The organism is Duganella sp. sic0402, from assembly GCF_019219065.1.
Lineage (GTDB): Bacteria > Pseudomonadota > Gammaproteobacteria > Burkholderiales > Burkholderiaceae_D > Rugamonas.
In genome coordinates this window covers 114744-170502 of record NZ_JAHUWK010000005.1, presented here as the reverse complement: position 1 = coordinate 170502, position 55759 = coordinate 114744, and the positions used below count along the sequence as shown (strand labels likewise).

Below are 55759 nucleotides of genomic sequence, written 5' to 3'. Positions count from 1 at the left end.
CGCAATGGGTTCGCTGGTGCTGCTGGTGGAGGCCGATGGCGCCGCCGCAGCGCCAGCCGCTGCTGCTGCTGCTGCTGCTGCCCCGGCGCCTGCGCCGGTAGCTGCCGCCGCACCGGCCCCTGCACCTGCGCCAGCCGCCGCTCCTGCGGCCGCCGCTGGCCCGGTCGATATCAAAGTGCCGGACATCGGCGACTTCAAGGAAGTGGAAGTCATCGAAGTCATGGTCAAGGTGGGCGACACCATCAAGGTCGACCAGTCGCTGCTGACCGTTGAGTCGGACAAGGCGTCGATGGAGATCCCGTCGTCGCACGCCGGCGTGGTGAAGGAAGTTAAAGTCAAAGTCGGCGACAAGGTTGCCATGGGCTCGCTGGTGTTCGTGGTCGAGGCCACCGGCGGTCCGGTGAGCGCCGCTGCCGCGCCTACCAGCGCTGCGCCATCGCCTGCAACTGCTGCCGCACCTGCACCGGCCCCTGCTGCAGCACCGTCGCCAGCCCCAGCCGCATCGCAAGGCTCGGTCCAAACTGGCAAGCTGGCGCACGCTTCGCCATCGATCCGCAAGTTCGCCCGCGAACTGGGCGTGGATCTGGGCAAAGTGCCAGGCTCCGGTCCGAAAGGCCGCATCACCCAGATCGACGTGCAGAACTACGTCAAGGGCGTGATCGCTGGTACCGTCGCTTCGCCGGCAGCTGCTGGTGGCGCCGTCGGAGGCGGCGGCAACTTCAGCGTGCTGCCATGGCCGTCGCTGGACTTCAGCAAATTCGGCGAAACCGAACTGCTGCCGCTGTCGCGCATCAAAAAGATCTCCGGTCCTAACCTGCACCGCAACTGGGTGCAGATCCCGCACGTCACGCAGTTCGACGACGCTGACATTACCGATCTGGAAGCCTTCCGCGTTGAATCCAACGCCGCTACCGCCAAGAACAAGGACGCGACCAAGCTGACCATGCTGGCCTTCGTCATCAAGGCATCGGTCGCCGCGCTGAAGAAATTCCCGACCTTCAATTCGTCGCTGGACGAAAAGGGCGAGAACCTGATTCTGAAGAAGTATTACAACATCGGCTTCGCGGCCGATACGCCGAACGGCCTGGTAGTGCCAGTGATCAAAAACGCCGACCAGAAATCGGTGACGCAGATCGCCAAGGAAATGACCGAGCTGTCGCTGCAAGCGCGCGAAGGCAAGCTGAAACCGACCGATATGCAAGGCGCGACCTTCACCATTTCGTCGCTGGGCGGCATTGGTGGCACGCACTTCACGCCGATCGTCAACGCGCCGGAAGTGGCGATCCTGGGCCTGTCCAAGGCATCGCTGAAGCCGGTCTGGGATGGCAAGGCCTTCCAGCCTCGCCTGCTGATGGGTACCTCGCTGTCCTACGACCACCGCGTGGTCGATGGCGCAATGGGCGCTCGCTTCTCCGTGTACCTGAGCGAAGTGCTCGGCGACATGCGCAAAATTCTGCTGTAAGGAGCCAATATGAGCACAGAAGTGAAAGTGCCGAATATCGGCGACTTTGCAGAGGTCGAAGTGATCGAGGTGATGGTCAAGGTGGGCGATACGATCAAGACCGATCAGTCGCTGATTACCGTTGAATCGGACAAGGCCAGCATGGAAATCCCGTCGTCGCATAGCGGCGTGGTGAAGGAAGTGCGTGTCAAGGTCGGCGACAAGGTCAAGGAAGGCGTGGCGCTGCTGGTGGTTGATGCCACCGAAGGTGCTGCGGCTGCTCCGGCTGCCGCGACTGCTCCGGCCGCCGTGGCGCCCGCCGCAGCGCCAGCATCGGCTCCGGCGCCAGCCGCGCCGATCGCCGCGCCAGCCGGCAGCAGCTACACCGGCCAGGTCGACATCGACTGCGACATGATGGTGCTGGGCTCCGGTCCTGGCGGCTACTCGGCGGCATTCCGTGCCTCCGATCTGGGCCTGAACACGGTGCTGGTCGAGCGTTACGATGTGCTGGGCGGCGTCTGCCTGAACGTCGGCTGCATCCCGTCGAAAGCGCTGCTGCACGTGGCTGCCGTGATCGACGAGACGTCGCACATGGCCAAGACCGGTGTGACCTTCGCCAAGCCGACCATCGACATCGACCAGGTGCGCAAGCACAAGGAAAGCGTGATCAAGAACATGACCAACGGTCTGGCCGGCATGGCCAAGGCCCGCAAGACGCAGGTAGTCACCGGCGTCGGCCAGTTCCTGAGTGCTAACCACATCGAAGTCACCGCCAACGATGGCTCGAAAAAAGTTGTGCAGTTCAAGCAGGCGATCATCGCCGCCGGTTCGTCGGTGGTGAAACTGCCGTTCGTGCCGGAAGATCCGCGCATCGTCGATTCGACCGGCGCGCTGGAACTGCGCCAGATCCCGAAACGCATGCTGGTCATCGGCGGCGGCATCATCGGCCTGGAAATGGCCACCGTGTACTCGACCTTCGGCGCGCGCATCGACGTGGTCGAAATGATGGACGGCCTGATGCAAGGCGCCGACCGCGATGCGGTCAAGGTCTGGCAGAAGTACAACGAAGCCCGCTTCGATAACATCATGACCAAGACCAAAACGGTCGCGGTTGAAGCGCTGCCGGAAGGGATTAAGGTCACTTTCGAGGCTGCGGAAGCCGGCGCCACCGCGCCTGCGCCGCAGGTCTACGATCTGGTGCTGGTGGCTGTGGGCCGTAGCCCGAACGGCAAGAAGATCGCTGCCGACAAGGCCGGCGTGATCGTTACCGATCGCGGCTTCATCCCGGTCGACAGCCAGATGCGCACCAACGTGCCAAACATCTTCGCCATCGGCGACCTGGTGGGCCAGCCGATGCTGGCGCACAAGGCGGTGCACGAAGGCCACGTCGCTGCGGAAGCGGCAGCGGGCCAGAAGTCGCATTTCGATGTGAAGGTGATTCCATCGGTGGCCTACACCGATCCGGAAGTGGCGTGGGTCGGCATTACCGAAGACGAAGCCAAAGCCAAGGGCATCAAGATCGAGAAGGGTCACTTCCCTTGGGCAGCGAGCGGCCGCGCCGTGGCCAATGGCCGCGCCGAAGGCTTCACCAAGCTGCTGTTCGATGCTGAGACGCACCGCATCATCGGCGGCACCATGGTCGGCACGCACGCTGGCGACATGATAGGTGAAATCGCGCTGGCGATCGAAATGGGCGCCGACGGCACCGACATCGGCAAGACCATCCACCCGCACCCAACGCTGGGCGAGTCGATCGGCATGGCGGCGGAAGTCTACGAAGGCGTCTGCACCGACCTGCCACCGCCACGCAAGCGCTAAGCACAGCAGCATCATCAAAGCCGGGACTTGTTCCCGGCTTTTTTACGCCCTCAGCGCAGCACCATCACCGGCGGCTGCAATCCCAAAGCCGCCACCCGCCTTGCGAACTTGCGATCATCAAAAGACGCCATGCATTTTTATATGCGTCAAACTTAGCATATGCTGAAAAGCTAAGACGACCGCCGCGCGCTCTACCTTGTATCGCTTCCGCATGAGCCACTCTAGTTCGATAATGACTGTCTTGCAGACGACGAGTGGTTGGCCTGAATCCGGCTTAGCGCGTCAGGCGGTAGAGCAGGATGGCGGTGCGGATGGTGGCGCGTTCGATGGAGGCGATTTCCAGGTCTTCGTCGGGCGAGTGGGCGCCGTTGCCGGTGGCGCCGAGGCCGTCCAGGCTGTCCAGCAGCGGCGCGACGAATTGCACGTCGCCGGCGCCGCGCTGGCCCGGCGGCAGGGCGGGAATGTCGCCCAGGCCGGCGTCCTTGCTGGCTTGCGAGTAGACCTTCAGCAGCGCCAGGTTGCCATCGGTCGGCGACATCGGCGGATAGGCGTCGCGGAAAGTGATGCTGGCGCTGGTGCCCGGCAGATTCTGCGCGACGATGGCCTTCATCTTGGCATGCGCGCGGTCGCGTTGCGCGTAGCTGAGGTAGCGCAAATCGCCTTCCACGGTCGCTGTGCGCGCGATCACATTGCTCTTGCCGGACGCCTGGCCGGCCGTGCCCAGCGCGTCGGCGCCGGCATCGGTGCCGCCGACGATCAGGCCCGGACTGAAGGTCAGGTCCGGCTCGATCACCTGCTGGCGGAAGCCGTCCAGTATCCGCGCCGCTTCGTAGATCGCGCCGTAGCCGGCGCTGTCGCTGAACACGCCGCTGGAGTGGCCCTGCTTGCCGCTGACTTTCAGCTCCCAAGAAGACGCCGCGCGGCGGCCGATGGTGCCGGTGTCGCGGCCGTCCTGGTCGCGTACGGTCGCCTCGAAGGCCAGCGCGATATCGCTGCGCTTGGCGGCGTTGACCATGTCGGCGCGCGAGATTGCGATCGGCTCGCCGGCATTCTCTTCGTCGCCGGTGAAGATCACGGTGATGCTGGTGTTGTCCAGCGCGCCCACGCGATGCAGCGCCCGCAGCGCTTCGATGATGATGACGTCGCCGCCTTTCATGTCGTTGACGCCCTGGCCGCGCACCCGGTCGCCATGGCGCTGCCACAGCTGCACCGGGCTGTCCTTCTCGAACACCGTATCCAGATGGCCGATCAGCAGCAAGCGTTTGCCCTGCTTGCCCTCGCGCGCGGCGATCAGGTGGCCGGCGCGCTGCATGGCCGGCGGCATCTCGGCCCAGCGCGTGGCAAAGCCCAGCTGCGCGAACTGCTCGCCAAACAGCTTGCCGACCGCGCGCACGCCCTCGTGATTCATGGTGCCGCTGTTGATGTTGACCGAGCGCTCCAGCAGCGTCAGGCCTTGCGCCGAATGTGCCTTCACTTCGGCGACAATTTTCTGCTCGGTGGCCGACAGGCCATCAGCACGCGCAGAGTCCAGCGTCAGCGCCAAAGCCAGGACTGCGAAAGCAAGCGGTTGCAACTTCATGTGGGCTCCTGTAGATGGTCTGGTGTCGATTGTAGCTCAGCCTTGCGCCGAGGCGGGCAGGCCGAATACGCGGTCGAACGCCAGCGCGAACAGGTAGGTATAGACCATGAAGAACAGCAGCAGGCCAATATCCAGCAGCAGCGCTTCCCACAGCGAGATGTTCAGCCACCACGCGAACAGCGGCACCAGCATCACCACCAGTCCGCCTTCAAAGCCGATGGCGTGCAGCGCGCGCCGCTTCCAGTCGCGGCCGCGCGTCGGCTGGCGCGCCTCCCATGCTTCAAACGCGTGGTTGAACATCAGGTTCCAGATGAAGGCGATGGTCGAGGAGGCCACGGCCGCCACGCCGGCATGGCCCGCCTCGTGGCCGGCGCCCAGCATCAGCAGGCTGGTGGTCAAGCCGATGGCAATCAGTTCAAACAGCGACGCGTAGACGATTTTTCTTTTCAGGCCTTGCATGATGTTTCCTTTCTAATGACAACAGCCTGCATGGTATGGGGGTTTTTCTGATTGAAAAAGTCGGCAGCTTTCAGTTTTTCTGATAGATTGGCGGAATGGCTTTTTCCTCGGATAACGTCGCGGTGTTTCTGGCCGTGCTGGACCACGGCTCGTTCTCGGCCGCCGCGCGCGCGCTGGGACGGGTGCCGTCGGCCGTCAGTATGAGCATCGCCCATCTGGAGGCGGAGCTGGGCATCGCGCTGTTTGAGCGCAGTTCGCGCGAGGTGCGGCCCACCGAGTCGGCGCGCGCGCTGGAGGCGGAGGCGCGCCAGATGGCCGGCCAGCTGCGCCGCTTGCAGGCGCACGCGCTGTCGCTGCATCAGGGCCTGGAACGGCGGCTGACGCTGGCGGTGGCGCCGGAACTGCTGTCGGCGCCGTGGAGCGATCCGCTGGCGCGGCTGGCGCAGGAGTTCCCAGCGCTGGAGGTGGAGGTGCTGTCGGCGCCGCAGGATGACGCGCTGCGCATGCTGCATGACGGCGCGGCCCAGCTGGCGCTGCTGTACGAGCGGCCCAGCGTTGATGAGCACGAAAGCTTCCAGGAGCTGGGCAGCGAACTGCTGGTGCCGGTGATTTCGCCGCGCCATCCGCTGGCGCTGGAACGCCACGGCGGCTGGCGGCTGGAGGACCTGGTCGACCTGCGCCAGATCGCCATCTTCAGCCGCGCGGTGCGCGAGGCCGATCAGCGCGTGCTGATCTCGCGCAAGCTGTGGCGCACCGACAGCCATCTGGCCACGCTGGGCCTGGTGCGCGCAGGCCTGGGCTGGGCCTATCTGCCGCGCCGGCTGGCGCAGCCGCTGCTCGATAGCGGCGAGCTGCTCGGCATCCGATTTGCCCATATGAGCAGCGAGCTGCGGCTGTGGGTGGACCTGGTGTGGGTCAACGACCGCCCGCTGGGTCTGGGCGCCAAGCGGCTGATCGCGCTGATGCAGGATATCGCCGGTTTGGAGGCGCGTCCGCCGCAGAAGTGATACTCTGCTGTTTTTGCACCTTTGGAGTTTCCGATATGCGTTTGATGAAGATTGCCCTGGTGGTTGCCGGCCTGTGCGCCGCGACCGCTTTTGCCTCGCCGACCGCGCCGCGCAACGGCGCCGAATACACCACCCTGAAAACCCCGCAGCCGGTGCAGGCGCAGGGCAAGAAGGTGGAAGTGATCGAATTCTTTATGTACCACTGCCCGGCGTGTTACGCGCTGGAGCCGGACATGGTGGCCTGGGTCAAGAAGCAGGGCGACAGCATCGTGTTCCGCCGCGTCCATCTGCCGCTGACCGGCGAGAACGACCCGGAAGCGCATCTGTTCCTGACGCTGGAGGCGATGAAGCTGGAAGAGCAGCTGCACGCCAAGGTGCTGAGCACCTGGCACGTCGAGCGCAAGCGCCTGAAGTCGGACGCCGACAATATCGACTGGGCGGTCAAGAACGGCATCGACAAGGAGAAGTTCACCGCCACCTACAATTCGTTCGCGGTGATGACCCGTCTGAAGAACGCCGGCCGCGTGGCGGGTACCTATGAAGTCAACAGCACCCCGACGCTGATCGTCGATGGCCGTTTCCTGACTACGCCGGCACAGATCGACACCGCCAATCCGGGCACGCCGCGCAACCAGCTGAACGCCGCCACGCTGCAGGTGCTGGACGCGCTGGTCGCCCAGGCGCGCGCTGGCAAGAAGTAACGCCTACAGGTGACACTGGTACAGGTGGGAGGCGTGCTGCACGCCGTTCACCTGCACCACATGCGGCGCCGCCAGCGCGTCGCGGCTGAAACCGGCTTTCTCCAGGATGCGCCGCGAGCCCAGGTTCTGCGGCGAGATCCACGCATTCAGGATGCGCAGCTGATACTGCTGGCGCGCCAATCCCATCAGATGGTCCAGTGCACGGCTGCCCAGGCCCTGCCGCGCCTGCGCGTGACCGATGCGGTAGCCCACTTCGCCGACGCCATTGCTGCGGTCAATCTTGCGCAGATTGGCGCGGCCGATGATGGCGCTGCCGTCGTCGCTGGTCAGCACGCACGGATGCAGCGTGCCGGCCGCATGCTCAGCTAGGTAGTCGGCGATGTGGCTGGCCACGCCGGCCGGCGTGTAGAACGCCGTTGCGCGCGCTTCCACGTGCTGCTCGAACCAGCTGCGGTTGTCCAGCTCGAACGCCAGCAGGCGGGTCACGTCGGCGGCTTGCAGGGTGCGCAGATTCATGGTCGTTGGCAGTGATGTCGGTGTCATGAAGTATAGAGCAAACGGGATGGTGTCGCGTTTGTCTGTAGCGCGAATGTGCTACAGACAATGTCGCTACCTGTTATTAGAATCCGGCTCCTTCATACCATCCTCGCAAAGAGAGAGCCATTATGCAAAATTCCGCCACCGTGTTGGCCAAGACCCTGCTGGCCGGTGCCGTTGCCGCAGCCTTGCAGGCCTGCGGCAGCAGCGATCCTGCTGCGGCATCGCCGGATGCCAGCGAGCCGAAATCGGTGCTGCATCTGCGTAGCGAAATCAGTCTGGCCAGGCCAGTGAGCGGCGGCAGCGCCAAGGTGCTCAGCGGCAGCGCCATTGTCGCCAGCGGCACCATTTACGACAATGGCAATCTGGCGCTGGATACCACGGCGCTGACCGCCCAGGCGGCGCGCCAGTTGCGTATCGAGGCACAGGGCTGCGCCGATCAGGCCAACGCCCTGAGTTGCGCGCTGTTGTCGGCCATCGTCAATCCCGACGATGCCTCGACCATCACCGGGGTGAATGTGCGTTCGACGCTGGTGGACCGCCTGGTGCGTCTCAAGGGCATGCAGCAGGCCGCCGCCGAGCAGCGCGTCAGTAATTACCTGATGCTGGACGCCTCCACCACCTCGCAGCAGATGGTGGATCAGAACCTGTTCAGCCCTGCGCGGTTTGTCTCGGACAACTGGCTGGCGGCACAAAGCAAGGGTCTCAGTCTGGACCAGCAGATCGGCCAGCTGGTCGACAGCATCGCTGCTGATGCGACGCTACAGCGTCAGTACAAGCCATTGCTGATGATCGCGCCTATCGTGGCGACCATCGGCATCGAGCTGGTCAAGGGCGCGCTCGGCAAGATTGGTGGCGAGGCCATGGGCAGTGTGTTGAGCAAGATCGGTCTGAACACCGAGGCTGCCAACCATGCCGCCGTAATGAATGAACTGAAGGGCATTGCCAGCCAGCTCAGCGCCATGAGCCAGCAACTGAGCACCATCGAAAGCGCCGTCAAGCAGACTATGGCCAAGGTGGAGGAGGTCAGCAAGAAGGTGGATGACGTCGCCCAGCAGCAGCGTGCACTGCGCCTGCTGACGCAGACCAGCCAGCTGCTGGCGCTGGTCGAGAAGGTCAAGCGCGCCTATTGGGACTTGCAGAACCTGCCGCAGGTGAGCGCGACGCAGCAGGCGGCCGAAGTCAAGCGACTGCTGGCGGTGATCGAATCCATCCAGGGCGACCGCGCGCAGATCTCCGCCGCGCTGAACGGCACGCCAGGTAATTCATCGATGGTTGCCACCATGGTCGATTTCCAGTTCCCCAAAGTCGCCGTGCCGGATTACAGCAAGGAAGTGTTCCTGAACCAGAAAACGCTGAAGTCGATGAGCGACTTTGTGCAGTATTATGACAACGTCAACCTGATGGCCTACTACCTGATCATGGAGTTCTATAACTACGCCGATCCGGCCAGCGCCGCGCAGAGCTGCCCGGAAACGCTGAGCTCCGGCGTTAGCTATACACTACAGTGCATGCGCTATCAGGAGCTCAAGCAGGCGCGTGCCGAGTACATTACCCAAGGACCGCAGGAAACCTTGCCGGTGCCGAGCATGTTCGTCAATGTCTATCAAGGCTACACGGCGATGCCATGGGTGCTGTACCCTGCGGGCGATTTCACCTACCAGTCCATCAACGGCGCCACGCCCGACGCCGGCAGCTTCCTGGCGCGCCAGATCTATCCGAATCTGACTGCCCAGCAGCAGAGTGAGGTGACGGCCATCGCTAACTGGGATTATATGAAGCCGGTGTTCTGGAGCGGGATGTTCGCGCGGCCAGCTGGCAGCGGCGGCAGCCAGGCCAAGGTGCTCAAGGATGTGGCGATCGCCAGCGGCGCGCCGACGGAAACATTCTACACCGCGTCACTGAACCTGGCGGCGTGGGTGCGCACCACCGATAGCGGTCCGCAGGCCTTCAACCGTGTTTCGACCACGACCGGTTCGCTGGATGTGGACCAGAACAAGAATCCGCGCACCACTGAGGATGCCAAGCTGATTGTGCTGGGACAGTTCAAGAGCCGCGCCGTGATGGAACGCTATCTGGGCAAAGTGATTGCCGCGCGCTTTACCTCGCTGAACTAAGCCGTCAAGCGACGCTGCCGGCGCGTTTCAGTTGACGGTGAAGCGCGCCGGGATTTCGATGCCGCCGCTGCGCGCCGCTTCGGCGTACGCCTGCAGTTCGGCGACCACGGCATCCAGCTGTTCCTGGCCAGGATTGGCCTGGAAGTGCTTGATGCGCTCGTTCATGAGCGTGATTTGCTTGCTCCAGTCCAGACGATTCATTTTGCTCATGTGTGCTCCGATTTGCAAAAAATCAGTATAGATCAATTGGCAAATTTTTGGGCGCGTTTTAGTGTGCGCTAGCGTACCTAGCGGCGCACCGCGTGCAGGAACAGGTCCAGTCCCTCGGCGGCACGGGCGCGCAGCTCTTCGCCGTGCAGACCTTGTTCGCGCGGGAACAGCAGGCGGGTCATGTAGTCGCCCATCAGGCAGTTGATCAGGAACACCGGCACCATCTCCGGCCGCAGGTCGTCGCGCAACTGCGCCTGGATGTCGGGGCGGGCGAAGAAGCGGCCCAGCTCGTCGCGGGTCAGCTGCGGGCCGGCCTTGAAGAAGGTTGCCGCCAGTTCCGGCGTGGACTTGGCTTCGGCCACCACCATGCGGTGCAGATTGTTGAAGGTCGGCAGCGACACCAGTTCCAGGAAGCGCAGCGCAAAGTCGCCAAGAATGACTTCCATCGGACGCTGGTCGGTTTCCATGGCTTCCATGCCGGACATATAGTGCTCGCGGCCGTTGGCGATGATGGCGTTCAGCAATCCGGCCTTGCCGCCGAATTTGACGTAGATGGTGCGCACCGCCACGTGGGCTTCGCGGGCGATCATTTCCAGACTGACCTTGCTATAGCCTTTTTCCAGGAAGAGCCGGCCGGCGGTGGCCAGCAGCGCTTCGCGGCGGGCGGCCTTGTCGGCGGCGCGCGGGCGGCCAGCCGCCTTGCCAAAGCACGGCGAGTCGGGCGAGTAATTGCCTTCAGGGCAATCTTGCTCGTCCAGCGGGGCGGTGTCGTTGAGGTCGGTGGAGGTCATGGCCGGGAATGATAGCGAATGACGCTATGCTAGTCCATCAAAAAATGAAATGCAACCGTTTCATTTCTTGACTTTGCGCAGAAACCCTCCATAATGCTCCTATCTCATTTCATTTCTTCGGAGCTATTCATGTCCACCCAAGAACAAAAACTCAGCGCCGTGCAAGCTCCCGCAGCGGCGGCCCCTGCCGCGCCACAGCCACCGAACCGCCGCGTGCTGGTGGTGGCGGCCGTGGTCGCGCTCGCCGCCTTGGCCGTTGGCGGCCGCATGTGGTATCGCAGCCATTACTATGTGGAGACCGACAACGCCTACGTGGCCGGTCACGTGCATCCGGTGTCGTCGCGCATCGCCGGCGTGGTCACCAAGGTGCTGATCGACGATAACCAGCTGGTCAAGCAGGGTGACGTGATCGCCGAGTTGGACCCGTTCGACCAGGGTGTGCGCGTCGAGCAGATCCAGGCGCAGATCGCTTCGGCCCAGCAGCAGGTGATCCAGGCCGACGCGCAGATCGCGCAAGTGCAGGCCCAGGCCAGCGCCGCCGCCGCGCAGGTGGCGCAGTCGGAAGCGCAGCTGGTGCGCGCCAAACAGGACGCCGAGCGTTTCGGCCAGCTGTATAACAGCCAGATGAAGGCCGTGTCGAAAGCGGAGCTGGACGCTGCGGTCGCCGCCCGTGCCGGCGCCATCGCCGACGTGGCTGCGCGCAAGGACAGCGCCGTCGCCGCCAAGGCGCAAATTGCTTCGGCCAAATCGGCGCGCGAAGTGACCAACGCGCAGATCGCCGTGTTGCAGGTGCAATTGAAGGACGCCAAACAGCAACTGGCTTACAACCAGATTCTGGCGCCGGTGTCGGGCCGCATCGGCAAGCGCACCATCGAAGTCGGCCAGCGCGTGCAGCCTGGCCAGTCGCTGACCGCCATCGTGCAGGAAAACGTCTGGCTGACCGCCAACTTCAAGGAAACCCAGCTGGCCGAGCTGAAAAAAGGCCAGCCAGTGCATGTGACCATTGATGCGCTGCCGGGCAGGGAATTGATCGGCACCGTGGACAGCTTCGCGCCAGCGTCGGGCGCGCAGTTCGCGCTGCTGCCGGCCGATAACGCCACCGGCAATTTCACCAAGATCGTGCAGCGTGTGCCGGTCAAGATTACCTTCAAGCCGGAAGATGTGAAGGCGCTGAGCGGCCGGCTGGTGCCGGGCATGTCGGCCATCGCCGAAGTGTCGCTGAAGTCTGACGCTGCCCACTAAGGAGCTGCGTCATGGCTAGCACCACAATTGATACGCCAGGCGGCGGGAAGCCGCTCGCTCCGGTGATGCCGAGCGAGAAGGTCTCCGGCCGTACCTGGCTGGCGGTGGCCGCCGGCATGCTGGGCGCCTTTATGGCGGTGCTCGACATCCAGATCACCAACTCCTCGCTGAAGGACATTCTCGGCACGTTGTCAGCCACCCAGGAAGAGGGCTCGTGGATCGCCACCGCCTACCTGGTGGCGGAGATTATCGTGATCCCGATGACTGGCCTGTTCGTGCGCGTGTTTGGCGCGCGCCGCTACATGATCGGCACTACCGCCTTGTTCCTGGGCTTCTCCACGCTATGCGGTTTCGCCTGGAACCTGGAGAGCATGATCGCCTTCCGCATGCTGCAGGGCTTTACTGGCGGCGCGCTGATTCCGATGGCGATGACGCTGGTGATGACCAAGCTGCCCGCCTCCAAGCGCGCCACCGGCATGGCCATCTTCGGCCTGACCGCCACGCTGGCGCCGTCGATGGGGCCAACGCTGGGCGGCTATCTGAGCGAGCTGTATGGCTGGCCGTCGATCTTCTACATCAACTGGGTGCCGGGTCTGCTGCTGATCGGTGGTATCGCGGTTGGTCTGGACAAGGAGAAGTCGAATCTGTCGCAGCTGTTCAATGCTGACTGGCTGGGCATCGCCTTCATGGCGGTGGGACTGGGCAGCCTGACCATCTTCCTGGAAGAGGGTAATTCGAAGGACTGGTTCGATTCGGCCTTCATCAACACTTTTGCCGCGCTGGCGCTGGTTGGCCTGCTGGGCTGGGTGGTGACTGGCGCGACGCGCAAGCAGCCGTTCGTTAATCTGGCTTTGTACGGGCAGCGCAACTTTGCCGCGGCCACCGCACTGTCGATGGCGATGGGCATGGGCTTGTATGGCTCGGCCTTCATCCTGCCGCTGTTCCTGGCGCAGATTCCCGGCTATTCGCCGATGCAGATCGGTGAGGTGATCATGTGGGCCGGTCTGCCGCAGCTGTTCATCATGCCGTTTGTGGCCAAGCTGTCGGCCAAGGTCGACAACCGCATCCTGTGCACCTTCGGCCTGCTGCTGTTTGGCGGTTCGTGCATGATGAATGCCTATATGGACGCAACCACCGGCTACGATCAGCTGCTGCTGTCGCAGGTGGTGCGCGCGCTCGGTCAGCCCTTCGTCATGCTGACGCTGTCGAACTTCGCGATGAACGGCATCGCGCCGAAAGATGTGCCGTCGGCGTCTAGCCTGATCAATATGACGCGCAACCTGGGTGGTTCGATCGGCATCGCGCTGCTGGCCACCTCGCTGACCAACCGCGAGCATTTCCACTCGGTGCGCATCGGCGAATCGGTCAGCAGCTTCGCGCTGGCCACGCAAGAGCGTCTGGATGCGCTGAGCGCGTCCTTCATCAGCAAGGGCTTCGACAGCGCGACCGCGTCGGACATGGCTTTGAAGGCGGTGGACGGCATCGTGCGGCGCGAGTCGTATGTGATGGCCTATAACGACGGCTTCTTCCTGGTGGCGATGGTGCTGTTTGCCTGCATCGGCGTGCTGTGGTTCTCGGACAAAGTCAAAGCGCCTTCCGCCGGTGGTGGTGGCGGTGCTCACTAACAAAAACACTTAAGAGGTAATCATGTTGAATTCAGCTCTGAAGCGCCTGACGCTCGCTGTTTCTGTCACCCTGGCCATGACTGGCTGCGCCACTGTGGGCAGCGATTTCAAGGCCCCGGCGAATGTCGCCGACGCGTCGTTCCGCCATCTGCCGCAAGCCGGCGCCAGCGAGGCGCATTTGCCGGCGCAGTGGTGGACCGTGTTTAATGACGCCACCCTGAATCGTCTGGAAGAAACCGCGCTGCGCGACAATCCAAGCGTGAAGGCGGCCGCGCAGCGCTTGGTGCAGGCGCTGGAGCAGGCTGGCGTCACCCGCGCCAATCAGCAGCCGCAGCTGAGCGTCAATGCCGGCATCTCCAACTCGCGCACTTCCGCCGAGACGTCGCAAGGACTGGCGCTTGGCGGCCGTTCGATCAAGGGTAACAACTATTCGGTTGGCTCCAACTTCTCGTATGAGGTGGATCTGCTGGGCCGCGTACGCCGTCTGGTCGAAGCGTCCGATGCGCAGGCGCTGGTAGCCGAGGCGGACCGTGATGGCGTGCTGCTGATGCTGTCGTCGCAACTGGCCACTACTTACTGGCAGCTGCGTGGCCTGGATGCGGAAATCGCTATCCTCAACGGCGCGCTGGATACCCGCCGCGAAAGCGAGGAACTGGTGACCGCGCGTTTCGACGCTGGGCTGTCGAATGAGCTGGACGTGTCGCGCGCGCGCATCGAACGCGCCAACGCGCAGGCGGACCTGCATGAGGTGCAGCGCCAGCGCAATCTGCTGGAACACAGTCTGGCGACGCTGGTCGGCGCTTCGCCGTCGGCCATGCTGACCGCGTCCAACGCCAACGCGGCCTCGCTGCCGCTGCCGCCGGCGATTCCGGTCGGCCTGCCGGCCAGCCTGCTGTCGCATCGTCCCGATCTGGCCGGCAGCGTGGCCACGCTGCGTGCCAATAATGCGCAGATCGGCGTGGCGGAAGGCGCTTTCTATCCTTCGCTGTCGCTGACCGGTAACTTCGGCTTTGCATCGGAGAGCCTGAGCAATCTGGCCAAGGGCGATTCGCGCCAGTTCAGCGCTGGCCCGCTGGCGCTGTCACTGCCGATCTTTGACGGTGGCCGCAACAAGGCCAATCTGGCGATCGCCAAGGCGCGCTATGAAGAGGCGCTGGCGAATCACCAGAGCAAGCTGCTGACCGCGCTGCGTGAGGTGGAGGATGCGCTGTCGGACGTGCAGCAGCGCCAGTTGCAGGGCGATGCGCAGCAGGCTTCGCAAGTGGCGGCGGCGCGTGGTTATCTGGTGGCGCGGGCGCGCTATGAGCGTGGCGTGTCGACTTACCTCGATGTGACGGATGCGCAGCGTAGTGCGCTGGCGGCGGACCGCGCGGCGGTGCAGATCAATACCCAGCGTCTGTTGGCGGCGGTGTCGGTGGCGCGCGCGCTGGGCGCCGGCTGGCAGCCTTCGCAGCAATTGGCGCAGGTCGCTCAGTAACGCAAGTAGTGCCAGTAACGATTACGCGGAAGAGGCCAGCGGCAACGATGCCGCTGGTCCTAAGCGTTCCACGATGAAGTCGATGAAAGTGGTCAGCTTGGGCGTGGCCCGACGGTCGCGCGGGTAGATCACATTCATCGGTCGCGGCGCCGGCAGATGGCTGCTCAGTATTGGCACCAGCCGGCCGGCAGCGATGTCCTGCGCCAGCAGCACTTCGGCCTGCATCACAATCCCGAAATCATGCAGCGCGGCCTGGCGCAATGCTTGTCCGCTGTTGGCGCGGAAGCGGCTCGGCTGCAGCGGCCGCTTGCCGTGCACTGATTGCAGCCGCCAGCTGACGCCCACATCCCCCACCACAAAATCAAGGCATTCATGCTGCGCCAGATCGCCCGGCGTGCGCGGCATGCCGCGCGCTTTCAGGTAGCCAGGCGAGGCGCAGATCGCCATCGTGTACGGCCGCAATGGCCGCGCGATCATGCCGGAGTCTGCCGGCGCACCAATACGGATGGCGGCGTCGTAGCCTTCATCCACCATATCCACCATGCGGTCGTTCAGGTTCAGGTCCACGCTGACTTCGGGATGCAGCCGCAGATAGTCGGTCAGCGCGGGCGCCAGCCATTCGTTGCCGAATGAGGTGGAGGCAGTGATGCGCAGTCGTCCGCGCGGCACGCTGCGCATCGCTTCCGCGCCACGTTCGGCCGCTGCTATCTGTGCCAGGATGGCGCGGCATTGCTCGACGTACTGCACGCCGATTTCGGTCAGGCTTTGGCGGCGCGTGGTGCGCGTCAGCAGCCGTGCACCCAGCGTGGCCTCGAGTTGTGCGATGTGTTTGCCGACCATGACCGGCGACAGGTTGAATCGCGCGGCGGCGGCAGTGAAATTGCCCGCATCGACCACCGCGACGAAGATTTCCATGCTGCGTAGCTTGTCCATTGATTGCTAACTTTGGATTTGTAATGTTCTTCATCTTAGCGTATTTATTCCTTGGGTGAAGGGGAACATACTGGTGTTTTCTAAAAGGAGTTCAGCATGAAAGTGATCGTGATTGGCGCCACCGGCGCTGTGGGCAAGGCAGTCGTTGAGGAGCTGGGGCAGCGGCATGAGGTGGTGACGGTCGGCGCGCAAGGGGGCCAGCATCAGGTGGATTTTGCCAATATCGATTCGGTGCGGGGCTTGTTCGCCAAGGTTGGCAAGGTGGATGCGGTGGTGGTCGCGGCCGGCAAGCTGCATTTCGCACCGCTGGCGTCGTTCACGCCGGAGCAGTTTTACCTTGGCTTGAACAGCAAGTTGATGGGGCAGGTGAATGTGGCGCTGGTGGCGCAGGAGTATCTGAACGATGGCGGTTCGATTACGCTGACCAGCGGCATTGTGGCGGAGCAGCCGATACGCAACGGCGCCAGCGCCAGCATGGTCAACGCTGCTGTCGAGGGCTTTGTGCGTGGTGCGGCGATTGAGCTGCCGCGTGGTCTGCGCATCAACGTGGTCAGCCCGACGGTGTTGCAGGAATCGATGGGCAGCTACGGCCCGTTCTTCGTCGGCTTTGAACCTATCGCCGCCAGCCGCGCCGCGCTGGCCTATGCGCGCAGCGTCGATGGCGCACAGACCGGCCAAGTCTACCGCGCCTGGTAGGAGAGCATACCCTCTCTATATTTTCGAGTGGTCTAAAAAGGCTAAAAGGGCTATTTCGAACTATTTCGGTCTTAAAACAAAGAGAACGTTTAGACGAAAGGCGAGAGCGAGGCTGACGACAGTGAACCGGGCGCCGCGCCGCCAGTGCTCACACCGAACGCCAGCGGCACCTCCGCCAGTCGCGGCTACCAATCACGCGCTGGCAGCGAGCCGCTGAGTGCCGGCGCTGACTGGCTGGATTACAATGTGGCCCTTACTCCACAAGAGGACCACATGAAAAAAATCCTGCTCCCGCTGGCGCTGGCAATCGCCTGCGCCACCGCCTATGCCGCACCGGCCGACGTCAACCAGCTCAACAAAATGAGCAAGCGCTATGCGCCGGTCGCGCTGACCGCCGACACCAGCCACCTGTCGGCCGGCGACAAGAAAGCCATCGCCAAGCTGATCGAAGCGGCCAAGATCATCGACGTGCTGCAACTGCGCCAGCGCTGGTCCGGCAACGAAGCGCTGTGGGCCGCGCTGCAACAAGACACGACCCCGCTGGGCAAGGCGCGCCTGAACTACTTCTGGCTCAACAAAGGCCCATGGTCCATCCTGGACGACCACCAATCCTTCCTGCCAGCGGAAGTGGCCGGCATCAAGGTGCCAAACAAGAAACCAGAAGGCGGCAACTTCTATCCGCAAGGCGCGAGCAAGGCCGAACTGGATTCCTGGATCAACGCGCTGCCAGCCGCCGACAAGGAGCAGGCGCAATGGTTCTTCACCACCATCCGCAAGAACAAGGATGGCCAGTTCAGCATCGTCAAGTATTCTGATGAGTACAAGGCCGATCTGGAAAAAGCCGCCGCGCTGCTGAAGCAAGCTGCCGCCGACACCGACAACGCCTCGCTGAAGAAATTCCTGCAACTGCGCGCCGACGCTTTCCTGAGCAACGACTACCTGGCGTCCGACTTCGCCTGGATGGACCTGGACTCGCCGGTCGACATCACCATCGGCCCATACGAGACCTACAACGACGAACTGTTTGGCTATAAGGCCGCGTTTGAAGCTTACGTCAACATCCGCGACCAGAAGGAAACCCAGAAGCTGGACTTCTTCGCCAAGCACATGCAGGAGCTGGAAGACAATCTGCCGCTGGACGCGCAATACCGCAATCCGAAAGTCGGCGCGCTGGCGCCGATGGTGGTGGTGAATCAGGTGTACGGCGCCGGCGATGGCAATATGGGCGTACAGACCGCCGCCTACAATCTGCCCAACGATGAGCGCATCATCAGCCAGCGCGGCTCCAAGCGCGTGATGCTGAAGAATGTGCAGCAGGCCAAATTCAAATCGACGCTGACGCCGATCTCCAAGCTGGTGCTGCGCCCGGCCGATCAGAAGGATGTTGACTTCGACTCCTTCTTCACCCACATCCTGGCGCACGAAATCACCCACGGCCTGGGCCCGCACATCACCCGCAAGGATGGCAAGGAGTCCACCCCGCGCCAGGATCTGAAGGAAGCCTATTCGACCATCGAGGAAGCCAAGGCCGACATCACCGGCCTGTACGTGCTGGCGTATATGATGGACAAAGGCCAGCTGCAAGGCACGCTGGGGCAGGGCGAGGCAGCCGAACGCAAGCTGTACACCACCTTCCTGGCCTCGGCCTTCCGTACGCTGCACTTCGGCCTGACCGATTCGCACGCGCGCGGCATGGCGATCCAGGTCAACTACATCCTCGACAAGGGCGGCTTCGTGTCGCATGGCGACGGCACTTTCGCGGTCGACTTCAAGAAGATCAAGCAGGCAGTGATCGATCTGGACCGCGAGTTCCTGACCATCGAAGCCACTGGCGACTACGCGCGCGCCAAGGAAATGATGAGCAAGTACGTGGTCATCCGCCCGGATGTACAGAAGGCCTTGGATAAAATGAAAGCTGTACCAAACGACATTCGTCCCGAGTTCAAAACGGCAACGAGCTTGTTGGCACACTAAGCATTCCTGTTTTTCTACGTAGTAATATACCTGCCACCGGGCAATAATTATTGTCCGGTGCATGCTAGAGTTTGATCACCATGATCAAGCGCACCTTCTTCCCCCTGCTGTTACTGGCCTCCGGTCTGAGCTCGGCTGCCGAGCTGACCGAGATGGAAATTCGCTGGCTGACCGCCGGGGCGGCGGTGCTGAATTACGCCAAGCAGGACCTCAAACTGCCGATCGACATCACGGTGCAGCCGCAGGCACGCGCCAACGATGTGCCGCTGGCGTTGGGCTATGAGAACGGCCGCTGCAAGCTGGTGCTGTCGATGCGCGGCAATCCCAACGCCGAAGACATCCTCGATCAAGTCCCCGCCGCGCAGCGCCCGCTGATGATCGAAGCCATGGTGGCGCACGAAATCGGCCATTGCTGGCGCTATGCGCAAGGCAGCTGGCACGCCGTGCCGGCCGGCTTTGAAGCCAGCCCTGCCCACGCCAGCGCAGCGGAAGCATTGCGCGACACCCGCCGCGAAGAAGGCTATGCCGACCTGGTCGCATTAGCCTGGATACACCAGCGGCATCCGCAGCAATACGCCAGCGTGGCGGCGTGGATGCGTGCGGTGCGCCAGCCCTCGCCAGAGATCAACGTGCCAGGCACCCACAGCACCCTGACCTGGCTGCAACTGGCGCCCACTGGCGCAGCCTTCACGCCCGGCCTGCCTATCTTCGAGCAAGCCAGTCTGGTGTGGCGTAAAGGCCTGTCGCACGAAGAGTAAATGCCGTCTGTGTACGTTTGCGCACGGAGCTTGCGGCCGAGCAGGCGTTTAATGTGTCCACCAACCACCACAAAGAGGGACACACATCATGAACAAATTACTCTGCTTCGTGCTGGCCACCGCCGCTAGCGCCGCCTTCGCCGCCACCCCGAACAACGACACCGTTGCCTACAAGGCCGCCGTCAACAAATCGGATGCGGACTATAAAACCGCCAAGGCTGCCTGCGATGCACAATCGGGGAATGCCAAGGATGTTTGCCAGGAGCAGGCCAAAGTCACGCGTGCCAATGCCGAATCGACCGCCGCGCTGCAATTCAAGAACGACAAAAAGTCGGTGGAAAAGGCCCAGATCAATGTGGCCGACGCCAACTATGACCTGGCCAAGGCACAGTGCGCCAACCGCACCGGCGGCGACAAGGACAGCTGCCTGAGCGGCGCCAAACAGCAGCACACCGCCTGGGTCAACGACGCCAAGGCCGGCAAGAAAGCCGCCGACACCGCGCAAACCGGCATCGACTGCAGCACCATGAGCGGCACCGACAAGGCCTCGTGCGAAGCCCGTTCGAAAACCGAACTGGCCAAGGACGCGATCGCTGACACCGCCATCACCACCAAAGTCAAAACCGAGTTGATGGCCGAGCCAGCACTGAAATCGCTGGACGTGCACGTGGAAACCACCAACGGCACCGTCATGCTGAGCGGCTTCGTGCCATCGCAGTCGGAAGTCGACAAGGCCGTGGACGTGGCGCGTAACGTCAAAGGCGTCAACAAAGTGCAAAGCTCGCTGCGCATCAAGTAAAGGGTAGGGCGGCGTTTCCCCACCCGCCCGGTCCCCGGCGCCCGGCCGCGTTCATGCAACGCCGCCGGGCGCTGCCTTTTGGCCGCCGCCCGCGCCCTACGCGCCGGCGTTTTTTTTTGATTGTATTCATGATGATCGTCATTTAAAATAGCCGCAAGCGTGCTTTCCGCGCGCATTGCCATCGTGAGGACTTGATGTTTGCACAACCCCTATCCAACTGGCTGCACCGGCGCGGCCTGCATTTTTCGTGGGTGATCGTCACTCTGACCTTTTTGACTGCGCTGAGCTCGTCGGCTGCGCTGGGACTGCCGGGCGCCTTGTTGCAGCCTTTGTCGCAGGAGTTCGGCTGGGATGTCGAGCAGATCTCGTCGGCGCTGGCCTTGCGCTTTGCCCTGTTCGGCCTGATGGGCCCGTTTGCCGCGATCCTGATGGAGCGCTTCGGCCTGCGCAATGTGGTGGTCACTGCGCTGACGCTGGTGGCGGCCGGCATGGCGCTGGCGACCCGCATGACCCAGTTCTGGCACCTGGTGCTGTTCTGGGGCATCATGCTGGGCATCGGTTCCGGCCTGACCGCGCTGGTGCTGAGCGCGGTGGTGTCGAATCGCTGGTTCGACAGCCATCGCGGTCTGGTGATTGGCCTCCTGACCGCCAGCTCGGCCACGGGCCAGCTGATTTTCCTGCCGGTTGGCGCCTGGCTGGTCGAGCACTTCGGCTGGCGGCTGGCGGTGGCGCCGGTATTTGCTGCCTGCGCGTTGGTGGCGGTGGCGGTCTACCTGCTGATGCGCAACCGTCCGTCCGACGTGGGGCTGGCGCCGTTTGGCGCGGCCCCAGCGGTGGCGGGCACGCCAACGGCGGCCGCACCAGCCATGCGCATCAGCTTCGCCACCCCGTTCAAAATCCTTGCCGAAGCCGCGCAGTACCGGGTGTTCTGGGTGCTGGCCGGCACCTTCTTCATCTGCGGCCTCAGCACCAACGGCCTGATCCAGACCCACTTCATCTCGCTGTGCGGCGACGCCGGCCTGGGCGCGGTGCCGGCCGCCTCGGTGCTGGCGATGATGGGCGCGTTCGACCTGGTCGGGACCATCGCTTCCGGCTGGCTGTCGGACCGCTACGATAACCGCAAGCTGCTGTTCATGTACTACGGCTTGCGCGGCCTGTCGCTGCTGTGGCTGCCGTACTCCGAGTTCACGCTGTACGGCCTGTCGCTGTTCGCGATGTTTTATGGCCTGGACTGGATCGCCACCGTGCCGCCGACGGTGCGCCTGACCGCCGCTACTTTTGGCAAGGAAAAAGCCGGCATGGTGTTCGGCTGGATCTTTGCCGCCCACCAGCTGGGCGCGGCGGTGGCCGCGTATGGCGCCGGCCGGGTCCGTACACTGTTGCTGACCTACGACCCAGCGCTGTTCGCTGCCGGTGCCGCGTGCCTGGTGGCGGCTGCGATCATCTGGCTGATCCGCCGGCCGGCGCCGGCCAGCAGCGCCGCAGCGGTGGCGGCCAAGGCTGCGTAAAAAAGTGGGAGCGCTTCCAAAATGTAATCAGGCTGTCACTTGGCGGTGTGACAATGCGCCGGTTTCCCACCAGCCTGATGGAGTTTTGTATGCGTTACGCCTTACCTGCGGTGGCCTTGACGGCCGCCGCTGTTGCCGCGCTGCTGGCCGCTTGCGGTAGCGACAGCGCGCCAGCCACCGAGACCAAGCCGGCCGACACGGTCAACAGCACCGCCGTCGCCTTCATGAGCGACGTCCACTTCGAGAACATCTACGGCGACCTGAAGAGCTCGCAATTCTCCGGCATCCCGACCAAGGATGGCAAGAACGCCACCATCCGCACCATGTACGCGCAGCTGACCTCGACGCGGCTGTTCAACGAAAACTACTTCGCCTTCCGCGCCGCGCTGGACGACGCCTACGCCAAGGGCATCCGGCTGGTGGCCATGCCGGGCGATATCTCCGACGATGCGCAGCCGATCAACATCGATGGCCTGGCCGACATCCTGCACGAGTACCAGGCCAAGGGCATGCGCTTCTTCATCGCGCCGGGCAACCACGATCCGAACGAACCGTATGACGATGACGAAGCCGGCAAGAACGACTTCCTGACCAAGGATGGCAAGGAACAGAAAATCTACGCGGTCAACAACGCCGCCTGCAAAGCCAAGGACCCGGCCGTGGTCTGCACCAATCAGCTGATGGAGCAGGGCTACGAAAAGCTGCTGGGCAAGCTGGGCGAATTCGGCTACGCGCCGAACAAGAACGACGTGTACTGGGAAACCCCGTTCAGCAGCTATGCCGATGGCAAATACAGCTACGACGCGGCAGTCGCTGCGGCCGACCTGAGCAAGCGCCAGTTCGAAATCTGCACCGAAGGCGAGGGCGGCAAATACAAAGTGGCCGGCAAGACCTACAGCCGCTGCACCAGCATGACCGACGCCAGCTACCTGGTGGAGCCGGTCAAAGGCATCTGGCTGCTGGCGCTGGACGGCAATGTGCACGCGCCGAACGCCAACTTCGACCCGGCCAACCCGAAATACTTCAAGGGCTATGACAACGCCGGCGACGGCGGCTGGAACAAAATGCTGACCCACAAAATCCACCAGATCGAATGGATCAAATCGGTGGCGGCGCGCGCCAAGGCGCAGGGCAAGCAGCTGATGTCGTTCTCGCACTACCCGACCATGGACTTCTACGCCAACCAGACCGACGCGATGAAGGCGGTGTTCAAATCCGGCGCATTCCAGATCTCGCGCATGCCGGCCGCCGCCACCACCGCCGCGCTGGCCGCGACCGGCCTGCCGCTGCATGTCGGCGGGCATATGCACTTCAACGGCACCAACGACTACAAGGACAGCGCCGGCAACTACTTGGTCAACGTGCAGTCGCCATCGCTGGCCGTGTTTGGCGCGGCCTACAAAATCGTCAGCTACCAGAGCAAGGACCTGATCGATGTGCAGACTGTGCCGCTGAACACGGTGGCGCGCCACAACGAACTGTTCCCGTACTACCAGGTCGAATACGACTACCTGCAAGGCAGCACGGCCGCGAGCGACATCGCCAAGCGCTGGAACCGCAGCATTTTGGACAGCAAATCCTACGGCGAATTCACCCGCACCTACTTCGGCGAACTGTCGCGGCTGCGCTTCATGAGCGACTACTGGCCGTGCGAAATGAAGGAAGCGGCGATGGCGCTGGACCTGCGCCAGATGCTGATCATGTCGCAGCTGCAAACCAAGGTCACGCTGGCGCAGCTGAAAGACAATCCGTCGGTGCTGCCGCTGACGGCGAGCTGCGCCGCCAAGGGCACGGCGTCGGGCGACAGCGTGGCCGCCAGCCAGCTGACGGCCGACTGGGCCGCCGCTACCGCCAAGGCCGAGCAAGTGGCGGCTGCCGCCAACCTCAAGCTGGCCGACTTCGCCAAAGTCAGCGCCTACGAATTCTACGGCGACTTCCACCGCACCACCTACGCTGGTGAACTGGCCTTGCGCGACATGGGCGCCGAGCGTGTGGCGCAATACAAAGTGCTGATGAACGCCTTCCCGGCCGCACCGGCGGCGATCGTCAAAATCGGCGATCAGCTATCCGACCAGAACCCGGTGCAGGTAGCGTTCCAGGCGCAGTTCAAGCAAGTATTCGCGATCCTCAAAGGCCTGGGCTCGGGCAAGCCAAGCGACCACTTCACCATCGACCTGAAAGCGCAAAAGCTCAACAACGTCAGCAACAGCGGCCTGAGCTTCAACTAAAACCGGGGAGTTTATTTCAGGTATTTGGCCAGCCAGCCGTGGACTTCGCTGTAGAAGTAGCGGCTGTTTTCGCCTTTGAGCACCCAGTGGTTTTCGTCGGGGAAGACGATCAGTTTGCTTGGGACGTTCAGGCGCTGCTGGGTGGCGAAGTTCATCAGCGCGTTGTTGGCGGGGACGCGGTAGTCCAGCTCGCCGACCGAGATCAGGATCGGGCTCTGGAAGCCGGTGCCTTTGGCGTGGTTGCCGCCTTGTAGCACCGGGCTTTGTTCGCGCCATACCGCCTTGTCGCCCCAGACCGGGCCGCCGCTGTTGACTTCGCGGCCCCAGACGCTGTCGCTGCTGCCCCATTGCATGATCAGGTCCATTTCGCCGGCATGCGAGACGATGGCCTTGTAGCGGGTGGTGGTGGCTTGCAGCCAGTTGGCCAGGTGGCCGCCGTAGCTGGCACCGCCGGCAGCGAGCTTGCTGCTGTCGATGTAGCTGTATTTTTTGATCGCTTCGTCAACCGCTTCGTTGATTTCGTCGGCCGGGCCTTTCAGCGGATCGCCCTGGATGGCGCGGGCGAATTCTTCACCGTAGCCGGTCGAGCCTTTGTAGTCGGTCAGCAGCACCACGTAGCCTGGCTGGGCCAGCAGGTGGTAGTTCCAGCGGATCACGAACTGGTCGCGCCACATATTCGCCGCGCCGCCGTGGATCACCGCAAACAGCGGGTATTTCCTGGCCGGGTCGAAGCCGGCCGGCTTGACGATCATATTGTGGATCATGCGGCCGTCGCTGGCCTTGAACCAGAAGTGTTCCGGCGCCTGCCAGTCGATCCTGGCGGCACGCTCGGTGTTGAAGGCGGTCAGGCGCTTGGGCGCGCCGTTGCCGAAGGCGTACACTTCCGGCGGATTGATCGACGATTCCCATACGCCGACCACGGCCTTGCCGCCGGCGTTCAGCGAGCCGATGGCGCCGCTCGGCAGCGAGGCTTCGTCGCGCAGGTCAGCGCCGGCGTAATTGATCGAGTGCAGCTGCTCCAGGCCGGCGTGTTCGAAGCTGAATACCACGCGGTTGCTGCCAGCCGGCAGCGCGTAGCGCGAAATCGAACGGTCCAGCGTGGCGGTCAGGATTTTCGGCGTGGCGCTGGTCAGCGGCCAGGCAAAGCTGGCGATGCGGCTGACGTCATAGACCTTGCCTTCTTCTTCCGCCTCGGTCAGCGTGAACAGGGTCTTGCCGTCGCTGCTGAATTTCAGGCTACCGTAGCTGTGTTTATCGGCGGTCAGCTGGGTGCTGTCGCCGCCCGCCACCGGCACGCTGAAGATTTGCGTGTAGGCCGAGTTGCGCGCCAGTTCGTCGCGGTTGGTCGAGGCGGCAAACACGATGGCCTTGCCGTCCGGCGCCCAGATCGCGTCCAGCGACTGGCCCTCGTCGCCCTGGCCGCCGCCGAAGCCCGGCAGCGCCGCCAGCCTGGTGCCGCTCAGCAGGTCGCGCGGCTTGGCGCCGATGGCGGCGTCCATGACGAACAGGCGCACCTGTTTGTCGTCCAGCCATTTGTCAAAGTAGCGCGGCGGGAAGGATTCATAGGCGCGCGCCGAATACTTGCGGTCCTTGCGTTCCTTGGCGGTTTTCTTGACCTCTTCCTCGCTGGCGTTGCCGGGGAAGATGTCGCTGACGAACAGAATCTGTTTGCCGTCCGGGCTGAACTTCGGCGTGCGCGCGCCCAGGGTCAACGTGGTCAGGCGCTGCGCCTCGCCGCCGCCGGCGATGTCGATGCGGTAGATCTGGCCGGCCTCGTCGCCATCGCGCCTGGCGATGAAGATCAGCTGCTTGCTGTCCGGCGACCAGTTGAGCGCGCCTTCGCCGCCCTTGCTGAAGGTCAGGCGGCGCGCCGGCGTATCGTCGCTCAGCGACTTGATCCACAGGTCCGACCATTGTTCCTTGCTGTCGTAAGCTGGATCGGTGACCGAGAACACCGCCCAGCGGCCATCCGGGCTGGGCTGCGGCGCGCCAATGCGCTTCATCAGCCACACATCTTCGTGGGTGATGGCGTGTTTGGCCGGCGCGGCATCGGCGGCAAAAGCCAGGCCCGTCAACTGGGCCGGAATGATGAAGGCAAGAATCGAAAGTCGCGGTATAGTCATGACGAATTTGCTTAAAAGTCAGTGAAACAAAGATAGTGGCCACAACCGTCATTGCTGTCAATAAAGTTTTCCCCAAGGAGACAAGATGCAGACCATTACCAAGGTTCACAAAGTTGCAGCATTTACAGCAGGTGAGCAGGGCGGCAATCCGGCCGGCGTGATGATACGCGCGGCCTTGCCGGACGAGCCGGCGATGCAGCGCATTGCCGCTGAAATGGGCTATTCGGAAACCGTCTTCGCCGCGCCGCACGAAGACGGCTGGCGCGTGCGCTATTTTTCGCCGGACGGCGAGGTGCCGTTCTGCGGCCATGCGACTATCGCGCTGGGCGCGGTGCTGGCGCAGCAGAATGGCGACGGGATTTTTCCGCTGACCACCAACCATGCGCGCGTGACGGTCGAGGGCCGCGCGCTGGGTGATGGCGCGCACGCGGCGCTGCAGTCGCCGGAGACATCCAGCGCGCCGGCGGCGCCAGCGCTGGTGCAGGAGGCGCTGGCGCTGTTCGGCTACCGGCTGGCCGACCTGGACGACCGCATCCCGCCGGCGGTGGCGAATGGCGGCGCGCTGCACCTGATCCTGGCGCTGAAGACGCGCGACAAGCTGCGCGCGATGCGCTACGAGCTGGCGATCGGTCGCGAGCTGATGCGGCGGCACGGCTTTGCCACAATTTCACTGGTGTATGCGGAAACGCCGCAGCGCTTCCATGCGCGCAACGCGTTTGCTTCGGGCGGCGTGTATGAAGATCCGGCGACCGGCGCGGCAGCAGCGGCGCTGGCCGGCTATCTGCGCGACCTGGACTGGCCGCATGGCGGCGCGATCGATATCATTCAGGGCGAGGACATGGGCGCGCCTTGCCATCTGCAAGTGCAGATCGGCGAGCAGCCGGGGAGTTCGATCCGCGTGTCGGGCCGGGCGAGAATGATAAACGACTGAAAAACCGCCGCCGCTCAGTCCCACTTCTTCAGCATGCGGTCCAGCTCGCCGGACTTGTCGAGCTGCTCGACCGCGCGCTGCACCCGCAGCCGCACCACGGGATCGACGTGGGTGCCCATGGCCATATAGACATTGGTGGTGGCCATCACCGCCGGCAGTATCCTGACCTTGTGGGCCACGCCGGCACGGTCGATAAAGCCTTGCACGCCGGGCGCGCGGTGCAGGAAGAAGCGGCCGCGCCCGGCCACCAGCTTTTGCAGATTGGCGGCCGGCGTGGCCGCGCTGGAGTCGACCTGCAAGCCGCCGATATGCTCCAGCATGGCTGGCGCGGTGTAGCCGCGGTTGGTCAGGATCATGCCCTGTTCGCCGAGCTTGCGCACATCGTCCCAGCTGGCGATGGCGGCCGTGTCGCTGGCGCGGGCGATCAACTGATAGCGCAGCTGGAACAGCGGCGGTTCAAGAAACACATACTGGCGCGCGCGTTCATCGGTGTGCTGCACCGCGCACAGCGCGTCGTACTGGTGCGCGGCCAGGCCGGAGTGGGCGCGCAGCGAGGGCAGCCAGGTTTGGTCGCCGACAAATTGCAGGCCGGGATCGGCGCGCTCGATGGCGCGGTAGAGATCAATGCACAAGCCGACCACGCGGCCGATGCCGGCGGGAATAAACTTCGGCTCCGAGCCTTCCTGCGCCACCACCCTGATCTCGACCGGCGCCGCCCAGGCCGGTGCAGCGGCCAGTGCAAGCAACAATGTCAGCCCGTAGCGCAATCCCGTCGGCAACATTGCCTCTCCTGTTCCATATGCTTAAACGGAAAGTATAGTGCAGTTCAGTCCCATTTACGCATTAGCCGCTCCAGTTCGCCTTTCTTCTCCAGCTGGTACAGCGCGGCGGCGAGGCGCTCGGCGGTGCTGCGGGGAAGTTGTTTGCTGGTGGCGAAATACAATTTCGCGCTGAACATCACTTGCGGCAGGATCTTGACCTTGCCGACGGTGCGGGTGCGTTCCAGCAGTTTTTGCAGGCCGGGGCCGCGATGGAAGTACAGCCGGCCACGGCCGGCGATCAGCTTTTGCAGATTCAGGTCCTGGCTGGTGGCGCTGGCGTCGATTTCGATGCCGCCGATGGCGGCCAGGATGTCGCCGGCGGCAAAGCCGCGGTTGATCAGCACCGCGCCGTCCGGCGCCAGCTTGCGCACGTCGTCCCAGTCCTGGATCACCAGCTTGTCGTTGCTGCGCGCCAGGAAGTGGTATTCGATGGCGTACAACGCCGGGCCAATGAAGTTGAAGCGCTTTTCGCGGTCGGCCGAGCGCTGCACGGCGCACTGCACATCCTCGACGCCGCTTTCCAGTTCCGAGTAGGCGCGTATCAGCGGCTTCCAGCGCTGGTCGCCGACGAAGCGCAGGCCGGCGTCGAGCTGTTCGACGGCGCGCATGATGTCGATGCACAGGCCCTCGATGCGGTCCTTGCCGGCGGCAATAAATTTCGGTTCGGTGCCTTCCTGGGCGGCGGTGCGCAGCAGGATCGGCGGCTCGGCAGCCCGCAGCGGCGCGCAGACTGCGGCGAGCAGCAGCGCTATGCAGATGCGGTATATGCCTCCCATAAGATCCCCAAAAATCCGGCGCCGCGCGCTCTTTGAGCCTAGCTTACACCAGCGGCCGCCTGCACGGATGAGAGGCGAAAAAAAAGCTTCCGGTTGGAAGCTTTTTTAGGAATTCGGTGGTAGGCCGTGCGGGATTCGAACCTGCGACCAACGGATTAAAAGTCCGCTGCTCTACCAGCTGAGCTAACGACCCCCGAAAGAGGCCGTATTATATACAGTCGTGCGGCAATTGCAAAGGGCTTTTTATCGGGCTTTTTATCGACTTGTTATGGCGTGCCCAGGGCGGCAGTCGCCTTCAGCACTTCGTCGCTGCTGGTAACGCCTTCCTGGATCTTCAGCGCGCCGGCGATGCGCAGCGGTTTCATGCCGTCGGCCACGCTCTGGCGGCGCAGCGCCTGGATGTCGCTGTTCTCGCGCACCTGGGCGCTGAAGGCCGGGCTGACCGTCAGCAGCTCGTACAGCCCGGTGCGGCCGCGATAGCCGGTCTGGCGGCATTCGGGGCAGCCGACCGGGCGGTAAATCCGTTCCGGCTTGGGGAGGTCCCATTCGCCGGCCAGGCTGTGCCAGATATCGTCGCTGAGTTCGCCGCCCTCGGCCTTGCAGTCCGGGCACAGCGTGCGTACCAGCCGCTGCGCCATGATGCCGATCAGCGTCGCTTCCAGCAGGTAGTAGGGCACGCCCAGCTCCAGCAGCCGCATCACCGCCGACGGCGCATCGTTGGTGTGCAGCGTCGACAGTACCAGGTGGCCGGTCAGCGCCGCCTGGATCGCCATGTCGGCGGTGGCCAGGTCGCGGATCTCGCCGACCATGATGATGTCAGGGTCCTGGCGCATCAGGGCGCGCACGCCATCGGCGAAGGATAGCTCGATGCCGGGCTGCACCTGCATCTGGTTGAAGGCTGGCTCGACCATCTCGATCGGGTCCTCGACCGTGCACACATTGACCTCGGAGGTGGCCAGTGCCTTCAGCGTGGTGTACAGCGTGGTGGTTTTGCCCGAGCCGGTGGGGCCGGTGACCAGGATGATGCCGTGCGGGCGCCGGGTCAGCGCATCCCAGCGCTGCGCGTCATCGAGCGGAAAACCCAGCTCCGGCAGCGTCTTCACCACCACCTCCGGATCGAAGATGCGCATCACCAGTTTCTCGCCAAACGCGGTGGGCAGCGTCGACAGCCGCAGCTCGACTTCCTGGCCGCCGGCGGTGCGGGTCTTGATGCGGCCGTCCTGCGGGCGGCGCTTTTCGATCACGTCCATGCGCCCCAGCAGCTTGATGCGCGCGGTCATGGCGATCATCACCACCGCCGGCACCTGGTAGACCTGGTGCAGCACGCCGTCGATGCGGAAGCGGATCGCCGCCAGGTCGCGCTTGGGCTCCAGGTGGATGTCGGAGGCGCGCTGTTCGAACGCGTATTGCCATAGCCAGTCGACGATGTTGATGACGTGCTGGTCGTTGGCGTCGACCTGCTTGTTGCTCTTGCCTAGCTCGACCAACTGCTCGAAGTTGTTGCGCAGCGCCAGGTCGTTGCTATTCGATTTATTGGCTTTCTTGATCGATTTGGCCAGACTGAAAAACTGCGTGGTGTACTGGGCGATGTCGAGCGGATTGGCGATCACCCGGCGCACCGCGCGGCGCGAAATCTTGGCGATCTCGGCCTCCCATTCCTGCGGGTTGGGATCGGCGGTGGCTACCACCAGCGTGTCGTGGGTCAGTTCCACCGGCAGGATGTTGAAGCGCGCCGCGTAGCTGGCCGACATTACATCGGCCACGCGGGTGAAATCGATTTTCAGCGGATCGATGCGGATAAAGGGCAGGCCGGCGCGCGCCGCCAGCCATTCGCACAGCGCGTCCAGCGTCAGCAGCTTGTGCGGCGGCTGCGCCGACAGCAGCTTGGCGTGCGCCACCGCGCACAAGGGATGCATATAGCCGCTGGTGTTCTTGAGGATGGCCTGGCTCTGCGCGTAGAGTTCCTTGACTTCGGTCTTGCGCAGCATGCCGTCGGCCAGCAGCCAGGCGTATATCTGTTGCAGATCGAGCGGTGTCATCGTCAGGCCACCTTTCAGGAAGCGCTATTTGGTTGTAATGCCTTTGACCCAGGATTTTGCCGGCAGCTTGGTTTCAGCAACGATCTGCGCGGCACGTGCCTTCAGCGCTTCCGCATCGATGTCGCGCGCGCGCTTGAAGGCGATGGCGACCACGTTACCATCATGTACCTGCGGCAGGCAAATCACCTGCGCGAAAGCGAATTTGATCGCCTTGAGATTACGAGCGTAGCTTGGATGGTCGCCGAACAGGTTGACCGTCATCACGCCGTCGTCGTTCAGGCAGGCATTGCAGGCCAGGTAGAACTCCGCCGTGTCGAGCACCGGTCCGCGTGCGGTGGCGTCGTACAGATCGACCTGCAGCGCGTCCAGCGTATCGGCGTTGGCCTTGTCGTTGACGAAGGCCAGCGCGTCCATTTCCAGCACCTGCAGGCGCGCATCATTGGGCGGCAGCTTGAACATCGACTCGCAGATGGTGATGACCGACGGATTCAGCTCCACCGCCGTGACCTGCGCCTGCGGGAAACTGGCGTAGCAGAACTTGGTCAGCGCGCCGGTGCCCAGGCCCAGCTGGGCGATCTGGCGCGGCTGTTCCTGCCACAGCATCCAGGCCATCATCTGCTGTGCGTATTCCAGCTCCGGCCAGTTCGGCTTGCGGATGCGCATCGCGCCCTGTACCCATTCGGTGCCGAAATGCAGATAGCGCACGCCATCGAATTCCGACAGGGTCACCGGCGCATATTTGGGCTTGCGGGCCGGCTTGGCCGCCGCTGCCGACGCTGAGGCAGGGCGCGAGGATTCTTCTTTTTCGATGGATTTGCGTTTGATTAACATTCGGCACTGACAGGAGGGGATGAACCGGCATTATCTGAAAACAACAATGCCGGCGCAAGGCCGGCATTGAGGCGGGAGGAGAGAGGCTTCCCGATTAACGCTGCATCGGTTCCACCACCACGCGCAGGCGCACGCGCTCGCCTGGGTCGTAGGACATGATGCTGGTGTAGTTGCGGCCACGGTAGTCGTAGGTCACTTCATAGCCGGAAGTGCGCGACTCCCAATGATCGACGGTGCGGCACTGTTTGACTGCCTGCTCCTGCACGCCGCCGCTGTTCGGGGTGTTGGCGTTGTCGACGCGGTCGCCGACCAGCGCGCCGGCGATGGCGCCCGCCGCAGTGGCCACCGAACGGCCGCTGCCGCCGCCGATCTGGTTACCGGCCAGGCCGCCGACGATGCCGCCCAGGATGGCGCCGCCGACGCCACGTTCCGGCGCAGCTTGTTGCACCTGCACGTACTCGGTGCGGCATTCCTGGCGCGGACGGTTGATCTGCTCGGTTTGCGGGGTGACGCGCACCACGCGGCCGAAATCTTCAAAATCGGCAGCCTGGGCGAAAGGCAGGGCGCTCAGGCACAGGGCCGATGCGATCAGTTTGGCTTGCAAGTTCATTGGATACCTCGTGTTGGGTCAGGGTGTTTCGGGGTGTCTATCAGGAAAATTCTGATATTGCATGAACGTATGGTAATCCTGTGGCAACCCGGCGGCTAGTGGCCGGACGGTATCTGTGGCAACAAATTGTAACAGCCGCCACCGCTTAGGCGAATTGTGCCCATTTGGCCCCTAAATCCTGCAAAAAACTTCTGTTTTTAACAAATATTGCGTGGAATATCATATACGTGTTGATCTGAGAGGAACAACACGTTACCCTAATATGCGTATGGGAATTGATGGCCGGCACCGACCTGCAGGCCATTTTAGTGGACAGGTGCTCAAATTATTTACTCATTAATTCACAAGTTAGGCACTCCCGACAGCAAAGTGGATACACCGTACATACCAGGTCAAACTGAGGGAGACGAAAGCCTGCTGGCCAGCGTGCCGGCGAATCTCGTGCAGTCGATCCGCGCGTTCCGCGTCGGCGAGCTGCAGGAGGAGGCGGCCCGTCTGGGCCAGCATTTTCTGTACGCGCACTGCATCGCCGGCGCGACCAAGCAGCAAGTGCTGGGCATTATTGCGGAGTCGTTCCAGTTTCCCAAAGGGGTAGGCAAAAATTTCGACGGTCTGCGCACCACGCTGACCGACACCATGTTCCAGGCCGGTGCGCAAACCGGTTTCCTGGTGGTGCTGGAACAATTGCCGAACACCCAGAAATTTGACAAGGAAGCAAGGGAAACCCTGCTCGACGTGTTCCGCGACGCGGCTGACTACTGGACCGACAAAAACGTCGCGTTCCGGGTGTTTTACTCGTTCGAGTAGGCTGGCGCGCGTCTGCTGCATTGCAACAATCCTTGCCTTTTAGTGGCCCTGGCATGAGGGACGAGGTACAATGCCGGGTTATGAAAAACATCGTCATCCTGATTTCTGGTCGCGGCAGCAATATGGAAGCCATCGTCCGGGCGCTGCAATCCGAGCGCTGGCCGGCCCGCATTGCCGCTGTCATCAGCAATCGCGCTGACGCTGCAGGACTGGATTTTGCCGCCCAGCATGGCATCGCCACCGCGGTGGTGCCGAATAAGGACTATGCCAGCCGCGCGGAATTTGACGCCGCGCTGCAGGGCGTGATCGATGGCTACGCGCCCGATCTGGTGGTGCTGGCTGGTTTCATGCGCATCCTGACCGGGCAGTTTGTCGCGCATTACGCTGGCCGCCTGCTGAATATCCATCCGTCGCTGCTGCCGCTGTTCCCCGGACTGGCGACGCATGCGCAGGCGCTGGCCGCCGGCGTGCGTGAGCATGGCGCGACGGTGCATTTCGTAACGGCCGAACTCGACCACGGGCCGATGGTGCTGCAGGCCGGCGTGCCTGTGCTGCCGGATGATACGGTCGAAACCCTGTCGGCCCGCGTGCTGGAACAGGAACATGTCATCTACCCGCGCGCGGTGCGCTGGTTCGTAGAGGACAGGTTGACACTAGCGCAGGGCGCGGTCCAGGTGGACCACAGTAAGTAAAAACTAACCAAGGAATTCCATGAGATTGCCTCCAGCGATACTCGCCAACGCCGAAGAAGTGTTGCGCGAGATTTTGCGCTTTGCCGCGCCAGCCGACACCACCCTGTCGCGCTATTTCAAAGACCACCCGCGCCTGGGCGGCCGCGAACGCGGCGCGATCGCCGAGTCGGTGTACAACGTGCTGCGCAATAAGAACTTTTATACCGATTTCTCTGAAGCGGGCGGCGGCGCCACCATGCGCCGGCTGACGCTGCTGGGCATGGCCGATGCGGTCGGCCTGGAATCGCTGGGCGGCGTGTCGGAAGACGAGGCGGCGTGGGTCACCCGCATCATGGAAATCGACCGCAAGCTGATGCACAAGTCGAGCCGCTCGAACATGCCGCTGTGGCTGTTCGAGAAGCTGGTGGCACAGTACGGCGAAGAAGAAACGCTGGAACTGGCCGACAGCCTGAACCAGCCGGCGCCGCTGGACCTGCGCGTCAACACGCTGAAAGCCAACCGCGAAGAAGTGATCGCCAAGCTGGCCGAAGCGCCGATCCGCGCCACGCCGACGCCATTCGCGCCGCAGGGCCTGCGCGTGCTGCAAAAACCGCAGCTGCAAAACCTGCCGCTGTTCAAGGATGGCCATATTGAAGTGCAGGACGAAGGCAGCCAGCTGCTGTCGGCACTGGTGGCCGCCAAGCGCGGCGAGATGGTGGTGGACTTCTGCGCCGGCGCCGGCGGCAAGACGCTGTCGCTGGGCGCGACCATGCGCAACACCGGCCGCCTGTACGCCTTCGACGTTTCCGAGAAGCGCCTGACCAAGCTGAAACCACGCCTGGCGCGCAGCGGCCTGTCGAATGTGCATCCGGTGGTGATCGCGCACGAGCGCGACGCCAAGATCAAGCGTCTGGCCGGCAAGATCGACCGCGTGCTGGTCGATGCCCCATGCTCGGGCCTGGGCACCTTGCGCCGCAATCCGGACGTGAAGTGGCGCCAGAAGCCGGAAGCCGTGGCCGAGCTGCAAGCCAAGCAGGCGGCGATCCTGGACGGCGCGGCGCGCCTGGTCAAGGGTGGCGGCCGGCTGGTGTACGCCACCTGCTCGGTGCTGGAAGACGAGAATGACTTCATCGCCAAGCAATTCCTGGAAACTCATCCGGACTTCGAATTGATCCCGATGAGCAAGGCGCTGGCCGAGCAAAAGATCGAACTGGAGATGGGCGACTACCTGAAGCTGCTGCCGCACAAGCACCAGACCGACGGCTTCTTCGCCGCCGTGTTCGAGCGCAAGCCGATGCCCAAGAAAGTCAAGGAAGAAGTCGACGAAGTCGAAGCAGAGTAATTCAACAGGCCGGTGATCCCGGCCTGTTTTACGTTAATCTATACCCTCAATCAACTCAGCACAGAAAGTACAATGTCCCGACAACAGCCCCTGCTCAACCTGATCGATGATCTGATCGCCGGCGATATCCACGACGTCAGCCTGATGTGGCAGCTGGCCGCCATCATCCTGTCGGTGGTCATCGGCTTTGGCGTGGCGCGGCTGCTGAAGAAACGTTTCGGCCGTCACCACGAGCCGCAGGCGGGCGTGCTGGGCTTTGGCGTGGAAAGCTTTGGCCGGGTGATGGCGCCGCTGGGCGTGGTCGGCCTGCTGTTCCTGTCGCAGGTGCTGCTGCCCAAGTACCACATCCGCGTCAACCTGATCATGGTGGCGATCCCGATCTTCAGCTCGCTGGTGGTGATCCGCTTCACCTTCTACGTGCTGCGCCGCGTGTTCGCGCGCAATGGCCGCACCTTCAGCCCCGCCATGCTGGCCTTTGAAAAACTGTTCCAGCTGTTTGTCTGGCTGGCGTTCGTGCTGTATGTGACCGGCTTGTGGAACGATGTATTTATCTTCCTGGACAGCACCGTGCTGCCGATCGGTAAATACAAGGTGACGATTGCCGACATCCTGCAAGCTTCGCTGTCGGTGGTGGTGTTGCTGATGCTGGCGCTGTGGGCCGGCGCGGCGCTGGAAGAATCGCTGATGAAGGTGCAGGGCATGCACACCAATCTGCGGGTGGTGGTGTCGCGCACGGCGCGCGCAGTGCTGATCCTGGTGGCGGTGCTGATGAGCCTGTCGCTGGTGGGCATCGACCTGACCGTGCTATCGGTGTTTGGCGGCGCGCTCGGCGTCGGCCTCGGCCTGGGTTTGCAAAAGATTGCCAGCAATTACGTGTCGGGCTTTGTGATCCTGCTGGACCGCTCGCTGACCATTGGCGACATGATCACGGTGGATAAATATACTGGCAGGGTTACCCAGATCAACACCCGCTACACGGTACTGCAGGGGCTGGACGGCATGGAGTCGATCGTGCCGAATGAAATGCTGGTGTCGGGCGCGGTGCAGAACTCGTCGCTGTCGAACAGCATGGTGAATATTTCCACCAAGGTGTCGGTGGCGTATGACACCGATGTGGACTTCGTGATCCAGCTGCTGACCGACGCGGCGGCGACGGTGCCGCGCGTATCAAAAGATAAACTGCCGTCCGCCACGCTGACCAGCTTTGGCGCAGATGGGCTGGACCTGAGCGTCAGCTTCTGGATCAGCGATCCGGAGAATGGCCGCGGCGGCGTCACCTCGGATGTCAACCGGGCAATTTGGCGCGCGCTCAAGGAACACCAGATTTCTGTCCCATTCCCGCAACGGGAAATGCGCATCCTGGGCCCGGTGCCGGCCGCTCTGGCGGAGCAGGAAAGCACGACCGTGCCTAAGGAATAGTCAGTGATCGGGGAAAGCTTCCTCAAATCGGCATTAAATCATCGTACAATGTCGTCCAAAAGTCGGACACGGCGGGCGGCGCACGCCTGTAAAAAACACAATCTTGGTTGGAGTAGTAATGGATTTATACGCAGTATTGGATTTCTTGTCGAATGGCATCACCCGCTTCACGGGCTGGGAAGTGTTCTTCTATACGATGATCGTGACGCATATCACCATCGCCAGCGTGACGATCTACCTGCACCGCTGCCAGGCGCACCGCGCGCTGGACCTGCATCCCATCGTCAGTCATTTCTTCCGTTTCTGGCTGTGGCTGACCACCGGCCAGGTGACCAAGGAGTGGGCGTCGATCCACCGCAAGCACCACGCCAAGTGCGACACCGAGGAAGATCCGCACAGCCCGGTCACGCGCGGCATCAAGAAAGTGTTCTGGGAAGGCGCCGAGCTGTATCGCGCTGAATCGAAGAACAAGGAAACCATGGAGAAGTATGGCCATGGCACGCCGGATGACTGGATGGAGCGCAACGTCTATACCCGCCACAGCGCGGCCGGCGTGGTGTCGCTGCTGTTCATCAACGTTGCATTGTTCGGCGTGATCGGCATTACCGTGTGGGCGGTGCAGATGATGTGGATACCGGTGACGGCGGCCGGCATCATCAACGGCATCGGCCACTACTGGGGCTACCGCAATTATGACTGCTCGGACGCAGCCACCAACATCATCCCGTTCGGCCTGCTGATCGGCGGCGAAGAATTGCATAACAACCACCACACCTTTGCGACCTCGGCCAAGCTGTCGTCGAAATGGTATGAGTTTGATATTGGCTGGGGCTATATCCGCGCACTGGAAATGGTTGGCCTGGCGAAAGTGAAAAAACGCGCGCCGGAGCCGAAGTTCGCCAAGGGCAAGCTGGAAGCTGACTTCGACACCCTGCAATCGGTGATCGCCAACCGCTACGACGTGATGGCCAAGTACGCCAAATCGGTCAAGAGCGCCTGGAAAGAAGAGCTGGAGCACCTGAAGGACAAGGCGCAGCTGGAAGCGCGCTTCCTGAAATCGTCGCGCAAGCTGCTGCAGCGCGAGCCGGGCAAGCTGGCGGCGCCGCAACAGCAGCAGCTGTCGGAACTGTTCCAGCACAGCAAGGCGCTGGAAACCATGCACAATATGCGCGTCGAACTGGGCGTGATCTGGGAACGTTCGCATTTTACCCGCGACCAGCTGCTGCACAAGCTGCAAGACTGGTGCAACCGCGCCGAAGCGTCCGGCATCAAGTCGCTGCAGGACTTCTCGCTGCGCCTGCGCAGCTACGCCTAAAATCCGGGGTAATAAAAAAGCCACTCGATGAGTGGCTTTTTTTGTAGAAGCGAAGATCGATTACTTGATCTTGGTTTCTTTGTAGATCACGTGCTTGCGTGCTTTAGGATCAAACTTGGTGATCTCCATTTTTGCAGGCATCGTGCGCTTGTTTTTGGTGGTGGTGTAGAAGTGACCCGTACCTGCAGTCGATTCCAGCTTGATTTTGTCGCGACCAGTTTTTGCCATGGTGATAGCTCCCTAATTAGACTTTTTCGCCACGGGCGCGCATGTCGGCCAGAACGGCATCGATGCCGACCTTGTCGATTACACGCAGACCAGCGTTGGACAGACGCAGGGAGACCCAGCGGTTTTCAGATTCAACAAAAATACGACGGTTCTGCAGGTTAGGCAGGAAACGACGTTTGGTTTTGTTGTTTGCGTGGGAAACATTGTTGCCGACCATCGGCTTCTTCCCAGTAACTTGGCAAACACGTGCCATAACGCACTCCTTAAAAGACATTCCAAAATTGGAAAAACAAGAGTATATCCAAAAAAATCAGGTTTTTCAATCACTTACGAAAAACAATTGTGTCATGATATTGTGGAATAATTTAACAATTGTGAGTTCGTTCGTAAACCCTTGAGCGCATAGGGGTAAACTACAGTTGTCCATGCTCGGCAAAGGAATGCACCTGATGTCCGGCGACGACAAAATGATCGAGAATGCGGATATCCACCAGCGCCAGCGCCTGCATCAATGCGCGCGTCAGCAGCATGTCGGACTCGCTGGGCTCCGGCGTGCCGGACGGGTGGTTATGCGCCAGCATCACGCTGGCGGCATTGCGCGCCAGTGCCTCCTTGATCACCTCGCGCGGATACACGGCCGTATGGGTCAACGTGCCCCTGAACATTTCCTTGGCATCGATCAGGCGGTTTTTCACATCCAGGAACAGTACATGGAAGGATTCGAAAGGCTTGCCTGCAAACGTGGTACGCAGGTATTCCTTCACCGCGCGCGGCGAGTTGAGCATGGAGCCGGTGGTGACTTCCTCCAGCATCGCGCGGCGCGCCAGCTCCATCACCGCCTGTAGCTGGGTGTATTTGGCCGGCCCCAGGCCTTTGACCTCGGCGAATTCGTTCAGGCTGGCGGCAAACAGTTTTTGCAGTGAACCAAAATGGTGCATCATCTCGTGCCCCAGCTGCACCGCGTCCTTGCCATGCACGCCGGTGCGGAGAAAAATTGCCAGCAATTCCGCTTCCGACAGCGCCTGCGCGCCTTCCCGTATCAAGCGCTCGCGCGGGCGTTTTTCCTGCGGCCAGTCCATGATTGCCATGATGATCTCCCTTTAATCTGCATTTACTTTGCCTTAGCCGCAAGCGGAGAAGGCGAGGAGGATCAAAGGTGGCTTACAATATGGGCTTTCTCTGTCCAACGAAGCTTAAGTCATGTCTAACGAGCAACCTGTTGTCACCGCATCGTCGTATCTCACCCTGAATTACCGTCTGGCCTCGCTGGATGGCAACGATATTGTCACCACCTTTGCCACCACGCCGGCCACACTGCTGATGGGCCAGGGCCAGCTGGCGCCGGTGCTGGAAGAATTGCTGATCGGCCTGCCGGAAGGCACGCACAAGACTTTCGACCTGGAGCCGGGTGTCGGCTTTGGGCCACGCAACCCTGAGCTGATCCGCCAGGTCAGCCGTGCTACGCTGGACCAGAATTCGGCGCCGGACGCCGATTACAAGATTGGCGACCTGGTCGATTTCGCCGCGCCGGGCGGTGGCCGCTTTGCCGGCATCCTGCGCGAGCTGGGCGATGAAACCTGTCTCTTCGATTTCAACCACCCGCTGGCCGGCCAGCCGCTGAAGTTTGAAGTCCAACTGATCTCCGTGCTGTGAGGATTGCATGAGCGATAAAGAACTCCTGTTGGCCCAGCCGCGCGGCTTTTGCGCCGGCGTCGACCGCGCCATCGAAATCGTCGAGCGCGCGTTGCAGCAGTTTGGCGCGCCGATCTATGTGCGCCACGAAATCGTCCACAACGCCTATGTGGTGGCGGACCTGCGCGCCAAGGGCGCGATCTTTATCGAAGAGCTCAGCGAAGTCCCGCCCGGCAATACATTGGTGTTCTCGGCACACGGCGTGTCGAAGGCAGTGCGTGCCGAGGCCGACGAGCGCGGCTTCAGCATCTTTGACGCCACCTGTCCGCTGGTCACCAAGGTGCACGTGGAAGTGGCCAAGATGCGCAAGCAGGGCTGTGAGATCATCATGATTGGCCACGATGGCCACCCGGAAGTCGAGGGCACCATGGGCCAGACCGACGAAGGCATGTATCTGGTGGAAACCGTGGAAGACGTGGCCAAGCTGCAGGTCACCAAGCCGGATCAACTGGCCTATGTGTCGCAGACCACGCTGTCGGTGGACGATACCGCCGACATCATCACCGCGCTGAAAGCCCGCTACCCGGCGATTATCGAGCCGAAGAAGGGCGACATCTGCTACGCCACCACCAACCGCCAGGAAGCTGTCAAGTTTATGGCGCCGCAGGTGGAAGTGGTGATCGTGGTCGGTAGCCCGAACAGTTCCAACTCCAACCGCCTGCGCGAAGTGGCGGAGAAGAAGGGGACGCCCGCTTATATGGTCGACAACGCCACGCAGATCAAGCCGGAGTGGCTGGATGGCAAGCTGCGGGTCGGCGTCACCGCCGGCGCGTCGGCGCCGGAAGTGCTGGTGCAGGCTGTCATCGATCGCCTGAAGGAACTGGGCGTGCGCAGCGTGCGTCCGCTGGACGGCGTACAGGAGGCGGTCACCTTCCCGCTGCCGAAAGGTCTGGATGGGATACAAAAAACTGCACCAATCGAGGGCGCAATCTAATCCATTTGCCTCGGGGCGGAATATAATTTAGCTCCGTTAGCGTTATTCCGGCATTAGTTTTTCGGAATGTTCGTTATTATTTGCCTCGCTCTAAAAAGTTGTCGTTTCAGCTTAATAAACTGGGGCGATGGAGACACCGATCAGGCACGAAACTTGCAACGTGATTGTGTAGTCAACGGCGGCACTACGGGGACACCCGGGTGCCGTTTTTGTTACATGACCACGCATAACAAAGGTAAAGGCAACGATGGATACGTTTATCCAACAAATTATTAACGGGCTAGTGCTAGGCAGCATGTACGCACTGGTCGCGCTCGGCTACACCATGGTGTATGGCGTTCTGAATCTGATCAACTTCGCCCACGGCGACGTGCTGATGATCGGTGCGATGACCGGCTTGACTATCCTCAACATCCTCAACACGCATTTCCCGGACCTGCCGGGCGCCGTTAAATTGGCGATTGCCATCGGCGGTGCGATTCCAGTCTGTATGATCGTCAACATCATCATCGAGCGCGTGGCTTACCGCCGTCTGCGCAATGCGCCACGGCTGGCGCCGCTGATCACCGCGATCGGCGTGTCGACCCTGCTGAACACGTTTGCGATGATGATCTGGGGCCGCAACCCGCTGCCATTCCCGCAGATGCTGCCGAGCGATCCGATCCTGATTGGCGGCGCGGTGATCACGCCGACCCAGATCCTGCTGCTGGCGCTGGCGCTGGTGTCGATGGCAGGCCTGGTGCTGCTGGTGGAAAAAACCAAGATGGGCCGCGCCATGCGCGCCACGGCGGAGAATCCACGCGTCGCCGGCCTGATGGGCGTCGATTCCAACAAGGTCATCATCGCCACCTTCGCGCTGGGCGCGGCGCTGGCGGCGGTGGCTGGCGTGATGTGGGGAGCGAATTATGCGTCGATCCAGTTCTCGATGGGCTTCCTGCCCGGCCTGAAAGCATTCTGCGCGGCCGTGCTGGGCGGCATCGGCAATATTTATGGCGCCATGATCGGCGGTATCGCGCTGGGGATTATTGAAAGCCTGGGCGCCGGCTATATCGGCGACCTGACCGGCGGCTTCCTGGGCAGCCACTATCAGGACATCTTTGCGTTTGTGGTGCTGATCCTGGTGCTCACGGTGCGTCCGTCCGGCATCATGGGCGAGCGCGTGGCGGACCGGGCTTAAGGAGCGACCAAGATGACTTTGATGAGCTTCGACTTCAAGCGCAATCCGCGCCAGGCCTATGTCAGCATGGTTTTGCTGACTGCGCTGCTGGTGGCGTTCCCGTTCTTCGCGCAGAACTACGGCAACTCGTGGGTACGTATCGCCGACATGGCGCTGCTGTACATCATGCTGGCGCTGGGCCTGAATATCGTGGTCGGCTTTGCCGGCCTGCTGGACCTCGGTTATATCGCGTTCTACGCGGTAGGCGCCTACCTGGTCGGCCTGCTGGCGTCGCCGCAATTTGCGACCTTGCTGGAATCGATTATTTACCAGTATCCGGCGCTGGGTGAAACGCTGATCGCGATTCTCGGCCCGGAGATCCAGCAGAACGGCATCCACCTGTCGGTATGGGTGATTGTGCCGCTGGCGGCTGCGGTAGCTGCACTGTGCGGCGCGGTGCTGGGCGCGCCGACGCTGAAGCTGCGCGGCGATTATCTGGCGATCGTGACGCTGGGCTTCGGCGAGATCATCCGCATCTTCATGAACAATCTGAACGAGCCGATCAACTTCACCAACGGCCCGCAGGGCATCAATATGATCGATCCGATCAGGGTGTTTGGCGTAAACCTGGCGGGGGAGGCGGGCTCGCGCGCGACCGTGTTTATCGGCGGCTATGGCATGCCTTCGGTAAATGCCTACTACTTCCTGTTCCTGTTCCTGTGCGTGGCGGTGGTGTTTGTGACCTCGCGCTTGCAGCATTCGCGCCTGGGCCGTGCCTGGGTGGCGATCCGCGAGGATGAGATTGCCGCCAAGGCGATGGGCATCAATACCCGCAACGTCAAGCTGCTGGCATTCTCGATGGGCGCCTCGTTCGGCGGTGTGGCCGGCGCGATGTTCGGCTCCTTCCAGGGCTTTGTGTCGCCGGAATCGTTCTCGCTGACCGAGTCAATCGCGGTGCTGGCCATGGTGGTACTGGGCGGTATCGGCCATATTCCTGGGGTGATCATGGGCGGCGCGCTGCTCGCGGCCTTGCCGGAAATCCTGCGCCATGTGGTTGAGCCGCTGCAGGAGAAATTGTTCGGCCATGTGCTGATCGAAGCGGAAGTGCTGCGCCAGTTGCTGTACGGCCTGGCCATGGTGCTGATCATGCTGAACCGTCCGGCCGGCTTGTGGCCCGCACCCAAGCATGAGGATCGCCCCGATGGCGATTCCGATAGCAAGAATCAATCGACGGGCGTGATGGCGGCGTGAGGAAGAGATAACAATGACTGAACAGGTAATTCTCCAGATCGCCGGCGTCAACAAGCGTTTCGGCGGCTTGCAGGCGCTGACCGATGTTGGCATCAAGATCATGCAAGGCCAGATTTATGGCCTGATCGGCCCGAATGGCGCCGGCAAGACCACTTTCTTTAACGTGATTACCGGCTTGTACCAGCCGGATACCGGCACCTTTGAACTGGCTGGCAAGCCGTATTCCCCGTCGGCGCCGCATGAGGTCGCCAAGGCGGGCATCGCCCGTACCTTCCAGAACATCCGCCTGTTCGGCGAGATGACGGCGCTGGAAAACGTCATGGTGGGGCGCCATGTGCGTTCCAAGCAGGGCGTGTTTGGCGCCATTTTCCGCCACAAGGCGGCGCGCCAGGAAGAGGCGGACATCCGCCAGCGCGCGCAGGAGTTGCTGGATTTCGTCGGCATCGGCAAGTTTGCCAACCGTACCTCCAAATTCCTGTCCTACGGCGACCAGCGCCGTCTGGAGATCGCCAGGGCGCTGGCGACCGATCCGCAACTGCTGGCGCTGGACGAACCGGCGGCCGGCATGAACGCCACCGAGAAACTGGCACTGCGCGAACTGTTGATCAAGATCAAAGAGCAGGGCAAGACGGTGTTGCTGATTGAACACGATGTCAAGATGATGATGAGCTTGTGCGACCGGCTGATGGTGCTGGAATACGGCAAACCAATTGCCGAAGGCTTGCCGGCGGAAATACAAAGTAATCAGGCGGTGATTGACGCCTACCTGGGAGGATCGCACTAATGAGCGACAATGTTCTAAAAGTATCGGGACTGAAAGTCGCATACGGTGGCATTAAAGCCGTCAAGGGTATCGATCTCGAAGTAAATCAAGGTGAATTAATTGCTTTGATTGGCGCCAATGGCGCCGGTAAAACCACCACGCTGAAAGCGATTACCGGCACTTTACCGCCATGCAAAGTCGAAGGTACGATTACCTATCAGGGCGAATCCCTGAAAGGCAGTAAATCTTTCCATTTGGTTGAAAAGAAACTGGCGATGGTGCCGGAAGGCCGCGGTGTATTTACCCGTATGTCGATTCACGAGAATCTGATGATGGGTGCATATACTCGCAATGATAAAGCCGGGATTGAATCCGATATTGCCAAATGGTTTGATGTGTTCCCGCGATTAAAAGAACGTGCGCAGCAATTGGCCGGTACTTTATCTGGTGGTGAACAGCAAATGCTGGCCATGGCGCGTGCGTTAATGTCGCATCCAAAACTATTATTGCTGGATGAGCCATCGATGGGTTTATCGCCGATTATGGTGGAAAAGATTTTCGAGGTGATTCGTAATGTATCGAAAGAGGGGATTACCATTTTGCTGGTAGAGCAGAATGCGAAACTCGCGCTGCAAGCCGCGCACCGTGGTTATGTCATGGACTCCGGCAGCATCACCATGACCGGTGCCGCCAGCGATATGCTGGACGACCCCCGCGTCAAAGCTGCTTACCTCGGCGAGTAAGACGCTCCGCCACACGCACCAAGCCGCCAGCGCAAGCTGTGCGGCTTTTTTATTAGCCTCCCTAAGCTAAAAATTAGCGCGTTCACGCCGTTTTCTGGTGTGGAGGGAGTGACTTTCCCCGCAAACCCGCACCCCACTGGGTCAGACGCTTTTGTTTCGGTATAAAAAAAGCCCCGGATTAACCGGGGCTTTTTTAGAAGATATCCGGCACCCTACCGTGCCGGATATTCTTTAATTACTTATTTCTTTGCTGGTGCTGCTTTAGCGGCGGCGGTAGTGAATTGATTTACTGCCGAGCTCAGATTGGTTTCAATCGATTCAACTGCTTGTTTAGCGGTTTTGGTGAATTGCTCGTAACCGGCGGTGGCATTGCCGATTGCCGATTTCAACAGAGCAACAGCATTTTCGGTGCCGGCTGGTGCATTTTTGCTGACTTCATCAACCAGCGAAATAACTTTGCGGTTGGTTTCGGCGATTTGGGTTTCAGCGGCTTTGCTGAATTCAGCGCCGGTGCTGGTGGCGATGGTTGCCAGGTGACGGCCATAAGCGAGGGTTTTTTCAGCGCTAGGTTGGGCTTGTGCCGAAGCCAGCGAGAAGAATTCTTGTGGATCTTTAGCCGACAGCAATTGCTTGGTCGCTGCCGAAGTTTCTTCCAGCGATGCTTTAGCGGCGGTCAGGTTCAGGTCGACAAACTTCTCAACGCCTTCGAAGGCTTTATTGGTCAGGGTCGAGAAAATAGCGAATTGCGCTTCAAAATTAGCTTTGGTCGCATTGGAAAATTGCTCAGGAATCGAAAACATTTAGATCTCCAGAAATAGTCGTTGATTGAATTTACTGCTCGTGTTTCTACCGTCGGTGAGAAACAGGCAAACTACGTTTCAGACCGAACAACATATTGTGCAACGCAACAAACCAAATTCTACGGCCTTCAGAAATTAAGTCAAGCGCTTTTTTGTGCGTTGCATCAAAGAATCCTCACTTCGCTGGAGATATAGATTCCCAGGGGAAATTCTGAGGAAAACAGTGGCTCTCCGGTGAGAAGTTGTCTGACGTGTTAGACTCGGCCAGACCTGAATCGCTGCCATCTTCCGGCGCCGATTGCCTTTTAGATCACAAGTTATTCCGATGCCTCAGACGCCAAATGCCGCACCAGTTGCCCGGCAAGCCAGTTTTTTGTCGCCGATTCCGCTGTTTTTTGTGCTGCTGTGGAGCAGCGGCTTTATCGTCGCCAAGTTCGGCCTGCCGTACGCGCCGCCGCTGACCTTTATCCTGCTGCGCTTTATCGGCGTGCTGGCGGTGCTGGCGCCGGTGGTGTGGCTGCTGAAAGCACCTTGGCCGAAAAAGAGCCAGATCGGCCACATCGCGGTAGCTGGTTTGCTGGTACAGGCCGGCTACCTGATCGGCGTCTGGTGCGCCATCAAACAGGGCATGCCGGCGGGCCTGTCCGCACTGATAGTGGGCATGCAGCCAATTTTGACCGCGTTTGCCGCGCCGCTGATCGGCGAGAAAGTCCGTCCAAGCCAATGGCTGGGCCTGCTGTTCGGTATCGGCGGCGTAGCACTGGTCGTGGCCGCCAAGATCCAGCTGGTGGGCCTGTCGGTCCCGGCGATTTTACTGTGCGTGCTGGCGCTGCTGAGTATTACCTGCGGCACGCTGTACCAGAAGCACCATTGCCCGCAATTCGATTTGCGCGTGGGGACGGTGATCCAGTTCGCTGCCTCGGCCATACTGGTCTTGCCGCTGGCAATCGGGTTTGAGGGACTCGGCCCGGATCTTGCTGCTGTGCAGTGGACGCCGCGCTTTATCGGTGCCTTGCTGTGGTCGATATTCGGCGTATCGATTTGCGCGATTTTCCTGCTGTTTGCGCTGATCCGCAGAAATGACGCCACCCAGGTCACCAGTTTGTTGTATCTGACGCCGCCGACTACCGCTATCATGGCCTGGCTGATGTTTGGCGAAGCTTTCAACGCCCTCGGCATGGCTGGCATGGCGCTGGCGGTGACCGGTGTGATCTTCGTGGTCAAGAAACCCAAGTGAGCGAAAACGCATGATGTCCACTCCCGAGCAGCAAGCAGTCGATGCCGCCATCACCACCCGCCGCTCGCTGCGCGCCTTTTTGCCGACGCCGGTGGCCAGGGAGGACATCGAGCAGATTTTGCAGGTGGCGGGCAGGGCGCCGTCCGGCACCAACACCCAGCCGTGGAAAGTGTATGTGCTGCAAGGCGAGCGCAAACAGCAGTTGTCTTCCGCCATCCTGGCCGCATATAACGATCCAGAACAGGCGAAGTTGCATCAGGAAGAATACGCCTACTATCCGCAGCAATGGGTTGCGCCCTATATCGACCGCCGCCGCAAGGTCGGCTGGGACCTGTATGCGCTGCTGGGCCTGAGCCGCGACAACAAGGCCGGCATGGCCGCACAGCACGGCAAGAACTACGATTTCTTTGGCGCCCCGGTGGGGCTGATCTTCACCATCGACCGCATCATGGAGCAGGGCTCGTGGCTGGACTACGGTATGTTCCTGCAGAACATTATGGTGGCTGCGCGCGGGCGTGGCCTGGATACCTGTCCACAGGCGGCTTTCACTCAGTATCACCGCATCATCGCTGAACAACTGGCGCTGCCGCTGAATGAAACCGTGGTGTGCGGCATGGCGCTTGGTGTTGCCGATTTGAGTAAAGTTGAGAATTCTTTGATCACTGAGCGCATGGCGCTCGGAGAATTTGTTAAATTTGTCGAATAGGACTAGCTTGTTTTTTCCTATATTGCGTAGACACAACCATTGATGCTGCGAGTGTTAAATTTGCTTGCGCTGGCTCAGCGTTTTGCTACACTGCAACCGGTTTGGTGAATTTTTTTGGGGATACTAATGGTTAAAATCGCATTAAGCGCGCTGATTTCGCTGATGTTTGCATCTGCAGCCATTGCTGCACCGGCAGCCGACAAGAGCGGCGCCGCGCCCAAAAAAGTGGTGTTGAAAAAGCGCCAACCGGTACGTGTGGCTGCCGCAGACGCCAGCGACCGCGTGGTCAAGCGCGTGGTCAAGGTCAACGGCAAGCGCAAGGTGGTGTATCAGCGCGTGCTGGCCGCCGCGCCGGCTGCGCCGACGATGGGCGATCTCGCCGGCCTGAACAAAACCAATGATCCGCTGTCGCTGGCGTCGAATGTGGCGCTGGTGCTGGATCAGGCCAATTCCGAAGTGCTGTTTGAAAAGAATTCCAATGTAGCGCTGCCGATCGCCTCGATCACCAAGATGATGACCGGTCTGGTGGTGGTGGAAGCCAAGCAGGACATGGACGAAATCCTGACCGTCACCGATGAGGACGTGGACCGCGAAAAATTCAGCAGCTCGCGCCTCAAGGTGGGCACGCAGATGAGCCGTGCCAGCATGCTGCACATCGCGCTGATGAGCTCGGAAAACCGCGCCGCCTCAGCGCTGGGACGCAACTATCCGGGCGGCAAGCCAGCGTTTGTGGAAGCGATGAACGCCAAGGCGCGCGAACTGGGCATGAGCGACACCCACTACGTCGATTCCAGCGGCCTGTCGAAAATGAATGTGGCCAGCGCGCGCGACCTGGCCAAGCTGGCGATGGCGGCGTATCAGCAGCCGATGCTGCGCCAGTTCTCCACCGACCCGAAAGCCATCGTGGAAACCAGCAATGGCCGTCCGATGCAGTTCGGCACCACCAACCATCTGGTGGCCAGCCCGGACTGGGCGATTGGTTTGCAGAAAACCGGCTTCATCAACGAAGCGGGACGCTGCCTGCTGATGCAGGCGGTGATCGAAGGCCGCTCGGTGATCATGGTGTTCCTCGATTCCAAGGGCAAGCAGTCGCGGACGGCGGACGCCGGCCGCATGCGTAAATGGCTGGAAGCGCTGCGTCCGGCCAATCTGGTCGGCGGCGGTGTTTCCACCACGCCTTATTCGACCGGGATGTAACCCAGGGTGACGGAGATCTGGCGCGCAGTCAGCACCAGGTCTTCCAGCCAGTCTTCCTGCAGACGGTCGGCCGGCGCCGAGATCGACAGCCCGGCAATCAGCTTGCCGCCGTCGTCGTAAATGCCGGCGGCCATGCAGCGCACACCCAGTTCCAGTTCTTCATTATCGCGCGAGTAGCCGCGCGACTTCACCAGGCTCAGCTCGCGTTCCAGTTTGCCCAGATCGGTAATCGAATTCTTGTTGTGCCCGGCCAGGCCGGTGCGCGTGGCGTAGGCGCGGATGGCTTTCGGCTCGTCCACCGACAGGAATAGCTTGCCGGTCGAGGTCAGGTGCAGCGGACCGCGGCCGCCGATGGCGCGCACCACCTGCATGCCCGAACGCTCCGAGAAGGCGCGGTCGATGTAGACGATCTCGTCCCCCTGGCGCACCGACAAGTTGATGGTCTGCTGGGTTTTTTTGTGCAGTGCACGCATGAAGTCCAGCGCCGCCTCGCGTACCGACAGCCGGCTCTTGACCACATTGCCCAGTTCCAGCAGCCGCATGCCGAGCCGGTAAGTGCCTGGCTCGACCCGGTCAACAAAGCGGGTGACTACCATATCGTTGAGGATGCGGTGCGCGGTCGACGGGTGTAGCCCCGAGACCTTGGACAATTCCTTGAGACTGACAGGATCGGGATACTTGGCCAGGGCATCCAGCAGCGCCACCATCCGCTCGATCACCTGAATGGTGGTCTTTTGCTCGGGAACGGTTTCAATTTTCATGATGTGGTTGGTGCAATGCAGAATTCGATAATTGATTTATACCATAATGTGAAAAAAAACGGAATTGATGCATAATGTGCTATTCAAAAAGTGATGGCACGTCATGGAACAACCAATTAGCGAATTCAAGAGCAAGAGCGGTCTGAAGCGGATCTACACGGCGTTTTTTTATTCCATTGATGGTTTCCGCTCGGCGTGGCGCAATGAACACGCGTTCCGCCAGGAGGTCAGCGTATTTGCTGTCGGCGCGGTGATTGCGCTGCTGCTGAACGTGTCGGCATTTGAGAAACTGGTGCTGATTGGCGCGCTGCTGCTGATCCTGATCGTCGAGCTGATCAATTCGTCGATCGAGGCGGTGGTGGACCGGGTGTCGCTGGAGCGCCATCCGCTGTCGAAAAACGCCAAGGATTTCGGCAGCGCGGCGGTCTTGCTGACCTGCTTGCTGGCGATAGCCACCTGGGCTGTGGTGCTGTACAACCGCTTCATATGATTTTCTTGTATATAGAACTGATAAAAGCTTAGTTCTCATTTATAAAGCACGGCAGTAATCTGGAGTCCTTCACTACTAGGGGAATCCAATGCTGTCCAAAAAAATCATTGCCGCCGCTGTTCTCGCTATCACCGCCGTCGCGCCAGCGCTGGCTGCGGACATCTCGCTGCTGAACGTGTCGTATGACCCGACCCGCGAGCTGTACCAGGACGTCAACACTGCATTCGCCAAAGAGTGGAAAGCCAAGACCGGCGACAACGTCAAGATCAAGCAATCGCACGGCGGTTCGGGTAAACAAGGCCGTGCCGTGATCGACGGCCTGGAAGCCGACGTGGTTTCGCTGGCGCTGGCATACGACATCGACGCCATCGCCGAACACAAGCTGCTGTCGCCGGAATGGCAGAAGAAGCTGCCGCACAACAGCACCCCGTACACCTCGACCATCGTGTTCCTGGTCCGCAAGGGCAACCCGAAAGCGATCAAGGACTGGGCTGACCTGGTCAAGCCAGGCGTGTCGGTGATCACCCCGAATCCAAAAACCTCTGGCGGCGCCCGCTGGAACCACCTGGCCGCCTACGGCTATGCGCTGCGCCAGCCAGGCGGCAGCGAAGCCACCGCCAAGGAATTCCTGAGCAAACTGTACAAAAACGTGCCGGTGCTGGATTCCGGCGCGCGTGGCGCCACCACCACCTTCGTTGAACGCGGCATCGGCGACGTGCTGATCGCCTGGGAAAACGAAGCGCTGCTGGCGATCAAGGAACTGGGCCCGACCAAGTTCGACATCGTCGCACCATCGGTGTCGATCCTGGCTGAACCACCAGTCGCCGTCGTGGATAAAGTGGTCGACAAGCGCGGCACCCGCAAGGTGGCCGAGGCTTATCTGAACTTCCTGTACACCGACGAAGCGCAGGACATCATCGCCAAGAACTACTACCGTCCGGCCACCGAGAAAGCAGCCAAGAAATACGCTTCCCAGTTCCCGGCCGTGAAACTGTTCACCATCGCGGATGTGGCTGGCGGCTGGACCAAGGCGCAGAAGACCCACTTTGCCGACGGCGGCCTGTTCGACCAGATCTACCAGCCGAACAAGTAATCATATGCTGAGCGCCTTTGAACAGTTGCGCGTGCTGATAGCGCCCGGTCTGCATAACAGCGGACCGGACCACTGGCAAAGCCGCTGGCAACAGCTGTTCCCCGCTTTCGAGCGGGTGCAGCAGGAAGATTGGGATGTGCCGGACCTGCCGCGCTGGTCGGCACGCGTCGATGCGCTGCGCCAGCGCGGCGGCGAGGCGGACCGGCGTCCCACGCTGATCGTCGGCCACAGCTTCGGCGCGCTGGCCACGGTGCATAGCGTGGCGCGCAATCCCGCCAATGTGGTGGGCGTGCTGCTGGTGGCGCCGGCCGACCCGGACAAGTTCAATGTGGCTCAGCTATTGCCGCAGCAGGCTTTGCCGGTGTCGTCCATCATGGTCGGCAGCACCAACGATCCTTGGATGGCGGCGCCGCGCGCCGAGCAATGGGCGCATCGCTGGCACAGCCGTTTCATCAATGGCGGCCCGCTGGGGCATATCAACGCGGAATCCGGCCTCGGTGATTGGCCTGAAGGATTGGAAACCTTGTATTTTTTAGCAGACCAAGCGCACAATAGCGTGTTGTCCGCGTGACCTTTTCTACCTTCTTTCCTGGAGAACCATTATGACGATCCGCCTGGGCGATACCGCGCCTGATTTCGAACAAGATTCTTCCATCGGCCCACTGAAATTCCATGAATGGGCTGGTAATTCGTGGGTGGTGCTGTTCTCGCACCCGGCTGACTTCACGCCAGTGTGCACCACCGAGCTGGGCCTGACCGCCAAGCTGAAACCAGAATTCGACAAGCGCAACGTGAAAGCCATCGCGCTGTCGGTGGACGCTGCCGAATCGCACAAAAACTGGATCAAGGACATCGAAGAAACCCAAAAGACCGTGGTGGGTTTCCCTATCGTTGCCGACGCCGACCGTAAAGTTTCCACGCTGTACGACATGATCCACCCGGAAGCTTCGGCCACCGCTACCGTGCGTTCGCTGTTCGTCATCGATCCGAACAAAAAGGTGCGCCTGACTATCACCTATCCGATGAGCACCGGCCGCAACTTCGATGAAGTGCTGCGCGTGATCGATGCGCTGCAACTGACCGATGGCTATACCGTTGCCACGCCAGGCAACTGGAAAGATGGCGATGACGTGATCATCCCGCTGACCGTGCAAGATCCGGAAGTGCTGAAGCAGAAATATCCAAAAGGCTTCACCGCCGAGCGTCCATACCTGCGCGTCACCCCGCAACCGAACAAATAAGCTTATTAGTTTTTCGTTGTTTGGTTTGCTCCCCAGAGTAGTTACCCTTCGGGCCTACTTTGGGGAAACTCTATGGATGTGCAGTTTGTTGCGTCAGGATTCGCGGTTGGTCTGCTGGTCGGCATGACCGGTGTCGGCGGTGGTTCGCTGATGACACCGCTTCTGACCTTGATGTTCGGCGTCACGCCCGCTGTGGCGGTCGGCACCGATCTCGCGTTTGCCTCGCTGACCAAGGGTGTCGGCACTTTCACTCACCGCTGGCGCGGCACGGTCCACTGGGACATCGTGCGCCGACTCTGCATGGGCGCCTTGCCGGCGGCCTTGGTGGCCAGTCTCGCCCTCAAACATTTCGGTACGCTCAGCCATGAAATGGGCCAAATTATCCGCTACATGATCGCCACCTCCGTCATGCTGACCGTGGTGGCGCTGCTGTTCAAGCGCAAGATGCTGGCCTGGATTACCGCCCACCCGGAGCGCCAATTGCAGGGCGACGCTCTGCGCAACGCCACCATCCTGTCCGGCGCCGTGCTGGGCGTGCTGGTGACCATTTCCTCGATCGGCGCCGGCGCCATCGGTGCAACCTTGTTGGTCATGCTCTATCCGCGCCTGAGCGCCGCCGAAGTGGCTGGCACCGACATCGCCTACGCCGTGCCGCTGACCGCGATTGCCGCCGTTGGCCACTGGTGGCTGGGTTCGATTAACTGGAGCTTGCTGCTGACGCTGCTCATCGGCTCCGTGCCTGGCATCACCATAGGCGCTTACGTCGCGCGCGCCGTGCCCGAGCGGCTGTTGCGCAGTATCCTGGCAGTAACGCTCGTAGCCGTGGCGGCCAAGCTGGTATATAGCTGAAACATCTAATCAAATGACTAATGCTTCGTTTGTATTATGAAGCTTAGGTGAGAACATGCAGCCCTTATAGAAGGTTTTGTAATAAGGGAGCAATTATGTCTGCTGTTCTTGCAGCGTCCGCCGTACCGCCGCCAGTGGCTAAACGGGGCGCACCGTTCCGTGTCATGCCGGGGTTCCGGCTGTCGCTGGGCTTCACCATTTTCTATCTGACGCTGATCGTGCTGATCCCGCTGTCGGCCGTTTTCCTGAAAACGTTCACCCTGACCTGGGATTCGTTCTGGACCACGGTGACCTCGGCGCGCGTGATTGCATCCTACAAGCTGACGTTTGGCGCTTCGCTGATCGGCGCCTTCATCAACGTCATTTTCGGCGGCATCGTGGCGTGGGTACTGGTGCGCTATGAGTTCCCCGGCAAGCGCATCGTCGACGCGCTGGTCGATCTGCCGTTCGCACTGCCGACCGCCGTCGCCGGCATCACGCTGACGGCGCTGTATTCGGCCAACGGCTGGCTGGGCAAGTTCATCGAAGGCACGCTGGGTATCAAGGTGGCGTTCACGCCGCTGGGCGTGGTGATTGCGCTGACCTTCATCGGCCTGCCATTCGTGGTGCGCACGGTGCAGCCGGTGCTGGAAGACGCCGAGCGTGAACTGGAAGAGGCTGCCGCCAGCCTGGGCGCCAACGCCTGGCAGACCTTCTCGCGCGTGGTGTTCCCGACCATTCTGCCGTCGCTGATGACCGGCTTCGCGCTGGCCTTCGCGCGCGCCACCGGCGAATATGGCTCGGTGATCTTCATTGCCGGCAATATGCCGATGGTGTCGGAGATCACGCCGCTGTTCATCATCACCAAACTGGAGCAGTACGACTATGCCGGCGCCACCGCGATTGCGACCGTGATGCTGGTGGTGTCGTTCATCCTGCTGTTGGCCATCAACCTGTTGCAAGCCTGGGCTCGCGGAAAGTCGGATAAATCATGAGCGGAGCACCTGTTACCCCGGTCCGTCGCGGCGAACTGCCGTCCAGGGCGGACATTCTGGAACCACGCTGGGTGCGCGGCGTACTGATCGCCATCGCGCTGCTGTTCCTGACGCTGTTCCTGTTCGTGCCGCTGGTGTCGGTGTTCTTCGAGGCGCTGAAAAAAGGCTGGGAAGCCTACAGCGCCGCCATCTTCGAGGACGACGCTATCTCGGCCATCAAGCTGACGCTGATTACCGCCGCCATCGCGGTGCCGCTGAACCTGGTGTTCGGCGTGGCGGCATCCTGGTGCATCGCCAAGTTCGAGTTCCGCGGCAAGAGCATCCTGCTGACGCTGATCGACCTGCCGTTCTCGGTGTCGCCGGTGATCTCGGGCCTGATCTATGTGCTGCTGTTTGGCGCGCAAGGCTACTTCGGTCCATGGCTGATGGAGCATGACATCAAGATCCTGTTTGCGGTGCCGGGCATTGTGCTGGCCACCATCTTCGTCACCTTCCCGTTTGTGGCGCGCGAGCTGATCCCGCTGATGCAGGCGCAGGGCAGCGAAGAAGAAGAGGCCGCCATCGTGCTGGGCGCGTCCGGCTGGGACACCTTCCGCCGCGTGACGCTGCCGAACATCAAGTGGGGCCTGCTGTATGGCGTGATCCTGTGTAACGCCCGCGCCATGGGCGAGTTCGGTGCGGTATCGGTGGTGTCTGGCCACATCCGTGGCGAGACCAACACCATGCCGCTGCAAGTCGAGATTCTGTACAACGAATACAACTTTGCCGCCGCCTTTGCCGTGGCCTCGCTGCTGGCGCTGCTGGCGCTGGTGACCCTGGTTGTGAAAACTTTTATCGCCTGGCGCCTGAACGAATCCGTCGCCGACGACGCACGTACTTCGGAGTAATACCATGACCATCCAAGTAAAAAACATCAACAAACGGTTCGGCGATTTCGTCGCGCTCAACAACATCTCGCTGGATTTCCCGCAAGGCGAACTGACCGCGCTGCTGGGCCCATCGGGTTGCGGCAAGACCACGCTGCTGCGTTGCATCGCCGGCCTGGAACATCCGGACTCGGGCCAGGTGCTGCTTGACGGCCAGGACGCTTCTGACCGTCACGTGCGCGAGCGCCAGGTGGGGTTTGTGTTCCAGCACTATGCGCTGTTCAAGCACATGACGGTGTTCGAGAACGTCGCCTTCGGCCTGCGCGTCAAATCGCGCAGCGAGCGTCCGTCGGAAGAGCAAATCCGCCGCAAGGTCAAAGACCTGCTGGAGCTGGTGCAGCTGGATTGGCTGGCCGACCGCTATCCGCCACAACTGTCGGGCGGCCAGCGTCAGCGTATCGCACTGGCGCGCGCCTTGGCGGTTGAGCCACGCGTACTGCTGCTGGATGAACCGTTCGGTGCACTGGACGCCAAGGTGCGCAAGGAACTGCGCCGCTGGCTGCGTCGCCTGCACGATGAGCTGCACGTGACCTCGATCTTCGTTACCCACGATCAGGAAGAGGCACTGGAAGTGGCGGACCAGGTGGTGCTGATGAACAAGGGTAACGTCGAGCAGATCGGCGCGCCGGACGAGGTGTACAACCATCCGGCTTCGCCGTTCGTCTACGGCTTCCTGGGTAACGTCAACGTGTTCCATGGCCGTGTGCAGGATGGCGTACTGGCCAGCGGCGACGCCAGCTTCACCGTGCCGGGCGAATCGCATGCGGCCGGCAAGGGCACGGCCTATGTGCGTCCGCACGAGCTGGACGTGGACCGCTATACGCCAGGCGCCGAGGGCATTGTGGTCAAGCTGCGCCGCGCGCATGCGATCGGCCCGCTGGCCCAGCTGGACCTGGAGCGCGGCGATAACGCCGAATTGATCGAAGCCGTCATCCCGAACGAGCGCTTTATCAGCCTCGGCCTGAAGGAGGGCGAAACCCTGGTAGTACGTCCGAAGCGCCTGCGCGTGTTCGTCGACGAAGGAGCATCCGTATGAATTTCCAACAACTGCGGTCCATCCGCGAAGCAGCCCGCCGTGGCTATAACCTGACCGAAGTGGCAAACGCCTTGTTCACCTCGCAGCCTGGCGTGTC

At 61.6% G+C, this 55759-nt stretch carries 55 protein-coding genes and 1 tRNA gene (2 of these 56 only partly in view); 38 read left to right on the top strand and 18 right to left on the bottom strand.

What is annotated here, in order from left to right:
* Both aceF and lpdA read left to right on the top strand, forming a co-directional pair.
* Window positions 1–1462, top strand: partial view of a dihydrolipoyllysine-residue acetyltransferase gene (gene aceF, locus KW842_RS14755; RefSeq protein WP_218304864.1) — the 3' portion only. The gene continues 200 nt to the left of window position 1, outside the view; only the last 1462 of its 1662 coding nucleotides appear in the window; the start codon falls outside the window, past its left edge; the stop codon is at window positions 1460–1462.
* 9 nt (window positions 1463–1471) lie between these two features.
* A complete protein-coding gene (gene lpdA / locus KW842_RS14750; protein ID WP_218304863.1) occupies window positions 1472–3259 on the top strand; it encodes a dihydrolipoyl dehydrogenase in 1788 nt (595 codons plus the stop codon).
* Window positions 3260–3533: 274 nt separating this feature from the next.
* Here lpdA and KW842_RS14745 read toward each other — a convergent pair whose 3' ends face one another.
* Window positions 3534–4838 (bottom strand): M20/M25/M40 family metallo-hydrolase, encoded by a 1305-nt coding sequence (locus KW842_RS14745; protein WP_218304862.1) that lies wholly within the window; start codon window positions 4836–4838, stop codon window positions 3534–3536.
* Between the two features lie 36 nt (window positions 4839–4874).
* Window positions 4875–5297, bottom strand: coding sequence for a PACE efflux transporter (locus KW842_RS14740; protein ID WP_218304861.1), 423 nt, complete (start codon window positions 5295–5297; stop codon window positions 4875–4877).
* A 95-nt stretch (window positions 5298–5392) separates the two neighbouring features.
* Here KW842_RS14740 and KW842_RS14735 point away from each other — a divergent pair, with 95 nt between their 5' ends.
* Both KW842_RS14735 and KW842_RS14730 read left to right on the top strand, forming a co-directional pair.
* Window positions 5393–6304 carry a LysR family transcriptional regulator gene (locus KW842_RS14735; RefSeq protein ID WP_218304860.1) on the top strand — a complete coding sequence of 304 codons (912 nt, stop codon included), beginning with the start codon at window positions 5393–5395 and terminating at the stop codon, window positions 6302–6304.
* Window positions 6305–6339: 35 nt separating this feature from the next.
* A complete protein-coding gene (locus KW842_RS14730) occupies window positions 6340–7005 on the top strand; it encodes a thiol:disulfide interchange protein DsbA/DsbL (protein ID WP_218304859.1) in 666 nt (221 codons plus the stop codon).
* A gap of 3 nt (window positions 7006–7008) precedes the next feature.
* On the opposite strand, the gene KW842_RS14725 is transcribed toward KW842_RS14730, so the two are convergent.
* Window positions 7009–7521 carry a GNAT family N-acetyltransferase gene (locus KW842_RS14725; protein WP_218304858.1) on the bottom strand — a complete coding sequence of 171 codons (513 nt, stop codon included), beginning with the start codon at window positions 7519–7521 and terminating at the stop codon, window positions 7009–7011.
* Between the two features lie 149 nt (window positions 7522–7670).
* Here KW842_RS14725 and KW842_RS14720 point away from each other — a divergent pair, with 149 nt between their 5' ends.
* Complete coding sequence (locus KW842_RS14720; RefSeq protein ID WP_218304857.1) at window positions 7671–9659, top strand: hypothetical protein; 1989 nt, start codon at window positions 7671–7673, stop codon at window positions 9657–9659.
* A gap of 27 nt (window positions 9660–9686) precedes the next feature.
* On the opposite strand, the gene KW842_RS14715 is transcribed toward KW842_RS14720, so the two are convergent.
* Both KW842_RS14715 and KW842_RS14710 read right to left on the bottom strand, forming a co-directional pair.
* Window positions 9687–9869 (bottom strand): hypothetical protein, encoded by a 183-nt coding sequence (locus KW842_RS14715; protein WP_218305043.1) that lies wholly within the window; start codon window positions 9867–9869, stop codon window positions 9687–9689.
* Between the two features lie 77 nt (window positions 9870–9946).
* A complete protein-coding gene (locus KW842_RS14710; RefSeq protein ID WP_218304856.1) occupies window positions 9947–10660 on the bottom strand; it encodes a TetR/AcrR family transcriptional regulator in 714 nt (237 codons plus the stop codon).
* Between the two features lie 129 nt (window positions 10661–10789).
* Between KW842_RS14710 and KW842_RS14705 the strand changes: the two genes are divergently transcribed.
* The 3 genes from KW842_RS14705 to KW842_RS14695 are packed head-to-tail and all read left to right on the top strand — an operon-like array spanning window position 10790 to window position 15004.
* Entirely contained in the window at window positions 10790–11902 is a 1113-nt protein-coding gene (locus KW842_RS14705; RefSeq protein WP_218304855.1) for an HlyD family secretion protein, read from the top strand.
* A gap of 11 nt (window positions 11903–11913) precedes the next feature.
* The gene (locus tag KW842_RS14700) at window positions 11914–13527 is read left to right on the top strand and encodes a DHA2 family efflux MFS transporter permease subunit (protein ID WP_218304854.1); all 1614 of its coding nucleotides are present in this window, start codon (window positions 11914–11916) and stop codon (window positions 13525–13527) included.
* 22 nt (window positions 13528–13549) lie between these two features.
* Window positions 13550–15004 carry an efflux transporter outer membrane subunit gene (locus KW842_RS14695; RefSeq protein WP_218304853.1) on the top strand — a complete coding sequence of 485 codons (1455 nt, stop codon included), beginning with the start codon at window positions 13550–13552 and terminating at the stop codon, window positions 15002–15004.
* Between the two features lie 21 nt (window positions 15005–15025).
* On the opposite strand, the gene KW842_RS14690 is transcribed toward KW842_RS14695, so the two are convergent.
* Window positions 15026–15937 carry a LysR family transcriptional regulator gene (locus KW842_RS14690; RefSeq protein WP_218304852.1) on the bottom strand — a complete coding sequence of 304 codons (912 nt, stop codon included), beginning with the start codon at window positions 15935–15937 and terminating at the stop codon, window positions 15026–15028.
* Between the two features lie 96 nt (window positions 15938–16033).
* Here KW842_RS14690 and KW842_RS14685 point away from each other — a divergent pair, with 96 nt between their 5' ends.
* From KW842_RS14685 to KW842_RS14660, 6 genes are all read left to right on the top strand, one after another.
* Window positions 16034–16633 (top strand): short chain dehydrogenase, encoded by a 600-nt coding sequence (locus KW842_RS14685; protein ID WP_218304851.1) that lies wholly within the window; start codon window positions 16034–16036, stop codon window positions 16631–16633.
* Window positions 16634–16906: 273 nt separating this feature from the next.
* The gene (locus tag KW842_RS14680) at window positions 16907–18607 is read left to right on the top strand and encodes a hypothetical protein (RefSeq protein ID WP_218304850.1); all 1701 of its coding nucleotides are present in this window, start codon (window positions 16907–16909) and stop codon (window positions 18605–18607) included.
* An 80-nt stretch (window positions 18608–18687) separates the two neighbouring features.
* Window positions 18688–19365: a hypothetical protein gene (locus KW842_RS14675; RefSeq protein WP_218304849.1), complete on the top strand. Its 678-nt coding sequence runs from the start codon at window positions 18688–18690 to the stop codon at window positions 19363–19365.
* Between the two features lie 88 nt (window positions 19366–19453).
* The gene (locus tag KW842_RS14670; RefSeq protein ID WP_218304848.1) at window positions 19454–20164 is read left to right on the top strand and encodes a BON domain-containing protein; all 711 of its coding nucleotides are present in this window, start codon (window positions 19454–19456) and stop codon (window positions 20162–20164) included.
* A 194-nt stretch (window positions 20165–20358) separates the two neighbouring features.
* A complete protein-coding gene (locus KW842_RS14665) occupies window positions 20359–21672 on the top strand; it encodes an MFS transporter (RefSeq protein WP_218304847.1) in 1314 nt (437 codons plus the stop codon).
* A gap of 89 nt (window positions 21673–21761) precedes the next feature.
* Complete coding sequence (locus KW842_RS14660; protein ID WP_229223699.1) at window positions 21762–23900, top strand: metallophosphoesterase; 2139 nt, start codon at window positions 21762–21764, stop codon at window positions 23898–23900.
* 11 nt (window positions 23901–23911) lie between these two features.
* Here KW842_RS14660 and KW842_RS14655 read toward each other — a convergent pair whose 3' ends face one another.
* Window positions 23912–26023, bottom strand: coding sequence for a S9 family peptidase (locus tag KW842_RS14655; RefSeq protein WP_218304846.1), 2112 nt, complete (start codon window positions 26021–26023; stop codon window positions 23912–23914).
* A gap of 85 nt (window positions 26024–26108) precedes the next feature.
* Between KW842_RS14655 and KW842_RS14650 the strand changes: the two genes are divergently transcribed.
* The gene (locus KW842_RS14650; protein ID WP_218304845.1) at window positions 26109–26954 is read left to right on the top strand and encodes a PhzF family phenazine biosynthesis protein; all 846 of its coding nucleotides are present in this window, start codon (window positions 26109–26111) and stop codon (window positions 26952–26954) included.
* A gap of 14 nt (window positions 26955–26968) precedes the next feature.
* Here the strand turns inward: KW842_RS14650 and KW842_RS14645 are convergent, their stop codons facing one another.
* The 6 genes from KW842_RS14645 to KW842_RS14620 form a co-directional block, all read right to left on the bottom strand.
* Entirely contained in the window at window positions 26969–27736 is a 768-nt protein-coding gene (locus KW842_RS14645; RefSeq protein ID WP_218304844.1) for an ABC transporter substrate-binding protein, read from the bottom strand.
* A gap of 44 nt (window positions 27737–27780) precedes the next feature.
* Window positions 27781–28551 (bottom strand): ABC transporter substrate-binding protein, encoded by a 771-nt coding sequence (locus tag KW842_RS14640; RefSeq protein ID WP_218304843.1) that lies wholly within the window; start codon window positions 28549–28551, stop codon window positions 27781–27783.
* 117 nt (window positions 28552–28668) lie between these two features.
* Window positions 28669–28744: transfer RNA gene (locus KW842_RS14635), tRNA-Lys, on the bottom strand.
* A gap of 73 nt (window positions 28745–28817) precedes the next feature.
* On the bottom strand, window positions 28818–30590 hold the full coding sequence (locus KW842_RS14630) for a GspE/PulE family protein (RefSeq protein WP_218304842.1): 1773 nt from the start codon (window positions 30588–30590) through the stop codon (window positions 28818–28820).
* Window positions 30591–30614: 24 nt separating this feature from the next.
* Window positions 30615–31421 (bottom strand): spermidine synthase, encoded by an 807-nt coding sequence (locus KW842_RS14625; protein ID WP_218304841.1) that lies wholly within the window; start codon window positions 31419–31421, stop codon window positions 30615–30617.
* Window positions 31422–31515: 94 nt separating this feature from the next.
* Entirely contained in the window at window positions 31516–32031 is a 516-nt protein-coding gene (locus KW842_RS14620; protein WP_218304840.1) for a glycine zipper 2TM domain-containing protein, read from the bottom strand.
* Between the two features lie 417 nt (window positions 32032–32448).
* On the opposite strand from KW842_RS14620, the gene KW842_RS14615 reads away from it, so the two are divergent.
* The 5 genes from KW842_RS14615 (at window position 32449) to KW842_RS14595 (ending at window position 37585) form a co-directional block, all read left to right on the top strand.
* Window positions 32449–32838 (top strand): barstar family protein, encoded by a 390-nt coding sequence (locus tag KW842_RS14615; protein ID WP_229223718.1) that lies wholly within the window; start codon window positions 32449–32451, stop codon window positions 32836–32838.
* 80 nt (window positions 32839–32918) lie between these two features.
* Window positions 32919–33530 (top strand): phosphoribosylglycinamide formyltransferase, encoded by a 612-nt coding sequence (purN, locus tag KW842_RS14610; RefSeq protein WP_218304839.1) that lies wholly within the window; start codon window positions 32919–32921, stop codon window positions 33528–33530.
* A 19-nt stretch (window positions 33531–33549) separates the two neighbouring features.
* On the top strand, window positions 33550–34851 hold the full coding sequence (locus tag KW842_RS14605; RefSeq protein WP_218304838.1) for an RsmB/NOP family class I SAM-dependent RNA methyltransferase: 1302 nt from the start codon (window positions 33550–33552) through the stop codon (window positions 34849–34851).
* A 72-nt stretch (window positions 34852–34923) separates the two neighbouring features.
* Window positions 34924–36270 (top strand): mechanosensitive ion channel family protein, encoded by a 1347-nt coding sequence (locus KW842_RS14600; protein ID WP_218304837.1) that lies wholly within the window; start codon window positions 34924–34926, stop codon window positions 36268–36270.
* A 118-nt stretch (window positions 36271–36388) separates the two neighbouring features.
* The gene (locus tag KW842_RS14595; RefSeq protein ID WP_218304836.1) at window positions 36389–37585 is read left to right on the top strand and encodes a fatty acid desaturase; all 1197 of its coding nucleotides are present in this window, start codon (window positions 36389–36391) and stop codon (window positions 37583–37585) included.
* A 60-nt stretch (window positions 37586–37645) separates the two neighbouring features.
* On the opposite strand, the gene rpmG is transcribed toward KW842_RS14595, so the two are convergent.
* The 3 genes from rpmG to radC form a co-directional block, all read right to left on the bottom strand.
* Window positions 37646–37813: a 50S ribosomal protein L33 gene (gene rpmG, locus KW842_RS14590; RefSeq protein WP_005665735.1), complete on the bottom strand. Its 168-nt coding sequence runs from the start codon at window positions 37811–37813 to the stop codon at window positions 37646–37648.
* 16 nt (window positions 37814–37829) lie between these two features.
* A complete protein-coding gene (gene rpmB, locus KW842_RS14585; protein WP_008451488.1) occupies window positions 37830–38066 on the bottom strand; it encodes a 50S ribosomal protein L28 in 237 nt (78 codons plus the stop codon).
* 160 nt (window positions 38067–38226) lie between these two features.
* Entirely contained in the window at window positions 38227–38901 is a 675-nt protein-coding gene (gene radC / locus KW842_RS14580; protein WP_218304835.1) for a DNA repair protein RadC, read from the bottom strand.
* Between the two features lie 112 nt (window positions 38902–39013).
* Here radC and KW842_RS14575 point away from each other — a divergent pair, with 112 nt between their 5' ends.
* The 6 genes from KW842_RS14575 (at window position 39014) to KW842_RS14550 (ending at window position 44352) form a co-directional block, all read left to right on the top strand.
* Window positions 39014–39466 carry a peptidylprolyl isomerase gene (locus KW842_RS14575; protein WP_218304834.1) on the top strand — a complete coding sequence of 151 codons (453 nt, stop codon included), beginning with the start codon at window positions 39014–39016 and terminating at the stop codon, window positions 39464–39466.
* Window positions 39467–39473: 7 nt separating this feature from the next.
* The gene (gene ispH / locus KW842_RS14570) at window positions 39474–40439 is read left to right on the top strand and encodes a 4-hydroxy-3-methylbut-2-enyl diphosphate reductase (protein WP_218304833.1); all 966 of its coding nucleotides are present in this window, start codon (window positions 39474–39476) and stop codon (window positions 40437–40439) included.
* A 247-nt stretch (window positions 40440–40686) separates the two neighbouring features.
* Window positions 40687–41616, top strand: coding sequence for a branched-chain amino acid ABC transporter permease (locus KW842_RS14565; RefSeq protein ID WP_218304832.1), 930 nt, complete (start codon window positions 40687–40689; stop codon window positions 41614–41616).
* Between the two features lie 12 nt (window positions 41617–41628).
* Window positions 41629–42846: an ABC transporter ATP-binding protein gene (locus KW842_RS14560; protein WP_218304831.1), complete on the top strand. Its 1218-nt coding sequence runs from the start codon at window positions 41629–41631 to the stop codon at window positions 42844–42846.
* A 13-nt stretch (window positions 42847–42859) separates the two neighbouring features.
* The gene (locus tag KW842_RS14555) at window positions 42860–43630 is read left to right on the top strand and encodes an ABC transporter ATP-binding protein (RefSeq protein WP_218304830.1); all 771 of its coding nucleotides are present in this window, start codon (window positions 42860–42862) and stop codon (window positions 43628–43630) included.
* Complete coding sequence (locus KW842_RS14550) at window positions 43630–44352, top strand: ABC transporter ATP-binding protein (protein WP_218304829.1); 723 nt, start codon at window positions 43630–43632, stop codon at window positions 44350–44352. The genes KW842_RS14555 and KW842_RS14550 overlap by 1 nt, the downstream gene beginning before the upstream one ends.
* Before the next feature lie 239 nt (window positions 44353–44591).
* Here KW842_RS14550 and KW842_RS14545 read toward each other — a convergent pair whose 3' ends face one another.
* Window positions 44592–45152, bottom strand: coding sequence for a phasin family protein (locus KW842_RS14545; protein ID WP_218304828.1), 561 nt, complete (start codon window positions 45150–45152; stop codon window positions 44592–44594).
* A 325-nt stretch (window positions 45153–45477) separates the two neighbouring features.
* Between KW842_RS14545 and KW842_RS14540 the strand changes: the two genes are divergently transcribed.
* The 3 genes from KW842_RS14540 (at window position 45478) to pbpG (ending at window position 48292) form a co-directional block, all read left to right on the top strand.
* Window positions 45478–46389, top strand: coding sequence for a DMT family transporter (locus tag KW842_RS14540; protein ID WP_218304827.1), 912 nt, complete (start codon window positions 45478–45480; stop codon window positions 46387–46389).
* A 10-nt stretch (window positions 46390–46399) separates the two neighbouring features.
* Window positions 46400–47095 carry a nitroreductase gene (locus KW842_RS14535; RefSeq protein ID WP_218304826.1) on the top strand — a complete coding sequence of 232 codons (696 nt, stop codon included), beginning with the start codon at window positions 46400–46402 and terminating at the stop codon, window positions 47093–47095.
* A 126-nt stretch (window positions 47096–47221) separates the two neighbouring features.
* Complete coding sequence (gene pbpG, locus KW842_RS14530; protein WP_218304825.1) at window positions 47222–48292, top strand: D-alanyl-D-alanine endopeptidase; 1071 nt, start codon at window positions 47222–47224, stop codon at window positions 48290–48292.
* Here the strand turns inward: pbpG and KW842_RS14525 are convergent.
* Window positions 48274–49053, bottom strand: a complete 780-nt coding sequence (locus KW842_RS14525; RefSeq protein ID WP_090181706.1) for an IclR family transcriptional regulator — start codon at window positions 49051–49053, stop codon at window positions 48274–48276. The genes pbpG and KW842_RS14525 overlap by 19 nt on opposite strands.
* Window positions 49054–49156: 103 nt before the next feature.
* Here KW842_RS14525 and KW842_RS14520 point away from each other — a divergent pair, with 103 nt between their 5' ends.
* From KW842_RS14520 to KW842_RS14480, 9 genes are all read left to right on the top strand, one after another.
* Window positions 49157–49543, top strand: coding sequence for a diacylglycerol kinase (locus KW842_RS14520; protein WP_218304824.1), 387 nt, complete (start codon window positions 49157–49159; stop codon window positions 49541–49543).
* Window positions 49544–49631: 88 nt separating this feature from the next.
* Complete coding sequence (locus KW842_RS14515) at window positions 49632–50636, top strand: sulfate ABC transporter substrate-binding protein (RefSeq protein ID WP_218304823.1); 1005 nt, start codon at window positions 49632–49634, stop codon at window positions 50634–50636.
* A 4-nt stretch (window positions 50637–50640) separates the two neighbouring features.
* On the top strand, window positions 50641–51207 hold the full coding sequence (locus KW842_RS14510; RefSeq protein WP_218304822.1) for an alpha/beta hydrolase: 567 nt from the start codon (window positions 50641–50643) through the stop codon (window positions 51205–51207).
* Window positions 51208–51238: 31 nt separating this feature from the next.
* Window positions 51239–51877, top strand: a complete 639-nt coding sequence (locus KW842_RS14505; RefSeq protein ID WP_218304821.1) for a peroxiredoxin — start codon at window positions 51239–51241, stop codon at window positions 51875–51877.
* 72 nt (window positions 51878–51949) lie between these two features.
* Window positions 51950–52726, top strand: a complete 777-nt coding sequence (locus tag KW842_RS14500; RefSeq protein WP_218304820.1) for a sulfite exporter TauE/SafE family protein — start codon at window positions 51950–51952, stop codon at window positions 52724–52726.
* A gap of 95 nt (window positions 52727–52821) precedes the next feature.
* Complete coding sequence (cysT, locus tag KW842_RS14495) at window positions 52822–53700, top strand: sulfate ABC transporter permease subunit CysT (protein WP_218304819.1); 879 nt, start codon at window positions 52822–52824, stop codon at window positions 53698–53700.
* Window positions 53697–54587, top strand: coding sequence for a sulfate ABC transporter permease subunit CysW (gene cysW / locus KW842_RS14490; RefSeq protein ID WP_218304818.1), 891 nt, complete (start codon window positions 53697–53699; stop codon window positions 54585–54587). The genes cysT and cysW overlap by 4 nt, the downstream gene beginning before the upstream one ends.
* Before the next feature lie 4 nt (window positions 54588–54591).
* Entirely contained in the window at window positions 54592–55662 is a 1071-nt protein-coding gene (locus KW842_RS14485; protein ID WP_218304817.1) for a sulfate/molybdate ABC transporter ATP-binding protein, read from the top strand.
* Window positions 55659–55759: the start of a CysB family HTH-type transcriptional regulator gene (locus KW842_RS14480; protein ID WP_218304816.1), read on the top strand. 832 nt of this gene lie beyond the right edge of the window; 101 of the gene's 933 nt are visible here — the first part of the coding sequence; its start codon is at window positions 55659–55661; the stop codon falls past the right edge of the window. Before KW842_RS14485 ends, KW842_RS14480 begins: the two co-directional genes overlap by 4 nt.

Bases quoted from the DNA above. Each gene is read 5' to 3' on its own strand.
- lpdA (WP_218304863.1), top strand. From the start codon at position 1,472: ATGAGCACAGAAGTGAAAGTGCCGAATATCGGCGACTTTGCAGAGGTC.
- KW842_RS14745 (WP_218304862.1), bottom strand. From the start codon at position 4,838: ATGAAGTTGCAACCGCTTGCTTTCGCAGTCCTGGCTTTGGCGCTGACG.
- KW842_RS14740 (WP_218304861.1), bottom strand. From the start codon at position 5,297: ATGCAAGGCCTGAAAAGAAAAATCGTCTACGCGTCGCTGTTTGAACTG.
- KW842_RS14735 (WP_218304860.1), top strand. From the start codon at position 5,393: ATGGCTTTTTCCTCGGATAACGTCGCGGTGTTTCTGGCCGTGCTGGAC.
- KW842_RS14730 (WP_218304859.1), top strand. From the start codon at position 6,340: ATGCGTTTGATGAAGATTGCCCTGGTGGTTGCCGGCCTGTGCGCCGCG.
- KW842_RS14725 (WP_218304858.1), bottom strand. From the start codon at position 7,521: ATGAATCTGCGCACCCTGCAAGCCGCCGACGTGACCCGCCTGCTGGCG.
- KW842_RS14720 (WP_218304857.1), top strand. From the start codon at position 7,671: ATGCAAAATTCCGCCACCGTGTTGGCCAAGACCCTGCTGGCCGGTGCC.
- KW842_RS14715 (WP_218305043.1), bottom strand. From the start codon at position 9,869: ATGAGCAAAATGAATCGTCTGGACTGGAGCAAGCAAATCACGCTCATG.
- KW842_RS14710 (WP_218304856.1), bottom strand. From the start codon at position 10,660: ATGACCTCCACCGACCTCAACGACACCGCCCCGCTGGACGAGCAAGAT.
- KW842_RS14705 (WP_218304855.1), top strand. From the start codon at position 10,790: ATGTCCACCCAAGAACAAAAACTCAGCGCCGTGCAAGCTCCCGCAGCG.
- KW842_RS14700 (WP_218304854.1), top strand. From the start codon at position 11,914: ATGGCTAGCACCACAATTGATACGCCAGGCGGCGGGAAGCCGCTCGCT.
- KW842_RS14695 (WP_218304853.1), top strand. From the start codon at position 13,550: ATGTTGAATTCAGCTCTGAAGCGCCTGACGCTCGCTGTTTCTGTCACC.
- KW842_RS14690 (WP_218304852.1), bottom strand. From the start codon at position 15,937: ATGGACAAGCTACGCAGCATGGAAATCTTCGTCGCGGTGGTCGATGCG.
- KW842_RS14685 (WP_218304851.1), top strand. From the start codon at position 16,034: ATGAAAGTGATCGTGATTGGCGCCACCGGCGCTGTGGGCAAGGCAGTC.
- KW842_RS14680 (WP_218304850.1), top strand. From the start codon at position 16,907: ATGAAAAAAATCCTGCTCCCGCTGGCGCTGGCAATCGCCTGCGCCACC.
- KW842_RS14675 (WP_218304849.1), top strand. From the start codon at position 18,688: ATGATCAAGCGCACCTTCTTCCCCCTGCTGTTACTGGCCTCCGGTCTG.
- KW842_RS14670 (WP_218304848.1), top strand. From the start codon at position 19,454: ATGAACAAATTACTCTGCTTCGTGCTGGCCACCGCCGCTAGCGCCGCC.
- KW842_RS14665 (WP_218304847.1), top strand. From the start codon at position 20,359: ATGTTTGCACAACCCCTATCCAACTGGCTGCACCGGCGCGGCCTGCAT.
- KW842_RS14660 (WP_229223699.1), top strand. From the start codon at position 21,762: ATGCGTTACGCCTTACCTGCGGTGGCCTTGACGGCCGCCGCTGTTGCC.
- KW842_RS14655 (WP_218304846.1), bottom strand. From the start codon at position 26,023: ATGACTATACCGCGACTTTCGATTCTTGCCTTCATCATTCCGGCCCAG.
- KW842_RS14650 (WP_218304845.1), top strand. From the start codon at position 26,109: ATGCAGACCATTACCAAGGTTCACAAAGTTGCAGCATTTACAGCAGGT.
- KW842_RS14645 (WP_218304844.1), bottom strand. From the start codon at position 27,736: ATGTTGCCGACGGGATTGCGCTACGGGCTGACATTGTTGCTTGCACTG.
- KW842_RS14640 (WP_218304843.1), bottom strand. From the start codon at position 28,551: ATGGGAGGCATATACCGCATCTGCATAGCGCTGCTGCTCGCCGCAGTC.
- KW842_RS14630 (WP_218304842.1), bottom strand. From the start codon at position 30,590: ATGACACCGCTCGATCTGCAACAGATATACGCCTGGCTGCTGGCCGAC.
- KW842_RS14625 (WP_218304841.1), bottom strand. From the start codon at position 31,421: ATGTTAATCAAACGCAAATCCATCGAAAAAGAAGAATCCTCGCGCCCT.
- KW842_RS14620 (WP_218304840.1), bottom strand. From the start codon at position 32,031: ATGAACTTGCAAGCCAAACTGATCGCATCGGCCCTGTGCCTGAGCGCC.
- purN (WP_218304839.1), top strand. From the start codon at position 32,919: ATGAAAAACATCGTCATCCTGATTTCTGGTCGCGGCAGCAATATGGAA.
- KW842_RS14605 (WP_218304838.1), top strand. From the start codon at position 33,550: ATGAGATTGCCTCCAGCGATACTCGCCAACGCCGAAGAAGTGTTGCGC.
- KW842_RS14600 (WP_218304837.1), top strand. From the start codon at position 34,924: ATGTCCCGACAACAGCCCCTGCTCAACCTGATCGATGATCTGATCGCC.
- KW842_RS14595 (WP_218304836.1), top strand. From the start codon at position 36,389: ATGGATTTATACGCAGTATTGGATTTCTTGTCGAATGGCATCACCCGC.
- rpmG (WP_005665735.1), bottom strand. From the start codon at position 37,813: ATGGCAAAAACTGGTCGCGACAAAATCAAGCTGGAATCGACTGCAGGT.
- rpmB (WP_008451488.1), bottom strand. From the start codon at position 38,066: ATGGCACGTGTTTGCCAAGTTACTGGGAAGAAGCCGATGGTCGGCAAC.
- radC (WP_218304835.1), bottom strand. From the start codon at position 38,901: ATGGCAATCATGGACTGGCCGCAGGAAAAACGCCCGCGCGAGCGCTTG.
- KW842_RS14575 (WP_218304834.1), top strand. From the start codon at position 39,014: ATGTCTAACGAGCAACCTGTTGTCACCGCATCGTCGTATCTCACCCTG.
- ispH (WP_218304833.1), top strand. From the start codon at position 39,474: ATGAGCGATAAAGAACTCCTGTTGGCCCAGCCGCGCGGCTTTTGCGCC.
- KW842_RS14565 (WP_218304832.1), top strand. From the start codon at position 40,687: ATGGATACGTTTATCCAACAAATTATTAACGGGCTAGTGCTAGGCAGC.
- KW842_RS14560 (WP_218304831.1), top strand. From the start codon at position 41,629: ATGACTTTGATGAGCTTCGACTTCAAGCGCAATCCGCGCCAGGCCTAT.
- KW842_RS14555 (WP_218304830.1), top strand. From the start codon at position 42,860: ATGACTGAACAGGTAATTCTCCAGATCGCCGGCGTCAACAAGCGTTTC.
- KW842_RS14550 (WP_218304829.1), top strand. From the start codon at position 43,630: ATGAGCGACAATGTTCTAAAAGTATCGGGACTGAAAGTCGCATACGGT.
- KW842_RS14545 (WP_218304828.1), bottom strand. From the start codon at position 45,152: ATGTTTTCGATTCCTGAGCAATTTTCCAATGCGACCAAAGCTAATTTT.
- KW842_RS14540 (WP_218304827.1), top strand. From the start codon at position 45,478: ATGCCTCAGACGCCAAATGCCGCACCAGTTGCCCGGCAAGCCAGTTTT.
- KW842_RS14535 (WP_218304826.1), top strand. From the start codon at position 46,400: ATGATGTCCACTCCCGAGCAGCAAGCAGTCGATGCCGCCATCACCACC.
- pbpG (WP_218304825.1), top strand. From the start codon at position 47,222: ATGGTTAAAATCGCATTAAGCGCGCTGATTTCGCTGATGTTTGCATCT.
- KW842_RS14525 (WP_090181706.1), bottom strand. From the start codon at position 49,053: ATGAAAATTGAAACCGTTCCCGAGCAAAAGACCACCATTCAGGTGATC.
- KW842_RS14520 (WP_218304824.1), top strand. From the start codon at position 49,157: ATGGAACAACCAATTAGCGAATTCAAGAGCAAGAGCGGTCTGAAGCGG.
- KW842_RS14515 (WP_218304823.1), top strand. From the start codon at position 49,632: ATGCTGTCCAAAAAAATCATTGCCGCCGCTGTTCTCGCTATCACCGCC.
- KW842_RS14510 (WP_218304822.1), top strand. From the start codon at position 50,641: ATGCTGAGCGCCTTTGAACAGTTGCGCGTGCTGATAGCGCCCGGTCTG.
- KW842_RS14505 (WP_218304821.1), top strand. From the start codon at position 51,239: ATGACGATCCGCCTGGGCGATACCGCGCCTGATTTCGAACAAGATTCT.
- KW842_RS14500 (WP_218304820.1), top strand. From the start codon at position 51,950: ATGGATGTGCAGTTTGTTGCGTCAGGATTCGCGGTTGGTCTGCTGGTC.
- cysT (WP_218304819.1), top strand. From the start codon at position 52,822: ATGTCTGCTGTTCTTGCAGCGTCCGCCGTACCGCCGCCAGTGGCTAAA.
- cysW (WP_218304818.1), top strand. From the start codon at position 53,697: ATGAGCGGAGCACCTGTTACCCCGGTCCGTCGCGGCGAACTGCCGTCC.
- KW842_RS14485 (WP_218304817.1), top strand. From the start codon at position 54,592: ATGACCATCCAAGTAAAAAACATCAACAAACGGTTCGGCGATTTCGTC.